This window comes from Mucilaginibacter sp. SG564, from assembly GCF_013149275.1.
Classification (GTDB): Bacteria; Bacteroidota; Bacteroidia; order Sphingobacteriales; family Sphingobacteriaceae; genus Mucilaginibacter.
Genome location: NZ_JABGNA010000006.1, coordinates 173,015 through 230,685, shown reverse-complemented (window position 1 = coordinate 230,685; position 57,671 = coordinate 173,015). Strand labels below are relative to the sequence as shown.

Annotated in this window: 49 protein-coding genes (2 of these 49 running past the window's edge); 19 read left to right on the top strand and 30 right to left on the bottom strand. The window is 43.7% G+C overall.

Going from position 1 to position 57,671, the window contains the following annotated elements:
- The 3 genes from FHW89_RS15520 to FHW89_RS15510 form a co-directional block, all read left to right on the top strand.
- A protein-coding gene (locus tag FHW89_RS15520; protein ID WP_172335972.1) for an efflux RND transporter permease subunit crosses the window boundary here: on the top strand, positions 1-1,028 show its end. 2,233 nt of this gene lie to the left of the window's left edge; only the last 1,028 of its 3,261 coding nucleotides appear in the window; its start codon lies off the left edge, out of view; it ends in the stop codon at positions 1,026-1,028.
- Positions 1,029-1,032: 4 nt separating this feature from the next.
- The gene (locus FHW89_RS15515; protein ID WP_172335971.1) at positions 1,033-2,118 is read left to right on the top strand and encodes an efflux RND transporter periplasmic adaptor subunit; all 1,086 of its coding nucleotides are present in this window, start codon (positions 1,033-1,035) and stop codon (positions 2,116-2,118) included.
- Between the two features lie 232 nt (positions 2,119-2,350).
- On the top strand, positions 2,351-2,764 hold the full coding sequence (locus FHW89_RS15510; RefSeq protein ID WP_172335970.1) for a VOC family protein: 414 nt from the start codon (positions 2,351-2,353) through the stop codon (positions 2,762-2,764).
- A gap of 177 nt (positions 2,765-2,941) precedes the next feature.
- Here FHW89_RS15510 and FHW89_RS15505 read toward each other — a convergent pair whose 3' ends face one another.
- The 5 genes from FHW89_RS15505 to FHW89_RS15485 all read right to left on the bottom strand — a co-directional run bounded on the left by FHW89_RS15505 (position 2,942) and on the right by FHW89_RS15485 (position 5,982).
- Positions 2,942-3,322, bottom strand: coding sequence for a DoxX family protein (locus tag FHW89_RS15505; protein ID WP_172335969.1), 381 nt, complete (start codon positions 3,320-3,322; stop codon positions 2,942-2,944).
- A gap of 26 nt (positions 3,323-3,348) precedes the next feature.
- The gene (locus FHW89_RS15500) at positions 3,349-4,371 is read right to left on the bottom strand and encodes an EamA family transporter (RefSeq protein ID WP_172335968.1); all 1,023 of its coding nucleotides are present in this window, start codon (positions 4,369-4,371) and stop codon (positions 3,349-3,351) included.
- Between the two features lies 1 nt (position 4,372).
- Positions 4,373-4,801: a cupin domain-containing protein gene (locus tag FHW89_RS15495; RefSeq protein ID WP_172335967.1), complete on the bottom strand. Its 429-nt coding sequence runs from the start codon at positions 4,799-4,801 to the stop codon at positions 4,373-4,375.
- 19 nt (positions 4,802-4,820) lie between these two features.
- Complete coding sequence (locus FHW89_RS15490; protein WP_172335966.1) at positions 4,821-5,321, bottom strand: DoxX family protein; 501 nt, start codon at positions 5,319-5,321, stop codon at positions 4,821-4,823.
- Positions 5,322-5,415: 94 nt separating this feature from the next.
- Positions 5,416-5,982, bottom strand: coding sequence for a Crp/Fnr family transcriptional regulator (locus FHW89_RS15485; RefSeq protein ID WP_172335965.1), 567 nt, complete (start codon positions 5,980-5,982; stop codon positions 5,416-5,418).
- A 97-nt stretch (positions 5,983-6,079) separates the two neighbouring features.
- Here FHW89_RS15485 and FHW89_RS15480 point away from each other — a divergent pair, with 97 nt between their 5' ends.
- Complete coding sequence (locus tag FHW89_RS15480; protein ID WP_172335964.1) at positions 6,080-7,570, top strand: PLP-dependent aminotransferase family protein; 1,491 nt, start codon at positions 6,080-6,082, stop codon at positions 7,568-7,570.
- Here FHW89_RS15480 and FHW89_RS15475 read toward each other — a convergent pair.
- The gene (locus tag FHW89_RS15475; protein ID WP_172335963.1) at positions 7,560-8,462 is read right to left on the bottom strand and encodes a metallophosphoesterase; all 903 of its coding nucleotides are present in this window, start codon (positions 8,460-8,462) and stop codon (positions 7,560-7,562) included. The two genes, FHW89_RS15480 and FHW89_RS15475, sit on opposite strands and share 11 nt — an antisense overlap.
- Positions 8,463-8,603: 141 nt before the next feature.
- Here FHW89_RS15475 and FHW89_RS15470 point away from each other — a divergent pair, with 141 nt between their 5' ends.
- Positions 8,604-8,900 carry a Dabb family protein gene (locus tag FHW89_RS15470; protein WP_172335962.1) on the top strand — a complete coding sequence of 99 codons (297 nt, stop codon included), beginning with the start codon at positions 8,604-8,606 and terminating at the stop codon, positions 8,898-8,900.
- Positions 8,901-9,082: 182 nt separating this feature from the next.
- On the opposite strand, the gene FHW89_RS15465 is transcribed toward FHW89_RS15470, so the two are convergent.
- The gene (locus FHW89_RS15465) at positions 9,083-9,640 is read right to left on the bottom strand and encodes a 5'(3')-deoxyribonucleotidase (RefSeq protein WP_172335961.1); all 558 of its coding nucleotides are present in this window, start codon (positions 9,638-9,640) and stop codon (positions 9,083-9,085) included.
- Between the two features lie 19 nt (positions 9,641-9,659).
- Complete coding sequence (locus FHW89_RS15460; protein ID WP_172335960.1) at positions 9,660-10,109, bottom strand: DUF1569 domain-containing protein; 450 nt, start codon at positions 10,107-10,109, stop codon at positions 9,660-9,662.
- A 97-nt stretch (positions 10,110-10,206) separates the two neighbouring features.
- Between FHW89_RS15460 and FHW89_RS15455 the strand changes: the two genes are divergently transcribed.
- Positions 10,207-10,956: a DeoR/GlpR family DNA-binding transcription regulator gene (locus tag FHW89_RS15455; protein WP_172335959.1), complete on the top strand. Its 750-nt coding sequence runs from the start codon at positions 10,207-10,209 to the stop codon at positions 10,954-10,956.
- A 214-nt stretch (positions 10,957-11,170) separates the two neighbouring features.
- On the opposite strand, the gene msrB is transcribed toward FHW89_RS15455, so the two are convergent.
- The 7 genes from msrB to FHW89_RS15420 form a co-directional block, all read right to left on the bottom strand.
- Positions 11,171-11,692, bottom strand: coding sequence for a peptide-methionine (R)-S-oxide reductase MsrB (msrB, locus tag FHW89_RS15450; protein ID WP_172335958.1), 522 nt, complete (start codon positions 11,690-11,692; stop codon positions 11,171-11,173).
- A 4-nt stretch (positions 11,693-11,696) separates the two neighbouring features.
- The gene (gene msrA, locus FHW89_RS15445; protein ID WP_253952245.1) at positions 11,697-12,332 is read right to left on the bottom strand and encodes a peptide-methionine (S)-S-oxide reductase MsrA; all 636 of its coding nucleotides are present in this window, start codon (positions 12,330-12,332) and stop codon (positions 11,697-11,699) included.
- Between the two features lie 540 nt (positions 12,333-12,872).
- Positions 12,873-13,637, bottom strand: a complete 765-nt coding sequence (locus FHW89_RS15440) for an SDR family NAD(P)-dependent oxidoreductase (protein WP_172335957.1) — start codon at positions 13,635-13,637, stop codon at positions 12,873-12,875.
- 37 nt (positions 13,638-13,674) lie between these two features.
- Positions 13,675-14,457, bottom strand: a complete 783-nt coding sequence (locus FHW89_RS15435; protein WP_172335956.1) for an SDR family oxidoreductase — start codon at positions 14,455-14,457, stop codon at positions 13,675-13,677.
- Between the two features lie 97 nt (positions 14,458-14,554).
- Positions 14,555-15,487: an AraC family transcriptional regulator gene (locus FHW89_RS15430; protein ID WP_172335955.1), complete on the bottom strand. Its 933-nt coding sequence runs from the start codon at positions 15,485-15,487 to the stop codon at positions 14,555-14,557.
- 104 nt (positions 15,488-15,591) lie between these two features.
- Positions 15,592-17,136 carry an arylsulfatase gene (locus tag FHW89_RS15425; RefSeq protein ID WP_172335954.1) on the bottom strand — a complete coding sequence of 515 codons (1,545 nt, stop codon included), beginning with the start codon at positions 17,134-17,136 and terminating at the stop codon, positions 15,592-15,594.
- 538 nt (positions 17,137-17,674) lie between these two features.
- Positions 17,675-21,658, bottom strand: coding sequence for a Pls/PosA family non-ribosomal peptide synthetase (locus FHW89_RS15420; RefSeq protein WP_253952244.1), 3,984 nt, complete (start codon positions 21,656-21,658; stop codon positions 17,675-17,677).
- 629 nt (positions 21,659-22,287) lie between these two features.
- On the opposite strand from FHW89_RS15420, the gene FHW89_RS15415 reads away from it, so the two are divergent.
- Both FHW89_RS15415 and FHW89_RS15410 read left to right on the top strand, forming a co-directional pair.
- Positions 22,288-22,950, top strand: a complete 663-nt coding sequence (locus FHW89_RS15415) for an MgtC/SapB family protein (RefSeq protein ID WP_172335953.1) — start codon at positions 22,288-22,290, stop codon at positions 22,948-22,950.
- A 53-nt stretch (positions 22,951-23,003) separates the two neighbouring features.
- Complete coding sequence (locus FHW89_RS15410; RefSeq protein ID WP_172335952.1) at positions 23,004-24,206, top strand: DUF2252 domain-containing protein; 1,203 nt, start codon at positions 23,004-23,006, stop codon at positions 24,204-24,206.
- 64 nt (positions 24,207-24,270) lie between these two features.
- Here the strand turns inward: FHW89_RS15410 and FHW89_RS15405 are convergent, their stop codons facing one another.
- Complete coding sequence (locus tag FHW89_RS15405) at positions 24,271-24,420, bottom strand: hypothetical protein (RefSeq protein ID WP_172335951.1); 150 nt, start codon at positions 24,418-24,420, stop codon at positions 24,271-24,273.
- Between the two features lie 292 nt (positions 24,421-24,712).
- Here FHW89_RS15405 and FHW89_RS15400 point away from each other — a divergent pair, with 292 nt between their 5' ends.
- The 11 genes from FHW89_RS15400 (at position 24,713) to FHW89_RS15350 (ending at position 42,835) form a co-directional block, all read left to right on the top strand.
- A complete protein-coding gene (locus tag FHW89_RS15400; protein WP_172335950.1) occupies positions 24,713-25,222 on the top strand; it encodes a hypothetical protein in 510 nt (169 codons plus the stop codon).
- Positions 25,223-25,288: 66 nt separating this feature from the next.
- Positions 25,289-25,861: an RNA polymerase sigma factor gene (locus FHW89_RS15395; protein ID WP_172335949.1), complete on the top strand. Its 573-nt coding sequence runs from the start codon at positions 25,289-25,291 to the stop codon at positions 25,859-25,861.
- A gap of 195 nt (positions 25,862-26,056) precedes the next feature.
- The gene (locus FHW89_RS15390) at positions 26,057-27,193 is read left to right on the top strand and encodes a FecR family protein (RefSeq protein ID WP_172335948.1); all 1,137 of its coding nucleotides are present in this window, start codon (positions 26,057-26,059) and stop codon (positions 27,191-27,193) included.
- 273 nt (positions 27,194-27,466) lie between these two features.
- A complete protein-coding gene (locus tag FHW89_RS15385; protein ID WP_172335947.1) occupies positions 27,467-30,931 on the top strand; it encodes a TonB-dependent receptor in 3,465 nt (1,154 codons plus the stop codon).
- 20 nt (positions 30,932-30,951) lie between these two features.
- Entirely contained in the window at positions 30,952-32,724 is a 1,773-nt protein-coding gene (locus FHW89_RS15380; RefSeq protein WP_172335946.1) for a RagB/SusD family nutrient uptake outer membrane protein, read from the top strand.
- 182 nt (positions 32,725-32,906) lie between these two features.
- Positions 32,907-34,619 carry a LamG-like jellyroll fold domain-containing protein gene (locus tag FHW89_RS15375; RefSeq protein WP_172335945.1) on the top strand — a complete coding sequence of 571 codons (1,713 nt, stop codon included), beginning with the start codon at positions 32,907-32,909 and terminating at the stop codon, positions 34,617-34,619.
- A gap of 131 nt (positions 34,620-34,750) precedes the next feature.
- Positions 34,751-36,334 carry a putative Ig domain-containing protein gene (locus tag FHW89_RS15370; RefSeq protein WP_172335944.1) on the top strand — a complete coding sequence of 528 codons (1,584 nt, stop codon included), beginning with the start codon at positions 34,751-34,753 and terminating at the stop codon, positions 36,332-36,334.
- A gap of 4 nt (positions 36,335-36,338) precedes the next feature.
- A complete protein-coding gene (locus FHW89_RS15365) occupies positions 36,339-37,319 on the top strand; it encodes an alpha-L-fucosidase (protein WP_172335943.1) in 981 nt (326 codons plus the stop codon).
- 15 nt (positions 37,320-37,334) lie between these two features.
- Complete coding sequence (locus tag FHW89_RS15360; protein WP_216650586.1) at positions 37,335-39,224, top strand: beta-N-acetylhexosaminidase; 1,890 nt, start codon at positions 37,335-37,337, stop codon at positions 39,222-39,224.
- Positions 39,225-39,260: 36 nt separating this feature from the next.
- The gene (locus tag FHW89_RS15355) at positions 39,261-40,661 is read left to right on the top strand and encodes an alpha-L-fucosidase (RefSeq protein ID WP_253952243.1); all 1,401 of its coding nucleotides are present in this window, start codon (positions 39,261-39,263) and stop codon (positions 40,659-40,661) included.
- Positions 40,662-41,008: 347 nt separating this feature from the next.
- Positions 41,009-42,835: a beta-N-acetylhexosaminidase gene (locus tag FHW89_RS15350; protein ID WP_172335942.1), complete on the top strand. Its 1,827-nt coding sequence runs from the start codon at positions 41,009-41,011 to the stop codon at positions 42,833-42,835.
- 96 nt (positions 42,836-42,931) lie between these two features.
- On the opposite strand, the gene FHW89_RS15345 is transcribed toward FHW89_RS15350, so the two are convergent.
- The 14 genes from FHW89_RS15345 to FHW89_RS15280 all read right to left on the bottom strand — a co-directional run.
- The gene (locus tag FHW89_RS15345) at positions 42,932-43,390 is read right to left on the bottom strand and encodes an SRPBCC domain-containing protein (protein WP_172335941.1); all 459 of its coding nucleotides are present in this window, start codon (positions 43,388-43,390) and stop codon (positions 42,932-42,934) included.
- A gap of 22 nt (positions 43,391-43,412) precedes the next feature.
- Complete coding sequence (locus tag FHW89_RS15340; protein ID WP_172335940.1) at positions 43,413-43,898, bottom strand: SRPBCC domain-containing protein; 486 nt, start codon at positions 43,896-43,898, stop codon at positions 43,413-43,415.
- A 13-nt stretch (positions 43,899-43,911) separates the two neighbouring features.
- A complete protein-coding gene (locus FHW89_RS15335) occupies positions 43,912-44,238 on the bottom strand; it encodes a helix-turn-helix transcriptional regulator (protein WP_172335939.1) in 327 nt (108 codons plus the stop codon).
- Positions 44,219-44,671, bottom strand: a complete 453-nt coding sequence (locus FHW89_RS15330) for an SRPBCC domain-containing protein (protein ID WP_172335938.1) — start codon at positions 44,669-44,671, stop codon at positions 44,219-44,221. The genes FHW89_RS15335 and FHW89_RS15330 overlap by 20 nt, the downstream gene beginning before the upstream one ends.
- A gap of 189 nt (positions 44,672-44,860) precedes the next feature.
- Positions 44,861-45,022, bottom strand: coding sequence for an LPXTG cell wall anchor domain-containing protein (locus FHW89_RS29160; protein WP_172335937.1), 162 nt, complete (start codon positions 45,020-45,022; stop codon positions 44,861-44,863).
- Between the two features lie 144 nt (positions 45,023-45,166).
- Positions 45,167-45,943 (bottom strand): hypothetical protein, encoded by a 777-nt coding sequence (locus FHW89_RS15320; protein ID WP_172335936.1) that lies wholly within the window; start codon positions 45,941-45,943, stop codon positions 45,167-45,169.
- Positions 45,944-45,976: 33 nt separating this feature from the next.
- Positions 45,977-47,350 (bottom strand): hypothetical protein, encoded by a 1,374-nt coding sequence (locus tag FHW89_RS15315; protein WP_172335935.1) that lies wholly within the window; start codon positions 47,348-47,350, stop codon positions 45,977-45,979.
- Positions 47,351-47,432: 82 nt separating this feature from the next.
- Positions 47,433-48,782, bottom strand: coding sequence for a hypothetical protein (locus FHW89_RS15310; RefSeq protein ID WP_172335934.1), 1,350 nt, complete (start codon positions 48,780-48,782; stop codon positions 47,433-47,435).
- A gap of 412 nt (positions 48,783-49,194) precedes the next feature.
- Complete coding sequence (locus FHW89_RS15305; RefSeq protein WP_172335933.1) at positions 49,195-52,431, bottom strand: TonB-dependent receptor; 3,237 nt, start codon at positions 52,429-52,431, stop codon at positions 49,195-49,197.
- Positions 52,432-52,571: 140 nt separating this feature from the next.
- Complete coding sequence (locus tag FHW89_RS28845) at positions 52,572-53,600, bottom strand: FecR family protein (protein WP_172335932.1); 1,029 nt, start codon at positions 53,598-53,600, stop codon at positions 52,572-52,574.
- A gap of 256 nt (positions 53,601-53,856) precedes the next feature.
- Positions 53,857-54,462, bottom strand: coding sequence for an RNA polymerase sigma factor (locus FHW89_RS15295; protein WP_172335931.1), 606 nt, complete (start codon positions 54,460-54,462; stop codon positions 53,857-53,859).
- Positions 54,463-54,538: 76 nt separating this feature from the next.
- Positions 54,539-55,942 (bottom strand): S41 family peptidase, encoded by a 1,404-nt coding sequence (locus FHW89_RS15290; RefSeq protein ID WP_172335930.1) that lies wholly within the window; start codon positions 55,940-55,942, stop codon positions 54,539-54,541.
- A gap of 476 nt (positions 55,943-56,418) precedes the next feature.
- Positions 56,419-56,838, bottom strand: coding sequence for an OsmC family protein (locus FHW89_RS15285; RefSeq protein WP_172335929.1), 420 nt, complete (start codon positions 56,836-56,838; stop codon positions 56,419-56,421).
- A gap of 45 nt (positions 56,839-56,883) precedes the next feature.
- Positions 56,884-57,671, bottom strand: partial view of an alpha/beta fold hydrolase gene (locus FHW89_RS15280; protein WP_172335928.1) — the 3' portion only. The gene runs 91 nt beyond the window's last position; only the last 788 of its 879 coding nucleotides appear in the window; the start codon falls outside the window, past its right edge; it ends in the stop codon at positions 56,884-56,886.

Below are 57,671 nucleotides of genomic sequence, written 5' to 3'. Positions count from 1 at the left end.
TTCCGGTGATCAAGATCACGCTCGACAGGTTGAAGGCGGCACAGTTGGGACTTAATATCAAGGATATTGCCCGCTCGGTTACCGCCAGTACCTCATCAAGTCGTTTTACCGATAAAAACCTTTGGTTAGATGAAAAAGGAGCCTATACCTACCAGGTGCAGGTGCAAATTCCGGAATATGTGATGAACACCATGGATCAGTTGAAAGAAATCCCACTGGTTAAAGGCCAAAGTAGCCCGGTATTGAGCGATATCGCCACCTTTACTACCAGCTACGTACCGGGCGAATATGACCGGGCCGGGCCACGCCGCTTTGTAACCATCAGCGCCAATATTTATAAAAAGGATTTGGGTACCGCTACCAACGATGTGCAAAAGGCCATCAACTCGCTGGGTGCAGCACCTAAGGGCTTGGTGGCATCACAAAACGGTATGGCCAATCTGCTTACCGAAACACTGAGCAGTTTGCAGAATGGTTTGGGCCTGGCCATCCTGGTGATATTCCTATTGCTGGCGGCCAATTACCAGTCGTTCAAGGTATCGTTAACGGTATTATCAACGGTACCCGCAGTAATCCTGGGTTCATTGCTAATGTTGCTGGCTACTGGCTCTACGCTTAACCTGCAATCATACATGGGTATGATCATGTCGACGGGGGTGTCCGTGGCCAACGCCATCCTCATCGTAACCAATGCCGAAAAGCTGCGCCTGGATTATCGTGATGCCACCAAAGCGGCCATCACCAGCGCATCTATCCGTTTACGCCCCATCCTCATGACCAGTTTAGCCATGATTGCCGGTATGATACCTATGGCCTCGGGCATGGGCGAGGCCGGTGAGCAGTCTGCCCCGTTAGGCAGGGCGGTAATCGGCGGGCTATTTGCCTCAACACTGGCAGCCCTGTTTATTTTACCGCAGGTATTTGCCTGGGTACAAAACAAAACCGCCTACGATTCGCCATCATTAATGCCTGGTGAATCTGCCGAACACGCAACCGAAATAACAGAAGAAGAAACCTTAACAGTATAAGATCATGAAATTTAAATCAATCATCATATTAGCAGCTGCCACCAGTGTGCTGGCAGCCTGCTCCAGTAACCAAACACCGGTCAATATAGCAGCGGTTTCCACCAGCAAAAAATCAGCCTATGAAACCGGTATCATAACCGAAAAAGCGCTATCCAGCCAGGCTCGCCTGCCGGGGCAATTAAAGCCTTTTAATGAGGTAAACATTTTCCCCAAGGTGAACGGCTTTGTAAAACAACTATATGTTGACCGTGGCGCCATAGTCAAAAAAGGGCAACTGTTGATGACCCTGGAAGCTCCCGAAATGGAATCTCAATTACAGGCGGCCAATTCCCGTTTTTTGCAGGCCCAGGAAAACGCCATCGCCAGTAAAGAAAAATACCAGCGCTTAAAAGAGGCCGCCAAAGAACCCGGCTCGGTATCCCCGCTCGATCTGGACAATGCCTCAGCCAAAATGAAAGCCGATGACGCTATGGCCCGGTCGGAGCAATCCAATGTAGCTTCGGTACGTACCATACAGGATTACCTGAATATCCGCGCGCCATTTGACGGCATGATCGTTCAGCGTAACGTATCGCCCGGAGCGTTGGTATCACCCGGCAAAGGAACCGATCAGCCGATGCTGATTTTGCAGGACATCAGCAAAATGCGTTTGGAAGTATTTATCCCAGAGGATTATGTGGACAAGGTAGATCTGCAACAGCCCGTTACCTTTGTATTTAACGCCATGCCAGGCAGTCAGCAAACTGCAAAAATAAGCCGCTCGGCTAACTCTCTGGGCAGCATGCGCTCCGAAGCTATTGAAATTGATGTGCAAAATAAAAACGGGCAGTTAAAGCCGGGTATGTATGCCGAAGTAAGAATCCCCATGCTTTCTGGCGCTAAATCACTGTTGGTGCCTAACAATGCTATTGTACGCTCAACAGAACGCGAGTATGTGGTTACTGTTAAAGAGGGAAAAGCCGTGTTGGTTGATATTAAAGAAGGCCTGGCCAGGAATGACTCCACCGAAGTATTTGGTAATCTGAAGGCCGGCGACCAGATCATTAATCACCCGGGTGATGAGTTGAAAGCCGGGGCGGCGATTAATTAGTGAATAGAATCAAGAGATAAGAGTCAGGAATCAAGAGAGAAAAATATATATTCCGCCCTAATAGGGATTGACGAAAAGAAACGTTTTGTCCTGATTCCTGACTCTTATCTCTTGATTCTCTTTTTTGTCGTTATTCACCCGCTCAATTGTCGTGTTAGGCCCCCACAAAATTGCGTTGCAACACTCATTTTTGTATAGTCAATCAATCTGTACTTATTAAAGGTAAACCGACATGGCAAATATCAATTCATACTTAACTTTTAACGGTAATTGCCTGGAGGCCATGACCTTCTATAAAGAATGCCTTGGAGGTGAACTCAGCTTCCAAACCGTTGGCGAACTACCCCTGCCACTTAATGAGCCCATGCCCCCCTGTATGGAAAATTGTGTGGTACATGCCACCCTCACCAAAGGCGATATGATACTTACTGCCTCGGATATGGTACCCGAATCTGGCTTGATCAGAGGCAATTCGGTTTCCTTACTATTAAATTGCAATACAGAGGAAGAGGCCCGGGATTATTACGCGCGGTTATCTACCAATGGCGAAGCAACTCATCCATTGGAAGATACTTTTTGGGGCAGCCTGTTTGGCGATCTTGTTGATCAATATGGCAACCAATGGCTGATTAGCTATGAGAATTAAGAGTCAAGATACAAGAATCAGGAGCCAGGAAATCAGAGACAATAAGGTGGTTTAAATCCAATTGAAGCTTCCTTCATTAAATGAATATTCCTATAAATTTAATCGAATAGCTTTTAAGTTACCTTGGATCCTGATTCTTGTATCTTGATTCTTGTATCTTGATTCTCTTAAAATAGATCAGGCTTGTTTAGCCTTTAATCTTTTATGGTGATAAATGTAGGACCCTATGATCAGCGCGAAACCAATTAACATAGGCAATACCTGTAATACCGGTGTGCCTATAGCCAGGGAAGAATACGTAGCTCCGGTAAGGTCAAAAACAAAACCCGCGTACACCCATTCCTTGATCCTGGGAAAACCGGGAATTAAAATAGCGATCACGCCCAGTAATTTAGCAGCACCTAAAAAGGGTGATAGGTAAGCAGGATACCCCAATTGCTTAAATATGGCCAGGGCTTCGGGCATCGACAACAGATCTGGCACCGCGCCTAATCCCATAAAGGCCAATAGCAAAATGGTAAAAATCCAGTAAGCAATGTTAATCTTTTTCGTATTCATGTGATTGTTTTTTAGGTTATTACGAATTAATCCAGACAGACTTTAGTACGCTGGGCAGGGCTTAAATGTTCTACTAATTTATCATTACGGCTGCCTAATTTAAACCACGAGCGTATAAAGGTGATTTTGCCATATTTAGCCATGTTCACCAGTAACACACTGATTAATATCACTATAAGGCCAAATATTTGCAGTACTGATATGTTTTCATGAGCAAACAGGATACCCAACAACACGGCTATAACCGGGTTTACATAGGAGTGCGTACTTACCTCGGTTGCCGGGCGCACTTTCAATAACCATACATATGCGCTGAATGCGGCTATCGAACCAAAAAATATCAGGTACACAATAGCCAACCATGACTGCAAAGGCACACTGGCCAGATGAAATGAACCCAGTTCATGGCCAAACAAACTGGCAGGTATAAAGGCCAGACCCGAGATGATCATTTGCCAGGAGGTGTTTACCCTTGCCGGAGCATCGCTACCCCGTTTTTTGGAAACCAACGAGCCTGCCGACCAGGCAATAGGGCCGGCCAGCAGCAGGATCAGGCCGGTTAACTGCTCATGGCTTATGGCACCAGATAATGATTTGCTGAAAGCCTCACCAAAAAGCAGGATCACCCCGGCAAAACCCAGTATCAATCCAGCAATGGTGGTACGGCTTTTAAAATTGGCTTTCCAGTTTATCCTGTCAAGAATTACAAACCAAATAGGGTTGGCCGATACCAGGATGGCCACCATAGCGCTTGGCAGGGTACGTTCGGCCCAGAACACAATACCGGTACCCACAAAAAGCATCAGCAAACCACTGATGGCCGAAGTGATGATATCTCTTTTAACCCAAAGCTTATCACCTTTCAACTGACACCATGTTAATAACAATATGCCAGCTGTAAAAAAGCGAACAGCTCCCATCAGCATAGGCGGAAAGCCGTGTACGGCCATCTGGATAAAAAAGTAGGTGGAGCCCCATACCACATAAACAATGACAAAGGCTATTACCACTAAAAAGGTTGATGGTTTATTTGAAGTCGCAGTTTTCATATTATTTAGTTTTTACAGGTACGGTAGTAGGTTTATTTTTTTCGGCGATGAAGAATACCAGTAGCTTGGCCGGTTTATTCTTGCTGCTATTACGGGTTACCGCATGCAGGCCGTTTGGCTTTTCATAAAATGAATCGCCGGGTTTATAATGATAGGTTTTGCCCTCAAAAGTTGATTCCAGCTCACCTTCCAGCAAATAGCCAAAAGTTGGAAAAGGGTGCCTGTGCGCGGCGGACACACTTGCCGGCGGAAAGGTTACCACCAGCATTTGCACCTCTTTATTGTTGATACCCCGCTGATTGAGCAAGGTTTTGAGCAGATAAGTTTCAGTTATGTTGCTCTGCTCTTTATGGTGTACCTGTTTCGGCGTACTTAACTTGCCAAAGCATGGGGGCAAAAGCGTTAATATAGCGATAAATAATGTATTCATTTTTATAAAATTTATGGACTCAAACAGTTTCTACACCGTTTTTATCCTGGTAAATACTCAGTTGCTTGTTGATTTTTTGATGTGATAGCAGGCTGTCGATGCTCCAGGCGTATGATGGTAAGCTGGCCAGCAAAATACTCGCCGCGCTCAGTGTAAATACCGAATAACCCAACGGCGATTCGATACCAAAGGATATGGCCATGGCTAAGGCAAAACAGAATCCTAAAATTCCGGAACCAATTGCCGCCTGGCGGGTGAACAAACCTATCAGGATCAGGAAACCAAAAACAGCTTCGCCTATGGTAGCGAGGGTAGCAAAAGCGGGAATTACCGATGCTGGCAAAAAGCTCATAACCTGGCGGGCATAATCCACAAAATGCGGCCAGTCGCCCCAGCCTACATGCGGCCTGCCATGAGCGCCTAATACACCCAAACGGTCGGCAACTTCCCATAAATAAGCCGAGCCTATGGCTACGCGTAAGTACAGGGAGGGGAGTTTAAAATTTTGAGTCAGCTGCATAATCTTTGTGTTTTATTAAATAACACTTAAAGGTACGCCGCCTGTGGACCACTTATGTGGTCCACTAATAATAACGAAGATGGTCCAGTTTGAGTTAGCGGATATTCTTTCTTATCCGGCTCAGGGACGTAGGAGTAACGCCGATGAATGAGGCGAGATATTTCTGAGGTATCTTTTGCAGAAAAGTAGGTTTGGTCAGCAGGTCGAGGTAACGCTGTTCGGCCGAATCCCGTTGGAGGGCAGTGAACCGCTCCAGCAGATTAAGGATCACATCTTCCCAAAAATTGCGCATCATTTCCTGCATTTCCGGGTATTGTCTATACAAGTTGGTCAGTTCGCTTTTGGGCAGGTACCATATTACTGTGTCCTCAATAGCCTGCAAAAAATACTTTGAGGGTTTTTCGCTGATAAAACTATAGATCTCAATAGCCGAGGAATATTCAAAAGCAAACCACACCGATATTTCTACCTCATCCTGCAAATAATACAGTCGTAAACAGCCCTGCTGCACAAAAACCAGGTCGGAGCATACCAAGCCTTCCTCCAATAAAAGATCATTCTTTTTCAGGCTGCGTTGCTTAAACTTCTGGGTAACAGCATCCAGCTTATCCTCGTCAAGATCCGCGTATTGTTTTATAAAAGCCCTAAGTTCTGCCGTCATTATGCCGATTAATGTACAAATTTTGTTTTTATTGTATCCAATAAAAAAGCATTGGCCTATATTTATCATTCATAAACCAATAGCCAACTGGTCCAGTATGCACTTAGCCGAATTTTTAATACCGATTGACAAAACTGCGCAAACACCGGTTTATCTCCAAATTGCCAATGGCATTATTGGCCAGATACGTCAGGGTAAATTAAAGCCAGGCTCGGCATTACCAGGCAGCCGGGCATTGGCGCAAAAACTAGCCATACACCGTCAAACCGTGGTAGCCGCCTATGACGAGCTGTATGCACAAAGCTGGGTTGAGGTTTATCCGCGCCGGGGTCTTTTTGTAGCTAAGAACCTCCCCGATATTAAACCACGACAGTTATCTGAGCATGCCGAACCAGGTGGTTATAATGCAAAAACCTATTTTGACGTAGACGACAACAGGATCCCCTTTCCCCAATTATTTAAGCCTGCTCATCATGCTAACCTGGTCATTAACGATGGTTTTCCGGATACCCGCTTAGCTCCAATTGACCTGATGGTACGCGAATACCGGCGCTTTGGCAATTATCATTTCACCCAACAATACCTTATGTACGGCCCGGAGTATGGTTCCGAAAACCTGCGTACAGAGCTTGCCCGTTTTTTGGGCGAAACACGCGGCTTGCAGGTTAATCCTGAGCATATCATGATTACCAAAGGTGTGCAAATGGCCCTATACCTCACCGCCCAGATATTACTCTCCAAAAACGATACGGTAATTGCTGCCGATCCCGGCTATCCTGAAGCAAACCACACTTTTGAACAGGCCGGGGCGCAAATGGCGCTGGTTCCGGTTGATGAGTGTGGGATTGACCTGGAAGCCGTGGAAGCTATCTGTAAAAAGAAAAAGGTAAAACTGGTATATGTTATTCCGCATCATCACCGCCCAACTACGGTTACCTTAAGTTCTGAACGGCGCATGCAGCTGCTGGAGCTTGCGCATAAATACCGTTTTGCAATTGTTGAGGACGATTATGATTATGATTTTCATTACTCAAGCGGCCCCATCTTACCATTGGCCAGCGCCGATTACTATGGTAGTATCATTTATATCGGCTCGTTTTGTAAAACCATAGCGCCGGGTATCCGCATCGGCTTTATGGTGGCACCGCCCAACTTAATTACACAGGCCGCCCGCTTACGCAGATTGATTGACAGGCAGGGCGAATTACTTTTAGAAGAAGCCATGTCCAACCTGCTAAAGAACGGCGATATAGGCCGGCATCTGAAAAAAGCCAACAAAACCTACCACGAACGGCGCGATGTATTTTGTAACCTGCTCAAAGAGCAGCTTCATGAACATATTAGTTTTAAAATACCCGATGGTGGTTTTGCAGTTTGGGTAAATTATCTCAATGGCATTAAAGCCCGTGAAGTGGCTGAAAAAGCCGCGGTTATGGGCTTGTCCGTAAGTAATGGCAATGGTTATTACCATGACGCCGCATTTCCCAGCTCTTCGGTGCGTTTAGGCTTTGCCTCTTTAACGCCCAAAGAGCTGGAAACCGCTACCGGGATATTAACATCGGCTGTTAAAAAATCGCTTAATAGTTGATATAATCTTCGGTAAAACTGCCATCGGCATACAGATCTATAAGCCCATAACCGGGAGCCGTTTCCCTGCGGTTGCCTTCCCACCAGGCACCGCTTACCGCACCATTGCAAAGGTAGGTAACATGGTTATACACCAGTTTTTCGCGTAGGTGGATGTGCCCGCTCAGGCAAAGCTTTACGTTGGGATGCTGGTAAAACAGTTTGATGATCTTGGCATTATCGGTATGCATATCGCCGCCATACATTGTCCACCGGTTCACGGTGTTATCCTCAATCAGGTTAGTGGCTGTCAGGATAGGGATATGCGTCATCACCAACACCGGAGTAGATGGATCGGTAGTTTTCAATTCCTGTTCGAGCCAGGCAAATTGCTCATCGCCCAGTTTGCCGATGTACCAGGTATTGTCAATATCCAGGTGAACACTATCCAGGATAATGAATTTCCAGCCGTTTTGCGTAAAACTATAATAAGGTTTAACAAGGCCCAGCTGATCCATGGAGTATTTTTTGCCGTAAATAGCTTGTCCTTTATCGTTCTCGTTCCACCAGATGTCATGATTGCCCAGGCAGTAACGTACCGGTACGCTGCAATCGGCCTTCATGATGGATTTGCTTAGTTGCCATTGATCGTTTATGGTGCTGAGATTTTCCTTGTTCATATCAAATACCACGTCGCCGCCATTCAATACCAGATCAACTTTGGGGCTTTGCTGTTGCACATGGTGCAGACATTTGGCAAACCTGGCCGGCGCATCGAATTTATTTTTAAGGTGGATATCGGTTAAATGGGCTACCCTCAAAACGGGCTCGTTTTTTGCTGATGTTTTACCAAACGTTAGAGAAGGGACCAACAGCAGTCCCCCGATATTTTTCAGGGCCGATCTTCTTTGCATAGTTCTATATTTCAGTAGCCACAAAGGTGCTTTATCCATTTGGATTTTAGCTTAAATCAGGGTTAAATAATCTGTTACAAAAATCTATAAAACCCGATGAGGTAAAAATACCTATTCATTACATTTGTCAAAATTTAAACAATGATAGTACACCACGTTTTATTCTGGCTCAAAGCCGACACTACCGCTGATCAAAAAATAGCTTTTCGTAAAAGCCTGGAAACATTAGCAGGCGTTGAAAGCATTAAAACATTACATATTGGTACACCTGCCCCCATTGAACGTGCAGTTGTGGATACCACCTATACTTTTAGCTTAACCGTATTTTTTGATGATCTGGCCGGGCACGATGTTTATCAAACCCACCCATTGCACCTGGCTTTTTTGGATGGTTTCCGCGTATACTTTGATAAAGTAGTGATATACGATGCCGAATAAACTATAAAATACCATACATACAAAACCCGCTTTATATTAACATAAAGCGGGTTTGCTGAGATTGAGTAAAGTTGATCGGTATTTATAGATAGAATAAGATAAGTATCTGGTATTAGCTCTATAACGGCGCTCTGCCGTTTTCATTATATTTACGGTAATTTCAAGGGGTTTTGGTTTATCTATTATTCTATTTCGGGTATCAGATCATTTTCTTTTTTTAATAAAGTTAATACCTCTGCCCATGACCGTACCCGCTGATGATGATCAATATTGGCATTATGTGCAGCATTAAACATAATGGTTGTCCCTTTAAATTTATCCAGGTTTTTAGGATGATCATCGATCATGTAATCGGTATTGATGAGGCTTTTATCACCGCAAAAAACAATATGGGTCCAGGGTATAAATGGAAAGTGCTCCTGCAGCCACTCATATTTTTCGGGCAGTGATAAGGGGAATTCCATGGCCGCCGATACGATAAAAATTTCGTAATCCTCCATCAGTTCCCTGATAGCCTCCACTGCGCCCGGAACCACCGGCAGGGTACGGAAAAAGCCAGGTGATAATATAAACTTGCGTATGGCGCCTTCCTCCGGGAAACCTTCTCCTTCGGGCTTACCTACCATGTGTTCATAAGGGATCTGCACACCATAGGTATTGTAGTACCAGGTTAAATATTGCGTATCGGTATCTGCCAAAACGCCGTCCATATCTACTGCAATTCTTTTTAATTTCTTCATGTTTTATTGTTGTTATTCTTTAAGCTCCAAACTGTCGTAAATGATGATCAAGATGTTTATGCATACCAACGCCCCAGGTAGCCGGTGTAAGCTCCCCGAAAAAAGGATGTGGGTGCTTGGTTGCCCCATTTTCGCCGGCAGCCTGGAATTTTTTGATATATGCTATTAGTCTTTGTTTTTCTGTCGCGAAATCCCTGTTGTCAGTAATTTTCAAATGCTTGTCTGATGGCACATTCTGCGCAAAAGGTTTTTCGTTAAAATATTCCTTTTGGGCCATCCGTCCGAAGATCCAGCCTAAAAAAGTTCTTGGTAAATTCTTTTCGCCATTAGCCATTTGCAGTGTTACTGAGCAATGAGCCAGCATTTGCGCAATCTCCATTTTGCCCCAAAGCGGCTTTGGGGTGGGCTTTAAATGTTCAACACGATCAAGGATTTCAGATGTGTCGGTTTGGTTAAATAGATTTTTCATATTGCAATATTATGCAATAAATATCAATTTATTGCAAATTAAATATGAATTTAATGCAATAATTTGCAATAAGCAATTTATCCTTATATTTGTTCTTATGCTGAAAGAAGAACGTCTTCAAAAAATAATTGAACAGATTGCCCAGGACAATAAAGTTGTTTTGGACGATCTGAGCCGCTTGCTCAATGTGTCGACAGACACGGTTAGAAGGGATATCAAAGAATTATCAGACAAGGGCCTCTTAAAAGCTGTTCGGGGTGGCGCCATTATGAGTTCACCAGTACATCCCCATTTTAAGGAACGTCAGCATATTGATACACATCATAAAAAAGTAATAGCGCAAAAAGCTTTAGAATTTATAAAACCCGGGCAGGTTATCATTCTTAATGGAGGTACCACCACCACCGCGGTTATTGCCGCGTTGCCAAAAGACATCAGCCTAACCGTTGTTACCAACAGCTTCCCGGTGGTATCTATTTTAGAGGATTACCCCCATGTTACCGTTTTTTTTATTGGCGGCGAGCTTAACAAACATGCGTTTTCAACTACCGGGCATGAAACCATTGAGGCCATACGTAATTTCAGGGCAGATGTGTGTCTGATGGGTATTTGCAGCATTGATCTTAAGCTGGGCCTAACCGGCTTTACTTACCAGGAAAGCCTGGTTGACAGGGCCATGATCGAAACATCAAAATATGTTATCGCCCTATCCACCTACGATAAAATAGGTGCGTCGGACCCGTATTATGTATGCGCGGCTAATGCCATCGACGTTATTGTTACCGAAAAAGATCCATCCACAACAGACCTGAGTGGATTTAAAGAAGCAGGGATATTGATTAAGTAAGAGAGAGTCAAGAGTCAAGAGTCAAGAGTCAAGAGTCAAGAGTCAAGAGTCAAGAGTCAAGAGTCAAGAGTCAAGAGCCCCCTCTAAATCTCCCCCAAAGGGGGAGACTTTAAAAAGATTATTTTAAAGCCCTCTCTCCCGATAGCTATCGGGATGGAGAGGGTTGGGTGAGGCTCTTGATTCTTGCCTCTTATATCTTTATTCTATTCCAATTCTATTTAGCTTTCAACCCATCAGGAGCGAAATCAAGCGAGATGGAGTTCATACAATACCTTTTATAGGTTGGCGCCGGGCCATCATCAAAAATATGCCCCAGGTGCGAGCCACACCGGGCACAAAGCACTTCGGTACGTTGCATCCCATGCGAATCATCTTCCCGGTAAATCACGCTGTTTTTACGTACAGCCTGGTAAAAGCTTGGCCAACCGCAATTGCTGGCAAATTTAGCGTCGGACCGGAACAGTTCATTTCCGCATACGGCACAATAGTAAGTACCTTTGGCATTTTTATCCCAGTACTGCCCGGTAAACGGGGCCTCTGTTGCTTGTTCTCTCGCAGTAGCATATAAATCTGGCGGTAATATCTTTTTCCACTCCGCGTCGCTTACGTTTAGTTTTTTGGTATCGGTATTGGAGTAATACGGGTTCTTTTCGTGCCCTTTATTGCTTTTCAGGTTCTGGGCATTAGCTGCTCCAAAGAAAAGCACCAATACACATGCTAAAATTATTGCCTTCATTAGTTTATGATTTCAATTTGTTTTTGAATACCTTTTTGAATTTTTCCAGCTCGGGCTGTATCACGTATTTGCAATAAGGCTGACTACCATTTTGGTTAAAATAGTTCTGGTGATAATCTTCGGCCTTGTAAAATACTTTATAAGGCACTACCTGGGTTACGATATTGCTTTTATAAGCTTTCTCGGTATTGAGCTTGCCGATGTAATAATCGGCTTTTTGCTTTTGAGCTGCATTGTGATAAAATATAGCCGAGCGGTATTGCGTACCCACATCATTACCCTGGCGGTTAAGTTGGGTAGGGTCATGGGCAACAAAAAAGGCTTCCAGCAACTCGTCAAAGGAGATCTGCGCCGGGTCATAGATAATATTGCAAGCTTCGGCATGCCCGGTTGTACCGGTACAAACCTGCTCGTAGCTCGGGTTGGCCACATGCCCGCCACTAAAGCCCGAGATTACTTTTTTTACACCCTTTAACTGTTGAAACTTGGCTTCGGTGCACCAGAAACAGCCAGTAGCGAAAGTGGCCGTATCCAATTTTGGGCCGTGTAAATTACCGGTAACCGGTTTATTACCCGTTGCGGCGAGGGCAACAGCGCAATTGGCCATGAATAGCATTAAAAGCACGATATTCTTTTTCATTGATATTTTATTTATACGTTTTATACTTTCTTAGGATTCTATTACAACTAACGTAATAAGTTTGCCCATGGTTAATGAAATGTATTCTATTTTGCTGAATGTGATGATTGGCTGACAATCTGCTTTAGTAATACTCTTTAAGTCTGATCATTGTTTTAACGCTTAGTCGGCTAAAGTGGGTAAACCTTACAGCAAGATTACGAGGTTTTATGAAATATATTGACACAGCAAAACCCGCTTTATAAATAAAGTGGGTTTTGCTGTTGAAAAAGTAATGGCCTTTGATTAAACACCGCATGATGCATGATCGACTCACCCGGTCTACGCTTCGCTGGACCACCCTCTCTTCGCCTGCGGCGAAAAGAGGGTCAAGGAAAAATAAAAACATTTGCAGTCGCTCGGCTCCAGCCAAGTGACTGCGAAAAAAAATGAAAACCCCCTCTATGCGCGAAGCGGAGAGAGGGGTGACGAGCGCAGCGATGTCGGGGTGAGTCGATACCACGCGTTCGATCCTTATCATCTGTCTAATTCATGGATGGATTAGATGTGCATACCACCCGATGCTTCGATGCGTTGGGCGTTTATCCAGCGGGCATCCTCGGTACATAAAAAGGCTACCACACCTCCAATATCTTCGGCCACACCTACTCTGCCTAACGCGGTAGCGCTGCTTACCATCTTATTTACATCTGCATTGTCCCGAACCACGCCTCCCGAAAAATCAGTGGCAATAGCGCCGGGAGCAACAACGTTTGCCCTGATACCGCGTGGCCCTAACTCAACTGCCAGGTACCGGGTAAATACTTCAACCGCGCCTTTCATGGAAGCATAAGCCGATGGCCCAGGCATGCTAAAACGGGCTAAACCTGATGATATATTGACGATACCACCGCCATCATTCAGCAGGTTGAGCGATCCCTGTGTTAAAAAGTAAACGCCTTTAAAATGGATGTTCAACAGTTCGTCAAACATTTCTTCAGTCACCTGGCCAAAAGGCGCGTGACCACCGATGCCGCCGTTATTGATCAAAAAGTCGAAATGATTGGTATTAAACGTATTTTTCAGCACACCGGTTAGGTCTTCAAAAAAAGCAGGGAAGCTTTTTACATCGCCTACATTGAGTTGCAGGGCTGTGGCCTTGCTTCCGGCTTGCTCAAGCTCGGCCACTACGGCCAGGGCATCTTCTTTGCGGCTGTTGTATGTTATAATAACGTCGAGGCCTTTTTGAGCCAATTTAAGCGCCATGTTTTTCCCCAACCCGCGGCTGCCGCCGGTTACCAGGGCAATTTTATGATTTGTTGACATTGTGTTTGTGTTGTATTATAATTTGTAAAAAGTGTTTTTAATTTTTAGATGCAATCCATTGAGCGCCTACCTTGCTGGTTTGGCTTAATAAAAAACCGGGAGCCAGGCGGCTCATTATCCTAATTACACGGGCCAAGCCGGGATATATCTCCAACTGGTCTTTCATCAGGCCTTTGATGGCCACGTCTATCAATTTTACGGGTTCCATCAGCATTTTATCGTCAAAACCGTCTACCGCAGGAAACTTGTCATTCAAAGGGGTTTTGGAAGCAGGCGCTATCAGCTCAAACACCTTAATACCTGTGTTTTTAAGTTGCACACGCAATGATTTGGTATACGATCGCAAACCCGATTTGGTAGCCCCGTAAATTGGCGACAATGGAAAAGGCATCAATGCTATGCCGGAGGTGACATTTAAAATAGCCGCAGCTTTTTGCTTTTTGAGATGCGGCAAAAACTGTTGCACCATGCGGATAGGTCCCATGAGATTAATCTCTACCTCACGTGTGATATCATGCAGATCGATAGAACTATCATGAAAACTGATCATCCGCATTTCGCCGGCATTATTGATCAGCATGTTCAGACCGGGAAATTGGGTAGTTACCCGTTCAAATAAAAGGGCTATTTGTTCCGGGTCACTTACATCACTTTGAAAAGTGTGTATACCGGGTAGTTTGGCCCGGGCCTCATCCAGACGATCCTGGTTACGACCGGTAATGATCACGGTATTGCCTAGGGCCAGCAGGCGCGAGGCAAATTCGTAACCAAAGCCGCTGGTGCCGCCGGTAATGAGTATAGTATTATGCTGGAGTTTCATTTGTTTTATCTTAAAATTTGATAAAACAAAGTTCCGTTAAATACCGCCCTGACCGTTTGTGAATATCAATCCGTTTTTTGCAAAATTCAAATATTACTTATGCCCGAAACTTCAATGGCGCAATATTAGTTTGTTTTTTAAAAAAGGTAGAAAAATGCGCCACTTCCTCAAAACCCAGACTATAGGCAATCTCCGAAATATTCCAGGCGGTTTGTTTAAGCAGGATCTTGGCTTCCTGTATAATTCGGTTGCTGATATGCTCGGTAGTGGTTTTACCGGTATTTTCTTTAAGCACTTTGTTGAGGTGATTGATATGGACAGATAGCCTGTCGGCATAATCTTTGGCGGTACGCAAACCTATTTTCTGGTGCGGCGAATCGATAGGAAACTGGCGTTCCAAAAGCTCAATAAACAGGGACGATACCCTGGCAGATGCGTTATGCCCGGCATACAGCGTGGTGAGTGGTTGCAGCTTTTGCCCGTAATGAATCAACTCCAGTACATAGTTTCGCAACAGGTCGTACTTGTAGGCATAATCAGAGCCTATCTCCCCACTCATCTTTTTGAAAATGTGACGAATATCGGCGGCCTCCTCATCACTCAACTGAAACACGGGGTAGCCACCCGGTTTAAATATAGGCAGGTCATCCAATACTACACCGCTCTTGCTGGGCAACAGAAAATCGGCTGTAAAAATGCAAAAGAATCCTAATTGCTGATCGGTCTGGGGCACCCAGTTATAGGGTATTTTTGGGGTAGCGAAAAGCAGGGCATTCTTTTCTATCTCAATAGTCTTGTCGGCATATTCGGCCATGCTATGCCCGCTTATCAGGCTTATTTTATAGTAGGCCCGGCGGTTGTAAGGCATCAACCCGGGTGCCTTTTTGATCCGTGTAAATAGTTCAGCTACATCAAAAACATTGAAGTGACCAATCTCTTTGTTGATGCCTTCGGGCAATAGCGAGTTCACACTTTCGCCACTTACAGAGGCCGCGTGTTCGTAAAAATCATCCAGCGTAGTAACATCCATAGCACACAGAATTTATAAAATTCAAATATACTATTGTTAAGTCATAAGTCTTGAGTTCTAAGTCTTAAGTCGCTTTTTTTGACTTAAGGCTTAGGACTCTGGACTCAATGTCTAATCGCCGATGTATTTTTACTTATTTCATTTTTTAAAAGCTGGTCAAGCTCTTTTACCTTATCCGGATACGCATCCGCCAGGTTCTTTTTTTCGCCGATATCATCTTTAAGATTATACAGTTGCGGCGCTGGTGAATTACCCGATTCTATGCCTACATCTTTCATAAGCGCCACACCGGGATGCGGTTTTATATATTTCCAGTCGCCTCTGATGATGGCTGTGGGATCTGCGCTGCCTTGCTCTATTAGTGTTGATCTTCCTTGTTTACTCTTCCCTAAAAGCGCTTCCAGATGATCTTCACTATCGGGCGCATCCCCGTTAGGGACTTTCTGATTCAGCAGGTGTGCTACCGATGCTAAAATATCCATCTGGCTAAACAAGGCATCCGAAACCCCGGGCTTTACCTGCGCAGGCCAGTTCACTATAAAAGGTACACGGGTACCTGCTTCCAGGGCGCTGTATTTGCCGCCCCGCATTGGCCCCCAGGGCGTATGCCCACTCAGTTGGGTAACGGCACCATCCTGGTACCCATCATCAAGCACGGGACCGTTATCGCTCGTGAAGATGATGAGCGTATTTTTGGTCATGCCATTCAACTCCAGGGTTTTCATCAGTTGGCCAATAGTCCAGTCGAGCTGAAGGATATCATCTCCCCGATAACCCAGGCCGCTGGTGCCTTTAAAGCGGGTGGCCGGCATGCGTGGCACATGGGGCTCGGTTAAAGCATAATACAAAAAGAAAGGTTTTTGGCGATGATCGGTTACAAACTGCTCCACTTTGAATAAAAAGGTAGCTGATACCTCCTCATCCACCCAGCGGGCCCGGTACCCACCACTCATATAGCCAATGCGACCGATACCGTTCACAATGGTATTATCATGTCCCTGCCCAGGTGATGATTTGAGTTTTAACAGCTCCGGATGTTCTTTACCAGTAGGATCATTGCCTATTTTCTTGCTGTAATCAACCGCTATGGGGTCATTGCCATCACTCGCCACTACCCGGTGATTTTCCAGAAAAACGGTGGGCACCCTATCGGCCGTTGCCGGAAAAATGAACGAGTAATCAAAGCCAACTTCATTGGGACCGGGTTTTATTTCGCCGTTCCAGTTTTTGTTGACACTGTCGCCCAGCCCCAAGTGCCATTTGCCTACAATAGCCGTAGCGTAGCCCGCCCGTTTAAATACCTGGGGCAGGGTAGTTTTATCGGTTGGAATAATGAGCGCCGCATTACCCGGCAATATGCCCGTACCGGTTTTGCGCCAGGGGTATTTGCCGGTCATCAGTGCGAACCGCGATGGTGTACAGGTGGCTGAAGTAGCATGGGCATTGGTAAAGCGGATACCACTTTTGGCCAGCTTATCCAGGTTGGGCGTATGCAGTTTGGTAGCGCCATAGCAGCTCAGGTCGCCGTAACCCAGATCATCGGCGTAGATGTATATTACATTGGGCCTTTGCTGTGCATGGCTTGCGGAAAACCCGCCGATTAGCAGAAAAAGGACGTTTATAGTTTTCAGTAAGATTTTGTTCTTCATACCAGCGTAATTCAATAAGGTATATAAATGACTGTCGATACAGTGCTTTTAGTCCAACAAGATACTTATAAAAGCCGGGCCGCCTAAAGCTTAAAATAGCACAAACGTTTGCACGGGGTTCGGGCGGGCTATCTGGCCCGATCTGGAGAGTAAAAACTTTTTAAACATCAAATTTTAACACTTTTTTGGTCAAAAACGGGGGTAAAACGTTCGTGTTTTGACGGTTTTAACTAAATTTTAACGCCATTTTAACACTTTTTAACAAATTTTTGGTGGGTTTTTAAAGGCTTAAAAAGTTTTAAATAATTGATCATCAAATAACTAAATGCTAAAATTAGTTTTTTTGGCCCCTTTTATCTCTTAAACAAACGGCCCGGATCTCCTTTTTCAGGAGAACCGGGCCGTTGTATGTATACAAATATACGGATTTAAGTTCTTAGTTTTAAGTGTTGAGTCGCCCTTTTGCAGAGACGCAAATATGCATCTCTATACAGAAAATGCTTTCCGAAATTTCCACTCATGACTTCGGACTCCAGACTTACCCCAGCGCCTTAATCGGGCTGCCTGTCCATTCGGTTTCGGACGCCAGGCTTTCGCCTTTCATTACCAGGGACAGGGGTTCCAGTTTTACATCGTTGCCTATTTCGCTATCATACAAAATAATGCTGCGGGCGCCTATACTGCAGCGGGCGCCTATTTTTACGGTTCCTACTTTCATCACCCGGTCTTCAAATAAATGGGTTTGCGGACCGCAGTCTTCATTCAGCGCCGCGTCATCGCCTATGGAAACCATATCGTACTCGGTAATATCGGTGGTGTTGAGCCATACCCGTTTACCTATTTTCACACCAAACAGACGCAGCGCCCAGGGTAAAAAGGGCGTGCCTTTTAAAAATTCCAGCATAAAGGGAACAGCCAGGGCTTCGTAAGTAGTGGTGATGGCTTCGCTTCGCCAAACGCGGTGCGTCCACATGGGGTTTTGTTCTTTTTTAAACCTGCCTATCACTACCCATTTTAAAGCCAGGGAGATGAGGAAGGCCGGGAGCCCCATATAGAAAAGGTAATAGAACGGCACCTTGGGTATTTGTTCAAAGATCTGCAAAACAGTACGTTCCTTGATGAGATCATGGCAATAAGCGATGAAGAGCACGCTGCAGCAAATGATCACGGTTTCGGGCAGCAGGATACGGATAGTCTCGATCATCCCGCGGGCCAGCTTGCGCGACCATGAAGGGGTGGTGGTCAATGATGCCGGATACGTACCGCTGTCCTGGCGGCGGGGCAAACCTAAAGCCGGCGAGCCAAACCAATCGCCCAGCGGATTTTCCTGCTGTTGCTCAATAGTTGGCGGTACCGATAATACACCTATCAACATATTGTCGCCCAGTTCATATCCCTGGGGAATCAATGCGCTGTTGCCTACAAAACTGCTGTTGCCAATGGTGGTCTTTTTTAAGATGAGCCGCTGTGCACGGATATCCTCTTCGCCCAGGGTAACGGCATCGGCAATGAATGATCCGTTACCTATCTCGAGCATGGTATGGGTAACGTTGCTGGCGGTGGAGATCTCGGTATTTTTACCAATTTTCGATCCCAGCATCCTGAAGAAAAAGGAAACAAAAACGGTAGCGTAGATGGGGTGAAGCACGATAAGCGCGACAGATATCAATTGATCAGAAAGCCATTTACGTACATACGTACTGCTGAAAACAGGGTAGGTGCCGGGTTTGATCTTCCACAACAACAGGCGCGATAACAGCACGGTTTCCAACGCGTACAATACAATATATAGCAGCGTAAGCGCCGGTACGTGGATAAAATAACTAAAGTCATAATCGCCGGTTTGCAAATCCAGGTAATTCAACAACCTGATCACGGGGAGCAAAGGCACTAATACAACGGCCGGAAAAATAATAAGCAGCAGCGTATACAGAAAGCCGTAAGTTTTGATCTTCAAAAAAGGAGACTTAAGCGGTTGCGGCAACTCTTCGGGCTGCATTTGATGCACCTTTTCTGCCGGACTACCCTTCCATACCTCGTAAGCCTTGATGGTTTGGCCGCTTTGCAAATGGCTCAGGTCCTGCAGTTCGCCCCAGTCTTCTACAACAGTGCCGCCCGACAGCACCGCGCCGCTGCCAATGTAAGCATGAGCTCCGATACTGATCTTACTGAATTTGATCAACCCGTTTTCCACCGATACGTTATCCAGCACCACGCCCGAGCTCAGGCTCACATCGCTGCCAATTTCCAGCAGGTCGTTGGCGCCAATAGTAATCGCGCTTATTTGCGCGTCTTTAGCCACGCGGGTACCCAGCATACGTAAATATAAAGGATAAAGCGGCGTACCATTCATGAACTGTGCGGGGGCCAATTGTGTTAAGCGGTTTACGAGCCAGTAACGGAAATAATAAGAACCCCATAAAGGATGTTCACCTTCTTTAACCTTGCCCAGCAATATCCATTTGGCGGCAATGCCCAGTAAAGATAAAAATGGAGGGATCAGACAATATAACAACAGTGCAATTGCGAGGCCAATGCCCGAATTGTCCTGACCTGATTCTGTTTTACTCACCACATAATAGTAGCCCAGGTAAGGCACAAATATCTGCACGGCAAACAGGCCGTATATAAACAACAGGGAGATGGCCTGCGCCAAACCACACAAGAAATAGCGCAAAGGAGGAATTTTATGAAAGATCTCTTTGTCGACCGTTTTCTTTTCCCGGGCTTTCTTTTCTGCAAGCTCCCAGGTAGTGATGAGGTTTTTTACCGGACGATTGGTATAAATATCTTTTAATGACGCATGCTGTACACCAGCCTCTTTGCGCAGCCATGATGAAAATGTGGCCGCTAATAAAGAATGCCCGCCCAGATCTGTAAAGAAATCCGATTCGGGGGTGATATCCCTGCCGGGGAACAGGTGGTTGAGCCCGGCCATTACTTTTACCGCCAGCGGATCATCAGGGCTGATATGAATTTCCTCCTGTTGCGGTACATTTTGTAAAGCCTCAGGTACAGGGAGCGATTTGCGATCGATCTTGCCGCTCGGCAGCCGGGGGAATTTGTCTATCTGTATAACTACTAACGGTACCATGTAGGGAGGTAATACCTCTGAAAGGCGGCTACGGCTATGCTGCTGATCAAATGTATGACCCGGTTTTAACGTCACATAACCTACCAGTTGATCCTGCCCTGTGGAGTCTTTTTTCAAAGCCACAGCGGCTGTGGCTACCTCTTCGAGCTGGTTCAATCTCGATTCAATTTCGCCCAGCTCTATCCGGTAACCACGAAGTTTCACCTGATCGTCCAGTCGGCCATGAAAGTCGATCCGGCCATCAGGCTGCATCACCACGGCATCGCCGCTCAGGTAAATACGGTCGCCTGCCAGTTCCATCAAAGTTGCAGGTTTATCCAGGAATTTTTCGCGGGTCAATTCAGGCCGGTTCACATAACCCTCGCTCACGCCCGGGCCCGAAATAATGAGTTCGCCTTGCTGTCCGGTAGGCAGCAGGTTAAATTTATCGTCAACTACGGCCAGGTCGTAGTTGGGCAGCGGTCCGCCAATGGTAATAGCATCGCCGGGTTTCAGCGGCACCATAGTGGTGGTTACCGTTGTTTCGGTAGGGCCGTAGCTATTGTAAAATATGTTTTTGCCAGGTTTGCTCCAGCGGTTTAACACGGCTGGGGTACAGGCTTCGCCGCCGGCGTTAATGAGGCGCAGCGTGGGGATATCATCATCCATAACCGCCAACAGGCTGGGTACGGCGTGCAGTATAGTAATTTGTTGCTGCTTTAATATATCGCTTAACTCATCGATAGATTTTGCCGTGGTGGCATCGGCTATCCATAAAGATGCACCGACAAAAAGACTTATCCAGGTTTCTTCGCACCACATATCAAATGATACCGAAAAGCCCTGGTATACTTTATCCTGTTGCGTGATGCCGAGCACACTTTGCTCCGACCGGATAAGATGGCAGATATGTTTATGCTGAATGGGGATCCCTTTCGGTTTACCCGTACTACCCGAGGTGTATAACACATAGGCGCGATCATCCGCATCGGGTCCTACCGGTAAAACATAATCCTCATATTGCTCCCGATATTCCGGAACGGCAAAAACCGGGCAGTCCAGGGCAGGATGGGCATCGCTGAAACAGGCGGCAGCGCCAATTTCCTGTAGTACGATCTGCAATCGCTCTTCGGGCATTTCCCTATCCAGCGGAACGTAGGCGGCACCCGATTTTACAATACCGAGGATAACGGCTTGCAGATCGAGCCCTCGGGATTGCCATACCCCTATGGAATGGCCCTTGCCAATACCTTTTGAAGCAATAAATCCCGCGATGTAATTACTCCAGGAATCGAGCTGGGCATAATTCAGTTGCCTGTCGCCAAAAATGAGGGCTGTATTATGGGCATATTGCGATGCCGACGCTCTGAAAATGTCGGCAAGGGTTTCGTGTTTAATAAAGTCAGGTCGTTCTGTACCTTTTAGTAAGCTCTTGGCTATCATCATCATGGTTAGGCCTCTGGTAGTTTTTGTCTGCAAATTGGTAATGCAAACCGTTGCCAACCAAATGTATTAAAAATGTCGGGTTGAAGAATTTAATAACAGATGATTTAACAGCAATATATTATTAATATTTCATCCCGGTTTCAACAGACGGATATATGACTTTGTTTAGGTATAAACGTTTAAAGCGGTTATTTTTTTTGTGTGCTGTCGCGGTGTCGACTCACCCCGCCTGCGCTGGGCTGGGCGACCCTCTCTCCGCCTTCGGCGCAAAGAGGGCGGATGAATATATTTGTCATGCTTATACTCCCGCGAGATTAGCGCAGCGTATCTCGTGGACTACAGGCCGGACGAAGGCTACTCCGCAGGAGTAAAAGCTTTGTAGCAAACAAACGCTAAGAATCTGACATGCCGTAGGTATGCAACCAGAGTGCAGTACCTCCGGCACTGGTCTTTAAACTACTTTTATTCTACAAAGCTTTAACCCCGATCGGGTTCACTGTATCTTCCAGCGTATAAACGGGTTGGATACCGTACAATTCAAATCGCTGTACGGTGTCGGCCATCATTCACCACATTATTTTATTTATATTTACGAAACCTGCTATTTCGAAAAATATTAAAGTTTAATCTAAATGCTTCTCAGTTCAGTTCTCAATACCACCCATGCTATTAATGGCGACGAGGTATTAAAAGTAATTTTATCGGTTGTATGCGGCAGTATCCTGGGATTTGAGCGGGAGATCAGGGGTAAATCAGCAGGGTTCCGTACGCTGGCGCTGATCTGTTTTGGCTCAACGGTATTCACCATTTGCTCGTACCTTTTAGGTGTCGACGCCAACCGCGATCGTATAGCCGCCAACATTATTACCGGTGTGGGCTTTTTAGGCGCCGGTGTTATATTCCGCAATAATGTGACCGTTTCGGGCATCACCACCGCCGCTTCCATCTGGATTGCCGCTGCCATAGGTATGCTCATCGGCATTGGCGAATATATGCTGACGGGCCTTTCGCTGGTGCTCTCCTTATTTATACTTTACGCCCTTGATTTTATCCAGTTCCAGATAGATTTCCGCTTTCAGCACCGCGATTATAAGATCACTTTCAAGGACAAATATCCTTCGGGAGCCATTCAACAGCAAATAGAAACTTTAAAGCTGCAGGTTACCAATTCCAAACTATTACGCTCCGGCGAACAGGTGATCCTGGAAGTACTGGTATCCGGCAAGGGCAAACAACTGGAATTGTTTAATGACTGGCTACTCGATCAAGATATTGTCCAATCCTTTGAGTGGTAAAAGCCTTTTCACCTGCCCTGCATTATATTCCTACATTTTAAATTCAGTACATCATGGATACTATTATTGAAAGAATTAAAAAATTTAATGCACCGCTGCTGCCCGATAAGGTTCAACTCAAATATAGGGCGATGACCGAGAGCCCTTTTCGCTTTTTTAGGGGCACCTGCCATTTGTTTTATGAAGACCTGGCCCGGGTTAAAGATTTCCCGGTTTCGCCGCCGGTATGGATCTGCGGCGACCTTCACCTGGAAAACTTTGGCAGTTTTAAAGGCAACAACCGCCTGGTTTATTTTGACCTGAATGATTTTGACGAATCGATGCTGGCTCCTTTAAACTGGGAATTGGCCCGGGTACTCACCAGCATTTACGTAGCTTTTGATACGCTGAACCTCACCAAAGCCGAGGCCGACACCATGGTTAAGCTTTTTTTGAAGAAGTATAGCGAAGTGCTGCAATCGGGCAAGGCCTATTATATCGACCCCAGAACAGCAGGCGGCATTGTGAGTGATTTTTTAATCAAAGTTAAAAAGCGGAAAGAAAAAGATTTTATCAAAAAAATTGCCGCCCCGGTACATAAACAATTGCGCATCAGCATCAATGATCAAACCCATTTTGCGATCCAAAAACCCCTGAAGACCGACCTGATGCAACACCTGGACAGCTTGCTGGAAAAAAGCACGGCCTGGCCCAATAATTATGAGGTTAAAGATGCCGCCTTCAGAGTAGCAGGTACCGGGAGCATTGGGTTAAAACGTTATATGTTCTTATTGCAGAACACCAAAAATAAAGCCGACTTTTTATTAATGGATCTTAAAAAAGGTGCACGATCGTCCCTCGCGCCTTATAACCCAATCCCGCAACCACAATGGACTTCGGACGCCGAGCGGATCATCACTACCAAATACCGCATGCAAAATATATCGCCGGCATTACTAAGCACCACGGTATTTAAAGGCGACACTTATGTATTACAGGAAATGCAGCCCTTTGCCGATAAGATCAACCTGGACGTTTTAGCCGGTAACCTGAAGGATATGCAATGTGTACTGCTGGATATGGCTACATTAACCGCCTCGGCACAATTGCGAAGCTGCGGCATACAGGGCTCGGCCATTAATGATGAGCTCACCGCCTTCGCCCACGAAACCGCCTGGCAAAAAACACTCATCAGTTATGCAAAAAGCTATGCCGGCCAGGTTAAAAAAGATTACAAACAGTATATGGCCGGTTACAAGTCTATCAAAACCAAATAATTAAACTTCAATAGCTATAATTTAACATTTATCTGCTCAACAAAACCAGCACTTTAAACACATCCTATCTTAAACCCTTTATTTTTAATTGTTTACGCAAACGCTTGCGTAAACAATTATTGATATAGCCAACTGCTATCTCCGCAATTATTTCGTTATAAAAAAACTCCCCGTAAAATAGCCTGTTTTGCTGCGCTTTACCAGCCTGTTTCATTTATATTTTCCTTAAAGGCAATAACTCCAAACAAACGTTTGCGTGGTGATAGAACAGGCAAATTATATCTTTTTAAAATACATTCACTCCACGAAAGTAAACCAGACTGATAACCCTGTTTTTTATAACGCACTGCAAAATAGATTGATAGATACAGAACGAATGCTTTTGCGCCAGGTAGCCACTGGTGATCAAACGTCGTTCACTATACTTTTTGAGCATTATTCAAAAACAGTGTATCCCTTTGCTTTAGTAAGCAAAATTTTGGGGTGAACTCTAAAAATACTTTAATATGAAAAAGTTTATTTTTCTTTCAATTTGTTTACTGTCAACTTCATTTGTCGGTAAAAGCAGCGATTTTCATTTAGTTAATTATTACTGGGATCCGGTTCGGGATCTTCATTATCATCTCAATAAAAAAATATGGGATGGAACACATAGTATAGCTACTTCTATACAGATTGTCAATATGATGGATGTACCGGTAATCGTAACAGGTCCTGCTTACATCAATCCACCACTTACACCACCAATGGGTGCTGGTGGATCTTTGGTTTTATCTCCTCATACTACTGATTACTTCCAGACAAGTATTGAAGCAAACAATAACGGGGTAGCAGGAGGTATTCAAATTAATTTTCAGTCTTCAGGGGATATGACAGTTAATAATGGAATATCAAATCCAGGTCCTATTGGTGGATCAACTATTAATGGCTACCTGAGTTTTGTTATTCCTCCTCAATACTTCACCACAAACCCTTATCAAACATTTGTTTTATACGTTACTCGCGAACCCCTATAAATTTATTGAGTAAAATCTAAATCCAAAATTAATAACCCTGTTTTTTATAACGCATTGCAAAATAGATTGATAGATACAGAACGAATGCTTTTGCGCCAGGTAGCCACTGGTGATCAAACGTCGTTTACTATACTTTTTAAGCATTATTCAAAAACAGTGTATCCCTTTGCTTTAAAGCTTACCCGGTCTGATGAGCTGGCCGAAGAAATTTTGCAGGAGATCTTTCTGAAGATCTGGATCAATCGCCAAAACCTGCCCGAGATTGAAAATTTTGGCGCTTATATTAACCGCATGACCCGCAATTACGCCTATAATGTATTAAGGCGCATCGCTCATGAAAACCTTATCTCCTTTGAACTGAGCAAACAAATGACGGAGGAGGTAAACAGCACCGAAGACACGGTTATATACCGAGATCTGGAACATTCGCTTAACCGGGCTATCAGCTGCCTTACACCACAACAAAAACTGGTTTATACGCTGTGCCAGCAGGAAGGATTAAAATACAGTGAAGTAGCCGGGCGGTTAAATATCTCGTCATCAACAGTGCATACCCACATGAAACTGGCCCTCAAATTCATCCGGACCTATTTTGTCCAGATCAATACCCTCATCCTGTTCTATTTGCTTTTCAAATAGCCTCGTCAATATTTTATTTCATTGATCTTCAGATACTTAAAATAAAAGTCAATAAAATCACTATTTCAACTCACCCTACCGGCCCTGCCGTGTGTCAGTGTATATAAAGGGCTAAATACGCGATCTGCCTTCCCGTAAATGCGCCCTTTACATAACATGAATAACCAACAACTCGCTCAATTATTTAACCGGTATATGAACAAAGAAGCGTCTGGGGCAGAAACCCATGAGCTTTTTGATTATATCAATGATCCGCTCAATGCACAACAGGTAAAAGAAATAATTGGAGATGCCCTTATCCAGGAGACAGAACACCGTGCCTTACCCGATCATCGCCAACAATTGATCCTTGATCGCATTTTTGATCAACAATCGTTACCGGCAAAAAAGTTTAATGGCCGGGTATTACACTGGGTAAAGCTGGCAGCGGCTATACTCCTGTTTATTTTACCCGGGATATATTTCATTAAAAACAACAATCCAAAACCAACAGGCTTAACTGCTTTAAATAAACCCAAGCCAATTGATGTACAACCGGGTGGTAATAAGGCTATACTAACCCTTGGCGATGGTTCGCGCATTGTTTTAGATTCGGCCCGGAACGGCTTGCTGGCTCACCAGGGTAATACCAAAATTGTGAAATCGGCCAACGGGCATATCGGTTATAACACTACAGCTAATGATACCGATGCTCCTATATTTAATACCATGACAACGCCCCGGGGCGGTAAGTATGATCTGCAACTTGCCGATGGTACCAAAGTATGGCTCAACGCTTCGTCATCCATTACCTATCCCATCACTTTCACGGGCGCCGAACGCAGGGTAAGCATTACTGGTGAAGCCTATTTTGAGGTGGCTAAAAATAAAGCGATGCCCTTTAAAATTAATGTGAACGGCCAGGAAGAAGTACAGGTTTTAGGCACCCACTTTAACATTATGGCTTATAACGACGAAGCCGTCATTAAAACTACGTTGCTTGAAGGATCGGTAAGGATTGTGAGAAATAAAATGACCAGCATGTTAAAACCCGGGCAGCAGGCACAGCTTACCACCGATGGCAAATTATCCATTACGGATGACGCGGATATCAACGCCGTTATGGCCTGGAAAAACGGGCAAACCTTTTTTGTAAACGAAGACATCAAAACCATTATGCGGCAGGTGTCACGCTGGTATGACATCGATGTGGAGTATCAGGGCGATATGCCCACCCGCTTATTCACCGGCGGTATCTCCCGCGAATCAAACCTGTCTGTTTTATTAAAAATACTGGAATTAAATAAGATACATTTTAAGATGGTTGGTAAAAAGCTCATCGTAACCCCCTAAACCTTATTAAACTCAATTGATTGATCACCCCTAAACAATAGCAACTATGGCATAAAAGATACTTAACCCACCATGGGGTAACCAAAAAAAATCCGGCAGTGCTACCAACACCGCCGGGCAATATTTGGTTAACCCCTTCCCGATTGTATCGGGATAAAAAATCCAGTTTCAGATAATCTATTCAGTTAACCTAACTCCTAAAGTATGAATTTTTATACTCTTTTTAAGCCTTTGTTTTTTAAGCAGAGGCCGCTCACTAAAATTTTCATGGTTATGAAATTTGTAGTTTTTTTGATGACATTGGCCTGCTTACAGGCATCGGCTACAGGATATGCGCAGCAAGTAACGCTTTCAGAAAAAAACATCTCTATAAAAAAGGTTTTTACTGCCATACAGAAGCAAACCAAATACATTATTTGGTACGAAGACGAAGTACTGCGCGGAACGCACAATATTGATATTTCACTGGATCATGCCACTTTGCAACAGGCACTTACCGAGTGCTTTAAGGGCCAGCCAATAGCTTATACTATTGTTGATAAAACCATAGTGGTTCAAAAAAGCACCGCACAGGCACCGGTAATACAAGCGGTAAACGTAACGGTTAAGGGCCAGGTAAGCGATGAAAATGGTCTGCCATTGCCCGGTGTAACGGTTAAGTTAAAAGGCTCATCTATATCTATGGCTACCGATAGCAAAGGTAATTACGCGCTCTCGGTACCCGATGCACATGGTACACTCACTTTTAGCTTTATTGGTTACCAGACAAGCGAAGTGGAAATTAACGGTCGCGCCGAGATCAATGTTCAGCTAACCCTGCGCAAGAGCGATCTTAGTGAGGTTGTTGTTGTAGCTTTTGGCACCCAGAAAAAAGTAGACCTTACCGGCGCAGTTGACCAGGTAAGCGGCAAAGATCTGCAAAACAGGCCCGTACCTAATGTAGGCAGTGCCCTACAAGGTGTAATGGCGGGTTTAAATGTAACCACCAATTATGGTGGCGGAGCTCCGGGTTCGGCCAAAACAATCAACGTGCGCGGTTTTACCGGGTTCCATATTGATGGCAATGGCAATTACCAAACCGATACGGGAGGCCCTTTAATATTAGTTGACGGAGTTGAAACCGATATTAACAGCATCAATGTTAACGATATTGAAAATGTGAGTTTGCTGAAAGACGCGGCATCAGCAGCTGTGTATGGATCCAGAGCACCTAACGGTGTATTATTGATCACTACCAAACAAGGTAAAAAGAACCAGCCTGCCCGTTTTAGCTATTCCAACAATTTCTCTTATGCAAAGCCGCTAAATGTGCCGCAAATGTCCAATTCATTGATTTTTGCCAACACCATGAATGAGGCTTTTGCCAATGCCGGACAACCCCCGCTTTTTACCGATGATGCTATCAGCCGGATAACCACCTACGTACAAAACCCCGGTTCAATACCGAATACCATACCGGTCGCCGGCTCCAACCAATGGGCCAGCTATGATCCGGTGTTTGGAAATGCCAATAACGACTGGTTTAAAATTTACCTGAAAAAAACATCGGCAAGCCAGCAGCATAATTTTAGTGTAGATGGTGGCAGCGACAAAATAACCTATTTTGTAGGCTTTGGGGCCACAAACCAAAACGGATTGTTTAACTATTTTAATGATAGTTACAAACGCAATAACCTAAGGGCCAACCTTACTGCCGATATCAATAAGTATATCACCTTTAGTGTAAAGACAGCCTTTTCGCAGGAGAATAACTTATCGCCATACAACGGTGGTAGTAATACCGGGGGGAATTTTTTTCACCAGATAGCACGCCTTTGGCCAAACCTGGCTTTGGTTGATCCCAATGGCGGATATGACCCCACTTCTTATGTACCCCAGATACAACAAGGCGGCAGCAATAAAAGTCGCACCAATAACAGCCGGATAGGTGGCGATATTATCATCAAGCCTTTACCTGGCTGGAATATTACCGGTCAGTATACTTATAACTATCAAAGCTATAATCAAACAAGTACCGTTTTACCTTACTATTATTCAACACCAGGTAATCCGCAAACATTAAGTAATACCATATCGTCGGTAGCTCAAAATTACGGGCTAACCAGCTATTATAATTACAACTATTTTACCAGTTACGAAAAGCAAATAGGCGGTCACTATTTTAAAGTATTGGTTGGTCAGCAAACCGAACAAAAAACCTACTCTAACTTATACGGCTATAACCAATACCTGTACAGTACCAGTCTGCCATCCCTGGCACTTACCAGTGGTACAACTCCTATTGTAACAGATGGCGCTAACGGTATTAATGGTGTTCCGCCATACAGCTGGGCCACTCACAGCAGCATCGGAAGGTTCAATTATAATTACAAGGAAAAATATCTTTTAGAGGGTAATGCCAGTTATATGGGTACTTCCTTATTTCCACAGAATACACGCTACCATTGGTTTACCTCGGTATCCGCAGGGTGGAATGTTTCTAAAGAAAGTTTCTTTGAGCCCTTACGCAATCATATCAGTAACCTTAAATTCCGGGCATCTTATGGTGGTTTAGGTGATATTACATCGCTTTTAACGCAGAATACTTTTTATCCATACCTGAGTAATTTACGGGTTAGCCAGGCCAATAATAGTCAATGGATATTTACACCATCAAACGGCGGCCGCCTGCCTTCCGTGTCTAACCCCGGCAACCTACCCAGCCCAACCATTACCTGGGCAAAACCATCTATGCTGGACATTGGTATAGATGTGGATTTCCTGACCGATTTTAGCCTCACCGCCGATTGGTATAACAGGAAGGTAAAAGATCAGTTTGCGCCGTCTACCACTCCTCCTGCTACATTGGGCATCGCAGCCCCAACAGTAAATGCCGCGGCATCAACTACAAAAGGATGGGATGCAACACTGTCATGGAAACACCAATTTAACCAGGTTAGGGTGATGGTTAGGGCAAACATGGGCCATTACTCTGGCAAAATAACCAAGTACGATGGCAATTCGGCCAACCTCATCAACCAGCCTTATGTTGGGGAGCCAATGGGCGCTATATGGGGATTTAAAACGGTTGGTAAATTTCAAACACAGGCCCAGGTTAACAACTCACCAGATCAAACCGCCATTAACGGAAGCGGTTATAAACCCGGCGATATCCAATATGCCGATCTGAACGGGGATGGAAAGATCACCTACGGCAAAAACACCGTTGGCGACCCTGGCGACCGGGCCATTATCGGCAATACCACCCCTAAATACTTATATGGCTTTAATGCCAATGTAGGCTGGAAAGGTATTGACGTTGCTATATTTATACAAGGCCAGGGCCATACGGATTATGCACCCGGCAATAACTATTTCTGGGGCGTAACCTCACAATATCAAAGCACCGTAACACCTAAAATGGCCGACCGCTGGACACCAACCAATACCGGTGGCTATTTCCCAAGGCTGGATATCAACAACGGCCCGGGTAAAAACCAGATCACTCAATCGGGCTACCTGTTAAACGCGGCCTATATGCGCTTAAAAAATGTGCAGTTAGGCTATACCATTCCCGACAGATTTACTCAAAAATTCCACATTTATGGCGTACGCTTATATGGAAGCGTGGATAACGTGGCCACCATTACCGGGGTATTTAAACACCAGTATGTAGATCCGGAACTGTTGCAAAGCGACGAGAAGATATACCCACTACAGCGCACCTATTCCTTTGGTTTACAAATGAATATTAAATAACAACACAAATATTTAAAAACATGAAACCGAAACAACTCCTATACATATACACTACCATACTGGGCCTGCTGGCTATATCATCCTGTAAAAAGGACGGCCTGCTAAATCAGGCTCCACCTACCAGTCTTACCGAATCATCCTACTGGCACACCCCAAGCGATTTGCAGAGCTACATGAACAATTTATATGCAAAGGATAATATCTTTCCGCATTACCGTGGTTACGGAAGTTTGGGCATATACAGTGTGGATGACAACAGCGATAACATGACCCCGCAATCGCTGGATAGCCGGCTGAGCGGGCAGTTAACCATCAACAATTCGAGCTATGCCGATTGGGCTAATATCCGTGATGTTAATTATTTCCTGGCTAATTACTCCAAGGTTAGCGGCGCGGCAGGTGATATCGCCCCATTTGTTGGCGAGGCTTATTTTTTCAGGGCGATGTTATATTTTCAGGCCGTTCAGAATGTGGGCGGTGTGCCATTTATTACCAAAGCTTTAAACGTAGATGAGATAGACGCTTTAAAAGCGCCAAGATTGCCGCGCAACGTAGTGGTTGATTCTATTTTGAATGACCTTAATCGGGCCATCACCAATCTGCCAACAAAAAGTAAAGCGCAATCCCAACGTTTATACAAGGAATATGCCCAGGGTTTTAAAGCCAGGGTATGCTTATTCGAGGGCACCTGGGAAAAATATCATGCCGGCGATGCCTTTGGTGTTAGCGGCCAAAACGGGGTCAATTATTTACAAATGGCTGCCGATGCGGCCAACGCGGTGATCTCTTCGGGTGTTTATCAGTTAGATAATGTGGGTGTATCCAATGGCTACTTCAATTTGTTTAACCAAACTGATTATACCAGCAGTAAGGAGATCATGTTTTGGGGAGCCTACAACCAGCAAGCCGGTATTACTACTTACTGGCAAAACTATTACCAGTTTGGATCGGGCGGTACCAATTCCGATGGCTTGTCAAAAAGCCTGATTGATGATTACCTGTGTACCGATGGCAAACCGATTAGCCTGAGTCCGCTGTATAAAGGTAACGATTCGCTTGCCCACCAATTAAAAAACCGTGATCCGAGGTTAAGGCAAAGCGTGTTTTTATATGGCGATACGGTAATATCCAACATACCGGGAGGTTCGCCAATTAAATTATTCACTTATCCCGGGCTTGTTTCCGGCACCCCCTGCACAACCGGTTTTCAGATCAGAAAGGGACTCAATACCGATTATTTCCAGGATAGCCATAATGGCCCCGGCGGTACCGATGGGGTGATCTACATGCGCTATGCAGAGATACTGCTGATTTATGCCGAAGCTCGTGCAGAACTGGGCACACTAACACAGGGCGATGTTGATATCACCATCAACAAACTCCGCGACCGCGTAAAAATGCCGCATTTAAATATCGCATCCATAACCACAGACCCTAACTGGCTTTTCCCTTCACTTTCACCGGTTATTAACGAGGTACGCCGCGAGCGCCGGATAGAATTAGCCTGCGAAGGTTATAGGCTGAATGATGTATTAAGATGGGCAGCCGCGTCAACCGTTATTGTAGGTAAATCGCCCCTGGGCGCTAAAGCCAATCAGTTTTTAACCGTTATACCAGCCATTAAAATAGGCAGCAACCTGTTTGTTAATGCCGACGGGTACATTGCCCCATACGGTAATGTAAGCAGCATGGCCAGCGGGTACCAATTCAATATAAACCGCGACTACCTTTTACCAATTCCGGTACAGGAAACAGTAGTAAACCCAGCCATCAAACAAAACCCGGGCTGGTAGGTAAAGATCCTGCTATCGCCGGAGTGAGTACCGGTGTATAGTTGATTAGTTGATTAGTTGGTTATAAGAACCCTTCTTCGGGAGGGTTCTTTTTAACATTGATAACTCACAAAATGCTATTTGCCACACCGTCTATCGCTAACAAATTTTGCCCTCATATATAAACCTTAAAAAAACCTATTATGAAAAAAAACATCTTTGTAGTTAAGGCATGCCTGCTCTTGCTGTGCTCCTGCGTTATGGCATTTGTTACCTCCTGTAAAAAGGATATCAGCAATGGCACAAAACAACCGGCAGTTAATTCGGCGGCAAGCCATTTAAACACCACCGCTACTAATACAGAACTGATCGCCTATAAAAACAGCGCTCACCAGCTTATGGTAGGCTATTACCGCACCTGGGGCGATAAAATAGTATCCGGAGATGTAAACGGCCCTGCCATGACCGATATGCCGGATAGCGTAGATATCATTTGCAACTTTACCGATTATACGCCCGGCACATCGCCCTACTGGCCCGCTTTAAAAAACACGTATATACCGGCATTACATGCCAAAGGCACCAAGGTGGTGAATACCACGAGCCTACCCAATACCACTTCCGATACTTCGTATACCAATCACTATGCAAATAACAGTACAGGCTATGCAGCCTGGGCACTGGCTACTTACAACAGCTATAATGCTATGGGTTATGACGGGATAGACCTGGATGTGGAGAGCAATCCCTCCGGCGCTATCCTTACCGCCGATGTAGGTTTGATGAATGCCCTGAGCCAATATTTCGGACCAAAATCAACAACGGGTAAATTACTCATTTTTGATACCAACCAAACTGGCAGCAACAACCTTTTCACACAAGTATACACCAAGATCAATTATGTGTTTCTGCAGGCTTACTGGCGGCAAACCAGCACGCTCAGCTCTACCTTTAACACCTTTGCGTCCTATATCAACCCCAACCAGTTTGTGGTAATGGTGGATTTTGAAGATGGCTCTGGCGATGGACAAAACCCCAGCTATAATTACAACCCGGTACAGATATATCAGTACGCCAGCTGGCAGCCTACCCAAGGCACCAAAGGGGGCGTAGGCTCCTATGGTATCGACAATGAGTACTACCAGATAGCCAATGGCGTTCATAACATTTACACCCGCCACGCCATTCAGATGATGAACCCGCCGCAAACAACATCTACTACCAACGCGGTTTCTCTGTCGTCTGGCAAGATCTCGGGCGGAGACGTTACCCAGCTCAAAAGCGCTGCGGCCTTTACTCTGGAATCATGGGTATACTTTAACGCGGTGGGTTCCTGGAACAACATTTTAGCCAAAAGCAATACCAGCACCGATCGCATCGCCATACAAACCGGCGGCGGCGACAAGTCGCTTTATGTAATTTTAGGTAACGGCAGCAACAGCTATGGCTATACCGCAGCTAACGCGGTTGCGGCCGGGCAATGGTACCACGTGGCGGTGGTGTTTGATGGCACGCAGAGCACTAACGCATCAAAGCTTAAGTTATATATCAACGGCACCTTACAAACGCTTACCTTTTCGGGCACCATACCCTCATCAACCAGCAGCACCAATGCGGCGGCTTTCCTGGCCGGGTCTGAGACTACGGCTTCTACCAATACTTACCTGAGCGGAAAGATAGATGAAATACGGGTTTGGAACGCCGCGCTCAGCCAATCAACCATATCGGCCTGGATGAATAAAGCTTTGGGAACCTGTCATCCTAATACCTCCAACCTAAAACTATACTGGCAACTGGACAACGCAGCCAGTAACACAGCTGCCGTTGCTTCGCTGGGCACCACTTATGCGGGGACTATTACCAATGGTGTTTACACGGCAAGCGCTCAGGCCAGCACTGCCAGTGGATGTCCGTGATCATAATTTAAACCCTATATCTATCACAAAGCTTCCGGCTGTTTGCCGGAAGCTTATTATGAATTTAATTTTAAACAAAAAACCATATCAGCCTGGAAACAAAAGAACTATATTGTAAAAACTCAAAACTTATGAATGCTGGCCATATCTGTCAAAAAGCAGTAAACAACCTTTTTATAACTATAACCCATGTATTGTTATGTGGGTATTGCTATGCGCAGCAGGATCCAGCCCCACAGATTAACGGACCGCGATTATTTGGGGCACGCCCTGATAAAATTTTTATTTACCCGGTCCCGGTTTCCGGTGCTCAGCCCATCCAGATGGAGGCAAAGGGTTTACCGGCAACGGTGCAATTTGACACGCAAACAGGAATAATCACTGGTAAAATTCATACTCCCGGAAACTACCCCATTAAACTCACAGTTAAAAACAAGTTCGGAAAAACTACCCGCGTATTTTCATTGGTTATAGGCGACCGCCTGGCATTAACCCCGCCCATGGGATGGAGCAGCTGGTACAGTTACGGCCGCAACGTAACTCAAAAGCAAATTGAATTGACAGCCAAACTTATGAAAGAAAAAGGCCTGCAGCAATTAGGCTGGACCTTGCTGGAAGTGGATGATCCCTGGGCAAATCAACCGGCCAAAAACAATCCTGTTTGGGCCGAACTTAAAACTCGGCCAGACAATAAAGTTTACCGCTATTATGAAGGCCCGGATAATTTAACAACCCGGCAAGGCGCCCCAAGAGATGGCAGCGGCAACCTTGTGCCCAGTTCTTTCTTCCCCAATCTGAAAGGGATGACCGAAACATTGCACCGCCAGGGTTTTAAAGCGGGTATATATTCATCCCCAGGCCCCTTAACCTGCGGAGGGGCAGCCGGGAGCTATAATCATGAATTGCAGGATGCTAAATTTTGGTCGGACATGGGCTTTGATTACCTGAAATACGATTGGTGCAGCTACGGTGTCTTTGCCAAAGACACTTCCCGTGCCGAGTATATAAAACCTTATAAACTTATGGCCGGCGCTTTACAGCAACAGCAACGCGATATTATTTTTTCCCTGTGCCAATATGGTATGGGTAATGTTTGGGAGTGGGGTAATGAGGCCGGAGGACAGTTGTGGCGAACAGAACAAGATATCCGCGATAATTGGAGCTCTATCCATAACGCGATGAAAAAACTGGCTGACAAGGCGGCTTACGTAAAACCCGGCAATTGGAACGATCCTGATATTTTACAAATCGGCACTATTGGCGGCAATGATGAGGACGGCAAAAAAAGGGCAAACCACCTTAGTGCAGAAGAGCAGAAAACACACTTCAGCATGTGGTGCATGTTGAGCGCCCCACTGCTTATAGGCGCCAACATGGAAGATATTGATGAAGCCACACTCCGGCTGCTCCAAAGCCAGGAAATGATCGCTGTTGATCAGGACGCCTTGGGGAAGGCAGCCAAGAGATTAAAAGTAATGGATAACCAGCTAGAAATTTGGCAAAAACCTATGGAGGATGGATCGTTCATCATCGCATTGCTTAATGCTTCAGATACCACGATCACCTCCAACGTGAATATATTAAACTTTGAATTACCTCACTTGCCTGCTACCATAACCGATCTGTGGGCAAAGCAAACTGCCCACTTTCCGGAAGGGGATATACCTGTCAATATACCATCACATGGTATAGTGATATTAAAATGCAATAACTAAGTAAATGAAGAATATACTACTCATAATAGCCTTAAGCTTTTGCTCTGCAGCTTACGCACAAAATAAAAGCGCTAAAATATCCAATCTGCATTTTGGCATGTTTATTTGCTGGTCGTTAAGTACTTTTTCAGACGAGGAGTGGACGCGTGGAATCACCGATGTGTCCTTTTTTAATCCTACTGATGCTAATACCGATCAATGGTGTAAAGTGGCCAAAGACGCGGGAATGGATTATATTTTATTCCTGACCAAACATCATGACGGCTTTTGTTTGTGGAATACCAAAACTACAAACTGGAAAGTAACCAATAGCCCCTGGAAGAAGGATGTATTGGCTTCCCTAAAAAAATCGTGTGAAAAATATGACCTAAAACTGGCCCTTTACTTTTCAGAAGCCGACTGGACCTGGATCCCTAAAGATTTGAAACCCGAAGATTTTGTGAACAAGGAAAACTATTGGCGAATGGGGCGAAACAGTGAATTGAAAAAGGCGCAATTAAAAGAACTTTGCACGCTATATGGCCCAATAGCTTACTTCTGGTTTGATCATGCGCAATCTGATGGTGGATTAAATCACGAAGCTACCGCTGAATGGATCAAACAATTTCAACCCGATTGTATGGTAGGCTTTAATAATGGCGAAACAGCAGGTGACATCAGACTTGGGGAAATGGGAAAACCTGGCCCGCTTAACAGTGCAGAAGGCGGCGGCCCATACAATAAGGTGATTCATAGAGGCTTCAAGAAGGCTGAATTTACTTATCCCATATTAGGAAAAGAAAGATGGTTTTATACCAGCCCGGCTAATGATACTGTTTGCCGCACTCCTGAAGAAATAATTGAGGATTATAAAGGTGCGATAAAATATGATAATTTTTTCGCCCTGGATGTTGGACCGGGAAGGGATGGCAAATTACGAGACATTGATGTGAAAACACTTACAAAAGTGGGAGAGATGATCAGAAAAATCAAAAAAGGCCAATAAATTATTATCATCAATATGAAAAAGTACTTTGCCATTAACCGCATCATGTATTTATTTCCTTTAACACTGACATTTATGTGTTATACCGGAGCAGCACAAATAAAACCTGCCCTTATTCCCGAACCGGTATCCTTGGTTCAGGGCAAAGGCACATTTGTAATTGATAACCATACTTCCTTGATTATCTCATCAGGCAGTCCCGAGCTTGCCGCTCTGGGCAACCGGTCTAATGAATGGATCAATACGCTGGCGGGCGTCACATTGCCTGTAAAAAACAAAACAACAGCATCCGAGCACTCTATTAGTTTATTGTTGAATCCGGCATTAAACAATCTAGGTAATGACGAAGGCTACGAGCTATCCATTACCGAGCATGAAGTAAAACTGCAGGCACGTAAAACGGCCGGTATATTTTATGGCTTACAAACATTGCGGCAATTGCTTTCTCTTTCAGGCGAAGCCAATAAGCAACAGCATAGTTTACCCGTTGTAGAAATTGTTGATTATCCCCGGTTAAAATGGCGCGGACTGATGCTCGACGTAAGCCGGCATTTCTTTTCAAAAGACTTTGTTAAAAAATACATTGATGATATGGCCCGCTATAAATTCAATGTTTTTCACTGGCATTTAACAGACGACCAGGGATGGCGCATCGAAATAAAATCGCTGCCCCACTTAACGGAAGTGGGCGCCTGGCGCGTACCCAGAACAGGGCAGTGGTGGTCTTATGCTCCGCCTCAAAAAAATGAAAAGGCTACCTATGGTGGGTATTACACGCAGCAGGATATAAAAGAAATTATCGCCTACGCGACCGAAAGACATATAACCATTGTGCCCGAAATTGATGTTCCGGGCCATTCGCTGGCCGCTATAGCATCTTATCCTTATTTGTCGGCAACAGGATACATTTATCAGGTAAATCCCGGAAGTAAATTTTATAATATCGACGATAATACTTTAAATCCGGCAGACGAACGCGTGTATACTTTTTTAGATAAAGTTTTTACAGAAGTAGCCGCTTTGTTTCCGGGAGATTATATCCACATTGGTGGCGATGAATGTACAAAGTACTTCTGGCAGCAGTCGGCCGTGGTGCAGGATTTTATGAAGCAGCAGGGAATAAAAACGGAGCATGAACTGCAAAGCTATTTTATAAAAAGGGTGGAAAAGATCCTGAAGAAAAAGAAGAAAAAATTAATTGGCTGGAATGAAATTCTGGAAGGCGGACTGGCTCCCGAGGCAACAGTGATGAGCTGGCAAGGTATGCAGGGAGGGATGGAGGCTGCTAAACAAGGGCACCAGGTTATTTTTACACCCAGCAGCAATACTTACTTAGATCTTTACCAGGGCGATCCGCAACTGGAGCCCGACACATACGATATGTTGCGCTTGCAAACAGCCTATCAATGGAACCCTGTTCCAGCCGGGATAGACAGTACATTGGTTTTGGGCGCGCAGGGTAATTTATGGTCGGAAGCTGTACCTACCGGGCTGCATGCCGAATATATGACCTGGCCACGGTCGCTGGCATTATCCGAGGTATTTTGGTCGCTACCGGCCAAACAAAGCTGGACTAATTTTCAAAAAAAATTAGAGCCCCAATTTAAAACCCTGGATGCCGCGCAAATCAATTATTCCAAAGCAGCCTTTGATGTACTGGCAACTGCAAAACTCGATGAGCAAAAACAATTATTGGTTTCTCTTAGCACAGACATCGACAACCTGAATATTTACTACACACTTGATAATACCAACCCTGATACATCGAGCATCCGTTATACCGGCACTCCGGTAGCTATTCCCAAAGGGATCTACCAAATCAGAGCACAAACATTTAAAGGAAATGCAGCCGCAGGAAAATTATTGATCGTTCCGCGTGAGGAATTAGAGAAAAGGGCAAAGTAATGAATCAGCGGGTTTTCAAAAATGCAATTAAATAAAATGAAACATATATTATCCATAATGGCCATAGGCTTTTGCTCTACGGTTTACGCGCAAAATTACACAACCATTAGTCCAACGGATTCCCAACAGGAAATTGTAAATAAAGCCGCGCACATTACGCCTTCGCCACGGCAATTACGCTGGCAGCAGTTGGAGTTCACCGCGTTCTTACATTTCGGCATGAACACTTTTACCAACCGGGAATGGGGCGATGGTAAAGAAGATACCAAACTATTTAACCCAACTCAGTTAGATGCCGCCCAATGGGTACGTACCTGCAAACAGGCCGGAATAAAACAGGTGATCATTACAGCCAAACACCATGATGGCTTTTGCCTTTGGCCGAGTAAATACACAGAACATTCTGTAAAAAACAGCCCCTGGAAAAACGGGCAGGGAGATGTAGTAAAAGAGGTAGCCGACGCTTGCCATCAGCAAGGTGTTGGTTTTGGTATTTACCTTTCCCCATGGGACAGAAACAATCCCGATTATGGCGATACCGAAAAGTACAATGCTTATTTCATGAACCAACTGACCGAATTACTGAGCAATTATGGCCGGGTTGATGAGGTTTGGTTCGACGGGGCTAACGGCGAAGGTCCAAACGGTAAAAAGCCAGTATACCATTTCGATGCCTGGTACAGTTTGATCCGCAAGTTACAGCCCAATGCCGTAATAGCCATTATGGGGCCGGATGTGCGCTGGGTAGGTACCGAAAGCGGTTACGGCCGTTTATCTGAATGGAGTGTTATACCCGTCGATCAGCAAAACAATACGGGTACCGAGAAAGATTCGCAAAAAGACATTGCCTTTAAACCCAAAGGGGATATGACCGGAAGTGATCTTGGAAATCGCGAAAAAATAAGCAAAGCAAAAGCGCTGGTATGGTATCCTGCCGAAACAGATGTATCCATCAGACCGGGATGGTTTTATCATGAAGCGGAAGATAATCAAGTAAAATCGCCGGAAAAGCTGCTGGATATCTATTATAGTTCTGTAGGTCGCAATTCTGTTTTGCTACTTAATATCCCACCGGATACAAAAGGCTTAATCAATGAGCATGATCAAAAAAATCTGATGGCATGGAAAAACATCATAGATCAAACTTTTAAAACCAACTTATTGAAAGGGGCGAAGATCAGCTCAGTAAATGGCATCAATACCAAAGCCTTATTAAACAGCAATCTCCAAAACTACTGGACCACAAAAAGCAAAGACAGCACGGCGGTTATCGAATTCAACCTGCCCAAACCGCAAACATTTGATGTATTGAGTTTGCAGGAAAATATCACCATTGGTCAGCGTATTGAAAAATTCAACCTGGAATATTTTAACGGAACAAACTGGGAGCAAATAGCCGAAGGCACTACGGTTGGCCAAAAGGTTGATTCGTTTTAAACCGGTTACCGCTCAAAAGGTGAGGCTAAACATTACATCGTCCAGACTAAACCCAACGTTGACAGCCGTGGGATTATATAAACAATTTACCGGGTATTAAAATCGCAAACTTTAATACACAAACATCAAATAACCCATCTGGCCGATAATAGATTAGTATTTGTAATCAAGTAATCTGCGATAATCGGACGGATGGGTATTCAGGTTTACTAAAAGGCAATAATTCCAAACAACCGTTTGCGTGATGATAGAATAGACAAATTCTATCTTTTTAAAATATATTCACTCCACTAATATCAAATACCCATCCGACATAAAAAAACGGATAATCCTGTTTTAATTTTATTATGAAAAAAAATCTCTTTTTATTTTTCCTGATCCTAATCGGACGGACGGCGTTTGCTCAACAAGCCACCAAAGTAACTATCGTACCCAAACCTGCTTTTGTAGAAAAGGGTGTTGGCCTGTTTGTTATTGACCAGTATACCAGTGTCGTAGCCAAAGAACCCGATGCTCAAAAAGTGGCGGCAATTTTCAATTATTTTTTAAAAAAGCAATACGGCTTTACCTTAAGGACCAATAATGTAGCACTTGCAAATACTATTGTTTTAAATACTTCATCGCCTGCAAAATCATCAAATGAGAGTTACCAGCTTAAAGTGACCAATAAGGGCGTTAATATCCAGGGAAGCCGCGCCGGTGTGTTTTATGGAGCTCAGTCCTTATTACAGCTTATTCAGCAAAAAGGTAAGCAATTATTTGTGCCCGTGGTGAACATTAATGATGAGCCCAATTTTGCCTATCGCGGATTGATGCTGGATGTTGGCCGGCACTTTTTTGACACCAACGAGATCAAAAAGATCCTGGATGTGATGGCTTCGTTAAAGCTCAACACGCTGCACTGGCATTTAACAGACGACCAGGGCTGGCGCTTGGAAATAAAAAAATATCCAAAACTAACTGCCATCAGTGCCTGGCGCGATTCGACCATTATTGGTCAATATTATGATTTCAAGCCATTTGTTTACGATGGTAAAAAAAGCGGTGGCTTTTATACCCAGGAGCAGGCTCGCGAGGTGGTAAAATATGCCGCCGAAAGAAATATTGAAGTGATACCCGAAATTGAAATGCCCGGTCACAGTACCGCCGTATTGGCCGCCTATCCCGAATTAGGTAATGGAACAGGCCCATACAAAGTACCCGGCTATTGGGGTGTACATCATACTATTTACAATCCAGGTGAACCGACGTTTCAGTTTTTACAGGATGTTTTAACCGAGGTGATGACCATTTTCCCGAGCAAGTACATCCACATTGGCGGTGATGAAGTTCCGAAGGATGAATGGAAAAGTTCAGCCCTGGCGCAAAAGATCATCCATGAAAATAATCTGAAAGACGAACACGAGCTGCAAAGCTGGTTTATAAACCGCATAGAAAAGTTTTTAAACAAAAACGGCAAAAACCTGATTGGCTGGGATGAAATTTTGGAAGGCGGGCTAACACCCAACGCAACCGTAATGAGTTGGAGAGGCGAAGCAGGTGGCATACAGGCAGCCAAAGAAGGGCATAATGTGATCATGTCGCCCAATAGTAACATGTATGTAGATCATGCCCAGGCCAAAGACGGTAAAACAGAGCCCCTGAATATCGGAGGCTTTTTACCCTTAGATGTGGTTTATAATTATAATCCACGGCCAACAGCATTAAGCACCGATCAGCAGAAACATATTTTAGGCGTGCAGGCCAATATGTGGACAGAGTATGTAGCCACCAACAATAAATTAGAATACATGTTGTTTCCGCGTGTTATCGCACTGGCAGAAGTTGGCTGGACCAAAACTGATAACAAAAATTATGAAGATTTTACCAGCCAGAGGTTACCGGTAATATTAGAATCTATAGAACGATCAGGCGTCAATTATCGCATCCCGGAAGCCAATGTGGTGATCACCGATGACGCGGCAACCAAAAGAAAAAGAATAACTATTACCTCTTTTGTTGCGGACAGCAAAATATACTATACCATAGACGGGCACAAGGCCGATAACACTGCCGATCTGTATACAGGCCCGATATTGTCGCCCCTGACCAATGGCAGGCCTTTAACTTTAAGGTACATCATAGTTACCCGCGAAAATAAAACGAGTAATGAATTTAGTGTTGATATTAAATAGTACCGCCACTCACAGATTAATTACACAAACCAAAAGCCTCCAGCGAAAACTGGGGGCTTTATAGCACCTTTAGCTGGCCGAAGTCCCGGTTGCTTATCAAAAACTCACTTCTTCCTTCTCGGTTGGCTGCCCTTTCCCTGTAGCAATCAAACTATTTAAACTATGATTGATATAACCGCACCAAGCGCTGGAGCAAGCACCATAACATTCATATTGGGGGGTTAAACCCACGTGTGTAAAACGCACCTCCGTTTTGCTGCCATATTCGGTAATTTCAAAAACAATCTGGGTACCAGTCCACTCGTTTTTGTCTTTCACAAAATTGAGTTTGCTATCGGTAACAAACCAAACAACTTTTTTGCCGGGGATCACCTCTATTAATTTTTGCTTTGAATAATGTACCTCCCCGAAGTGTACTTCAAATTCATCATTTAACTTTTCTGAACCACCTTGCATGCTTTCTGTCCACCATCCTCGCACATTATTGATAGCATCAAAAACTACCTCCGGGGATTGATCAACCGTAAAAACGATGGTGTAACTCTGATCTCTCATTTTTTTGCCCTTTCTCTTTATTTTATAACTCCGCCCTCATTTCCTGAGCTTTTTTAACAGACTCTTCTATCGGGTTGGGCTGGCCTTCGCCTTTGGTAATAAGGTCATACAAACTTTTGGTAATGTATGTACCCCAAGCGTTAAAACAAATATCGTAACACTCATATGCTGGTACAAGTCCAACATGTGTAAACTGAACCTCTGTTTTATCGTCTTTACTGGTAATTTCAAATACAACGTCTGTATCCACCCATTCAGTCTGGTCTTTAATAAAATTAAAATGATTCTGTAGCACATGCCAAACTACTTTTTTGCCGGGTATCAGTTCGGTGATCTGGAATGTACAAGTATGTACATCCTGGTAGTGGTAATAAAATACGGCGCCCAATTTATCGGTATCACCTTTAGTTTCTTTTGACCACCATCCGCGAACATTATTAATAGCATCAAAAGCTTGTGTTGGAGTTTGATCTACCAGGATGGTAGCTGTGAAATTTTGATTTTCCATGATTTCTATTGATTTATTTTTTATTGGTTCTTTCATTAAGGAGGGCCTCTAAGTTTTTCAATTTGCTGCCCCAGAACTCGTCGAAATACGCTAACCATTGGTGCAATTCGTTAAAGCCCTCCTGTTTCAGTATACAGTGTCTTTCCCGGCCTATGTCCTGTATCGAAATAAAGCCTGCATTGTACAACACTTTAATATGCTTGGATACGGCAGGTCGGCTCATATCAAAATTGTCGGCCAGAGCATTAATGGTTAAGCTATCTTTCGAGAGCAGGTATAACATTTGTCTCCGGCTTGGGTCGGCAATTACCTGGAATGCATCAAGCCTGTGTTGTTCCATTTGCTGTATTGTTGATTATTTTCAAAAGTTTTTGGATAAGCTCCAACCAGCCTTTTTCCATCGAGTTGAACATAGACAGGAAGTTATTTGCTCCCTCGAAACCACGATGTATCAGCAAAAGGTCGGTGCCGTTATCTTTTTCGGTTAATGTCCAGTTCACTACCGAGCGGGTCATCGATCCATCGCCCGGTCCGAAATCCCAGGAATAGGAAAGCTTTTTGAACGGAACGATCTCCAAAACTTTGCAGTAAAAAATGCCGTCGAAATCCATATCGGGCATGGGGCTGGCATGAAAATTAAATTCATGCCCTATGGTGGGCTCAAAATCGTTTTTCATGAGCCATTGAGCAATTAACTCGGGTTTGGTGAGGTACTCCCAAACCACCTCTGGCGGATTAGGATAAAAAAATTGATGTTGAATGATCTTTGCCATAATGCGTAACTTTTAAGTTACTCAAATGTATATGTAACTTCTGGGTTACGCAAATTTATTTTCACTTTTTTTAAAACCTTATTTTTTTTTGACAAAAGGAGCTAATGCCTCTCATCTTCAAGGAATAGTGCAGCAGGTAAAGTGAGAGGATAAGTGGGAGTGCCGAAGCCGGTCAGGAAGTGTATGCCCTTATTGTATACAAACACTCCCTAACCATGCGATCAGCGAAAATATAATTAGACCGCCAAGTGCCGCGAGACTTCCGGTGACGAGGAGGTTAGGATTATTGTTTGATGCACAGTGTTCCGAAAACCCTGTAGTAGGATACTGTTGTTTAAATTTATTTTTCACGAAACGTGTAATTAGGACATGCTTCCTTATAATTCCGATTTGTTGACATTTTTAACAGCACAATTTAAAGTAGCAAGTGTTAACCTGCTACTCTTTTATATTATTGACCTGGTTACAACCAGGTATTTTTGTGTTGAAAGGTTTTTATTTGAAAAACGTTGAAAGATCATTTATATCGTAACCTTGTCCTACCTTAGTCCCATCTAACAGAAAAGGTGAAATTGAAAGTAATTGACTGGTTCCCTTTTTAAAATTAACGGAAGGTATGAATACTTGATAAGGATTAGATTGGGCCTCCTCTGTAACATTTTCCAGACTGGTATAAGGTAAATCTTCCGTGCCGGCTTTATAAACCAAGAAGTAATAAGCGTGATCTGGTTTTAAAGGCGTCAATTCTATAAAATCACCAAAAGCCCCGGTAATATTTGTAATCGTTGTTAAAGGTACAATATCATAGGTAATTTCGTCAACGTCCAATAATGCGAGATCTACCGGGCCACCGTAAAAATCTTTGAAGGTTGTACTGAACCGGAACCGGAAACCCATGTTATCAGGATTACTTACGGGTGTAACCGTCACATTATCAGAGAGTGTTGTGCCATCATAAAAAAACTTTTTTAGCTGATTAAAAGGCTTAGCGGCAATTTCAAACTCTTTGACCACTTTACCATCCGTTTTTTTACGCAACTGTATCTTGTCGCCAGGGTTAAAAAGCCCCCCCGAAAACGCGTCTTTTTTAGCTGGCAGCTCACCCAATACTTTATTATTGAATATCACCTCCAGGGTATCCGTCGACAGCACCAAGCCTTTTATATTAAAGCTTACAGGGCTCGCAGTCTTTTCCGGGTTTAATAATTGTTCTTTTTTACAAGCCGACAATAAAAGCGGAAAAAGAAAAATGATGTGCCTTAATTTAATCATATAATTATAATATAAGTTTTACAAAACAACGTTTTAGAACGTAAATTTAGCCCATGAGGCAATAGCCCAGGCCGGTGCAGTAGCAGGCAAAGCTGCAGTTCCCCAGGCTGTTATAGCACCTTTTGTTACACCTAAACCGGTAGCGAAATTAACCACGCCCGAATTATAGAATGGCTGGCTCATGCCCCATTTATCAGCAGCAGCTGAGGTTGAAGTAATCAAACCTGAAGATACAAATGCGCCGGTACCCAACACTGAAGTTGCCGCAGTAAAGCCATGAACAGAAACTTTTGTTAATGTTGACAATGAAGCATCTGCATCAACATCAGATACAATACCCGAAGGGTAACCGGTAAATAATGAGTTATTGATGGTAAATTCGGCACCACGGCGGTTACGGAAAGCCCACTTAAATCCAGGAGAAGTAATGGATGGTGTTAACGTCGCTGTCTGAGTACCCACTACATCGAAATTTGATAATGTAGGGTGAGTTTTTGGCGCTAAACTAAAAGTCGCATCTTCAGCAGGATAATTATTGTCAGATTCAATACCATTTGAATCAGATACGAAGCTCGAACCTGCATAACTGTGAGTTGAATAAGCGTCTGCTGCCGCGATGGCATATTGGATAGTACCGGTATAGCCATTGATAAAATCAAACTGATCGTCGGCATTTGCAAATGAGATCAGGTATTTAGGGCTTACTGTACCACCGAAGAACTCAAATCCGTCATCCAGTCCGTATGATGCCTGTATATGATCTATCACAGTACCATTGCCTACGCCACCGAATGTTAAAGCATTTACTGCAACATTTGTCGTTAACACAAACCCCGCAAATTCAATACGTACAAACTGCATTGCACCACTATTATCAGCGTCATCGGTACCCCCGTAATAAAATTTAGGATCATTGGTCAAACCTTCAATTAATTTACCACCAACGTTAACTCTTGCTTTACCTAAAAGGATAACACCTCCAAAATCACCAGGCCGCCCGGTGGTGCTGTTATTACCATCTAACAAGTAACGGCTGGTGAAAACAATAGGACTTGTTGCAGTACCTACAGCATTAATTTTACCACCCTGGGCAATTACCAATACACCATTTTGAGCATTTGGATTATTTACAGTAGCTTTAATGAAAGTACCCGCGTTAATGGTTAGCGTAGCACCACTTCTAATTGTAACAATGCCGCTCAGTTCCCAAACATGACCGGCATCCCAGGTAGTGTTGGTGGTAATATCGCCACTTACGGTAGTTACCGGTAATGATGTAACTGAGGAGGGGTAGTCGGTAGCTGATATGCTGCGATTATCAAACGAAGCGTCATTCTTAGCTTCCTTTTTACAGGCCATTACCAAACAAAGCCCTGCGGCCAGAAATATGTGTTTAAGTTTTACCATATGATAAGAATTACACATGTTTATGAATAAACCGGAGCATCAAATGATGCCCCGGTTTATAGTTAATAGTTAACCTAAATTCTTAGAAAGTAAATTTAGTCCATGAAGAAATAGCCCATGCAGATGCAGAAGCTGAAGTTACAGCGCCTCTTGTTACACCTAAACCGGTAGCGAAATTAACCGCACCTGAATTATAGAACGGTTGGCTCATACCCCAGGTAGGAGCAGCAGCTGCAGTTGAGGTAGTTAAACCTGAAGATACAAATGCGCCAGTACCCAATACTGAAGTTGCAGCAGTAAAGCCATGAACAGAAACGTTAGTTAATGATACCAATGAAGCGTTTGCATCAACATCAGCTACAATGCCTGAAGGGTAACCGGTGACCAGTGAGTTGCTTAATGAAGCCTCAGCACCGCGACGGTTGCGGAAAGCCCATTTAAGACCAGGAGCAGTAATAGCCGGTGATAAAGTTGCAGCAGAAGTACCTATGATACTGAAATTTGATAGTGTTGGATGAGTTTTAGGTAATTTGCTGAAAGTTGCATCTTCTGCAGGTGCATTATTGTCAGACTCAATACCATTTGAATCGCTGGCAGTGCCGCTGGCGCTGTGAGTTGAATAAGCATCAACTACACCAATAGCGAATTGGATGTTACCGGTAAAGCCATTATCAAAATCAAACTGATCATCGTCATTTGCAAATGAGATCAGGTATTTAGGGCTTACTTTACCACCAAAAAACTCAAATCCGTCATCAAGGCCATAAGATGCCTGTACGTGATCGATAGTAGTACCGCTACCTACACCACCTAAAGTTAAAGAGTTTACTTCAACATTTGGAGCTAATACATAACCAGCAAATTCGATACGAACAAACTGTAATGTACCGCTGTTATCAGCATCATTGGTACCACCATAGTGAAATTTAGGATCATCAGCCAAACCTTCAATTAATTTATCACCTACGTTAATTACAGCGTTACCTAAAAGGATAACACCGCCAAAATCGCCAGGTTTTCCAACAGTAGCGTTATTACCATCTAACAGGTAACGGCTGGTGAAAACGATAGGGCTTGTTGCAGTACCTACAGCATTAATTTTACCACCTTTGGCAATTACCAATACACCATTTTGAACACCTGCAGTATTTACAGTTGATTTGATGAAGGTACCCGCATTGATAGTTAGGGTAGCGCCGCTTCTTACGGTAACAACACCGCTGATCTCCCAAACATGAGCAGCATCCCAGGTAGTATTAGTGGTAATATCTCCACTAACAGTAGTTACCGGTAATGATGTAACCGAAGATGGGTAATCGGTAGCAGCAGTGCTGCGGTTATCAAACGAAGGGCTATCATTGGCTCCTTTTTTGCAAGATGTTACTAAAAGTCCGGCAGCCAAGCATAGGGCCACTAAAGATAATTTTTTCATTTTTTTACTTTTTTGTTTTTCAGAGAGGTAGTTAATTTTTAACCCCCATTTATTCGGTTTATTTGGAACTTTCTGTAATTCAGAATAATAGTATCTCAATTTTTTCAAGATCAAAAGAGAAGCTATTTTCAGACTTACTTTTTTTATTATCTTTACGGCTGAACATAATTCACCTGTATCGATCTTCTGGTCTAAACCCTCGGCTTAGTAACAGGCATCCTTTCGGGGATTTTTATATTACTCTCAGGTTTGTCCTGGTTGTGCCGTTAGCGCGCATGCTATTCGGTTTTTTAAACGAAGGGTTGTTGAACACCCTTCGTTTTATTTTTATGGCACAGCAGGATCTTATTTTTCCTCCATTTTTTTAATTGTTTAACCATTATATATCTACATACATGATGTATTCTCGTTATTAAAAATTATAAGTAAGCGATGTACTGTAGGTACGCCCGAACCGCTGTTGAAACATCACCTGGTCGCCTTTGTCGTAATTATTAGTAAATCCGGGTTTCAGGACATTCTCAGAATTTACTTCATAACTGGCTGTGTTACGGTAAATGGTGGATATATTATTAGTAAGGTTAGCCATGTTGAATTTCACTTCCATCTTATTTTTTAGGAAGCGGTAACTAATTTGAATATCCAGCTGATCCCTTGGTTTTTCATATTCAATGAAGGAGGGGATATCACTAACGATGTAAGTTTTACGTCCCGATTTATTATAAGCTGCGTTAAAACCCAAATGATTACTGATGTACTGTAAACCCACATTATACAGGTAAGGCGACTGCCCATACAGGGATCTTTTTTGTTGAGTGGGAACTTGTATGTATGGCTTGCCGCCTCCAGGGTCTACGGTATAGGTACTTTGTACTGTTGACTTTTGCAGGGTAAGGTTACCATAGGCTGTTATATTTTTCAGGATTCCTTCATCAGCTATAAAGCCGAAGTTTTTACGCAATTCAAATTCGAGGCCATAAACTTTCGCCCAATCAGCATTTTGGAGGTAATAATTAGGGTTACCATTCACCCTTATAGCGTTCAATTCTACAGGTTTATCAAAACGTTTATAAAAGCCCCCTATAGATATAATTTCGCCCAGGCCCGGGAACCATTCCGTTTTAAGATCATAGCTATTGATACGGGTGCTATATAACCCTTTATTGCCATATAAAGCATCCAATGTGGGACTATACCTCAAAAATGGGTTATTATCCATTAACTCGGGTCTTACCACACTGCTGGAAACAGCTCCCCTGATATTCAGGGACTGTATCGGGCTGTAGGTTAAATTAGCCGAAGGGAGCCATTGCCAGCGCTTATCGGGTTTTATCGAAAATATATTCTCTGCACCTCCTTTAATAATTGCTCCCTGTTTAATTTCGGTATATTTGTAATACTCGGTCCTTAAACCCCAAACCAATCTGAGTTTATCAAATATCCGGTTATCCAGCATCACATAGCCCGCATGTATTTGGCTTTTCCCTTTGTAACTATCTATAAAAGAAGGATCTATTGCGTATATATATTTATCATAGGCAATATTTGCAGGGTTGATCATTTGCCCTATAGATTTATACCCTAAGCTATCAGAAACCTTATCGGTAGTTGCCAATGCAGCGATCTGCCAGTCAAATTCCGCATTTTTGTGATTGCCGAAGTAACCAGCTTTTACACTACTTCGGATACCTGCAAATGTAAATGGCAGTGTACCCGAAAGATTCCATGAATAGTGGGTTTCTTTATTAGAAGCGTGCTGACGCGAGGTTACTTGAATTCTTGGTTCTGTAATTTTGCTGCCAAAATAAAAATACTGGTAGTTATCACCTATTAAAACAGGTGCAATCGAGGCAATACCCGCGTCTTTCTCCTCCCTGTTTACCGAAGTTCTGGCAGCATCCCATTCAATTTTTACCTTTCCTAACTGGTGCTGTCCGTTTAATTTGTTTTGCAACAAGGTGGTATAAGTTGGATCATCCGCCTCCATAATCCGGTTAGGTGTGTGGAGAGGAATGTAACTACCCCCATTATCAAGGTCGTATCCGGTTATTCTTGTTAATGTGTTATCATATACATGCGTATAGGTATTGCGAAAGCCGAACCGGTTTTTACCCAATTGCAAACCCACATTTAACAATGCCCCTAAAGTAGTGTTAAATGCGTAGGACGCGCCTGTATTTAAATCGGGGCGATCAATGTACCAGCCAGACGATCCTCCCCTGGATTGATCATCTATAACATTAATATTTTGTGTGTTACGATAAGTTATGGCAGCGGTAAAACCCAGCTTATTGTTTTTGGTAGTGTCCAGCGTTAATAAACGACCAATGGAAAACTGGTAGTTTTGTGAGGGGGCCGTTTTATATTTATACATGGTAAAGTTGTCGTTCGTAAACCTTTTACTTTGATCAACTGCCTTTTTTTGATAATCGGCATCAGAAAGCGCTCTGTTAGGATCGGTAGTTCTGTTGGTGTGAACCAGCCCGGTAGGAAAATCTCTTCTGCCGTCGTCAAAACCGAAATAATCATATTTTCCGCGCTTGTGGCTCAGGAAATCTTTACCGGTGCTTTGGTCATTGTATGCCGCACCGGCAGTAAAACTTATAAAATTTTCATTTGGGATATCCTTGGTATTAATCTGGATAAGTCCGCCACCAAAACTGGCATTCATATCGGGTGTAATGGTTTTACTTACCACTACATTATCTACCAACCCTGCGGGGATCATATCAAAGGAAAAGTTACGGCTCTGGGCTTCGGTACTTGGCAGTACAGTTCCGTCCATCATGGCGGTATTATAGCGTTCGCCAATGCCCCTAACCAGTACAAACTTATTATCAATGGTACTTACCCCGCTGATCCGTTTTAAGCTTTCGCCAATATTTTTATCCGGTGTGCGGGCAAGCTGCTCTGCACTGATACCGTTACTAATTTCCGAAGCGTTTTTTTGCCGTACAAGCAATCCATCAACCGATGCCTTGCGGTAGCTGGCCGTAACAACCACTTCTTTTAAGGCCGAGCTCGCTGGTTTTAATGCAATGTTTAAAGGTGTATTTTTATCCTCTGTTACCACAACTCCGTTAATCCGCGTAGTTTGGTAAGAGATATAAGTAATCTCCAGCGTATAAGTACCCGGGGCTACACTTAATATGTATCCGCCATCTACGCTTGTTTGTGTCCCATTACCGGTTTCAATTATTCTTACAGATGCACCAGGAAGAGTTTCTCCCTTTTCGTCCAATACCTTCCCGCTTATATTACCGGGTTTGACGGGTGCGGGTAACTTATATAAAAGCACAGTATGCTCATCGGCAAATTTGAACCCAACGTGAGTTCCGGCCAGCATTTGCTTTAATACCTGGGTTAGGGTCTCGTCTTTTACATCAATATTAATACGGCTGCCTTCATTGAAAATAGACTTATTATAATTGATCACGCAACCTGCTTTATTTTCCAATACAGTAAGCCCCTCTGGAATACTTACTGCCACTAATTTCAGGTTGATGGTGCCGGGAGCTTTTAATTGTTTTAAAGCTGAGCCAAATAAGTTGCCGGAAACATGGCTAAATAAAAAGAATATAAACAGGATTGCCCTGCAGTTAAATCTTGAAAAATGTTTAATTACTTTTTTGTAAAAGCTTATATTCATAAGTTTACTACGATTTTTAATTTTCACGAGTTAAAAACTATTTCTTTGAAACCGTTCTGTTGACGCAGGGCGGTTTCTTTATTTTAATTACTATTTCTTTATATAAGCTTTCGCATACGGATCTTAGCCGTGCTATATTTTCATTCACAAGCCTCCCCCCATAAGACTATTTTTGTTTTGTCGCCGCTAACTTTATACTTGATATGCCCGCTGCTCATAATTTTCAGCTGTTGCATTACCTCGTTAATATTTATGTCTGAAAAAGTGGCATTAAACCGGCATGTTTTTAGTTTAGCACTTTTCACTTCAAAATGAACATTGTAGTAGCGTTCAAGCTTAACCAGCATCGATCCTAAATTTTCATCGTGAAATACAAACCGGTTATTTGTCCAGCTATCCGCTTCGCTGATATGTCCAACATTAATTCTGAATTTTCCATTATCCTTGTCATAGGCTATTTTCATACCCGCTGTTAAAAGAGAAAGCATCTTACGGGCGCCCGGGCTTTTTTCGGTTACACCTACCTTACCAGTCCTTACAGATACGGTAAAAATTTTATCTTCCGGGTAGGCGTAAATATTAAATGAAGTACCCAGAACCTGTGTTTCCATCTTTCCAGACCGGATAATAAAAGGGCTTGCAGCATCATGCTTTACTTCAAAAAAGGCTTCACCCTCGAGAGAAACGCTTCTGATTTTTCCTTTTTCAAAATGCTCTGGCCAGGAGATTTTGCTGCGGCTGCCCAGGTAAACAACCGAGCTATCGGGCAGCAGCATTTTTACTTTTTCGCCACTTGCTGTTATTTTAGTAATAACAGCAAGTGATTTTACCATATCCAGCTGTTTTTTCTGGCTGGCTTTATATACAAAAACTGCGGAGCAGATCATCACCAATGAAGCCGCATACTTCAGCAATTGATATCGCTGTATCGTTTTTTGTTTTTTGTGGTCAATTTTGGCCCATAACTGCTCCAGTCCTTCATTCGCCTCAGCAGAGTTATCCCGCATCACAGGTTCTTGTTCCCACGTTTCGCTCATGAGATCAGACAGTTCCTGTTCAGCATTTTTGTTGTTATTTAAGTAGTGAAACAAAATGGCATTCTGGCGGGTGTTCGTTTTGCCCTCCAGGTACATTTTAAATAATCTTCTGATTTCCTCTTGATGCTTCACCTTTATGATTCCAATATTTTTTAATGACTTATATATGTATATAAGATCGGGAAGCGATCAACAGCTATTCGTCATATCGTTGTTTTTTTTAAATACGCGACAATGGACTCATAATCAGAACGATAATTTTATTTTTTATTACCAAAAACTCAACAACAGCAACCGACGGGATACTTCTTATTGCATAAAAAAATAATTGCCCTCCCGGGCAAGTGATACACTAAATAATAAGCTTAAGAAATAGCGGGAAGGGAAACTAGCCTATCTCCGGAAGATACATCAGCATCAATAACACAAAAGGAAGTACGGTATCAGGAGATAGATAACGGATCCGGGTACGGATATGCGTTAAGGATTTCTTTATGTGGTTGTTTACCGTATTTTTTGAAAGCCCCATTTGCCTGGAAATGTCTTCATGTGAGCAACCATCTTCCCGGCTCAATAAAAAAGCCACTTTAGCTTGCGGAGAAAGTGTTTCAATAGCAGTCATGGCTATCTGGCGGCACTCTGTAAAATCCATATAACTTTCTGTGGAATTAAAGGCGGGCTCTTCTGTGTTTGCCGTTCGGTAAACAGACATTCTGGCCTGCTTTTTTAACGCGTCTAAAAAATTGCTGCGAACCATGCTAAACAGGTACGCCTCAAAATTTTTTTCGGGATTAATTTTCATCCTGTTTTCCCATAAACGAACAAATACGTCCTGGGTTAGTTCATTAGCCTCTTCGGCACATCGTACAAAACGATAGGCAAAGCTATATACTTTTCTTCTGTATAATTTATAAATTTCACCGAAAGCATCGGTATCCCCGGCTTGGATAAGGAACAAAAGTTCCTTGGTTGATAAGTTGTCCAAATGTTTCATACGGCAGGAGGTTAAGCATTGCAAGTTAAGCGGGTAGTTTGAAGTTAATGTTAACTGTAAGAGAAGCTTTGCCGGTTTACCTGTGAGTAATCACGGTACTTGCAGATGTGATTGATAAACGGGAGTCGGCCAGAATTACCCCGGCGGCTAAACCTGTATTACCCGGTTTTTTTTGTTGAAGAACGCCCAATGTATTATTACCGGAAATTCGATTGAGAGCGGCCTTAACCAAAGGGTCTTCCCAGGTACCAAATGGCTGCAAAGGGAGATCATTCAATTCCGTGACTCTGATGTCAGGATCTATACCAGAGTCATAGCCTCCGTTTCCCGTAGCATTAAACAATTTGTAAACAATTGGGTGCATTTCCCATTCTACCAGTTTGGGAACCCTGGCATCAGAAATTTTAAAGGAAGCCTCGTCTTTACCCCTCGTTTTTTCGCCTACCAGCACAACCTGTATATATGGTCTTAAATTATTGATCATCACCTCCGAAGCCGAGGCGGTTGCACCTGTTCCTAAAATAAATACCCGTTTTAGATTTAGGTTGGCCTGTAAAAGTGTATTAAAATTTAAAGTATGATCAAAGGTGGCCGCGCTGCCTAAAGACTCGGTTCGCGTTCCACCGTTTTTATTCCCTTTATAAGTAATAAAGGGGGTGTTATAGTTGATCCCGGATGCAATCATAGTGCAAAGCCCAGCCGCTTCGGCAACCTGCCCGCCTGAATTATAGCGAAGGTCAAGAATAAGCTCCGTTACACCGGCACTTTTAAGTCCTATGAAAGTATTATAAAGTGAGGCCGCTAATCCAGTACTAAAATCATATACATAAAGATAGGCGATTTTGGAGCCACCATTATCAACCATATTACTTACGGCAGGCTGTTCAAAAGTAAAGCCAGCGGTTAACTCCGCAGAGCCTGTATCTTTTAACTCATTTCCGCTTATTCCGGCCAGCGTGAGGGTAGCCCGGGTACCTGAAAGCAGTTCCTGTTGTAAAGCGATGGCATTTTCCTGGGTTATCGCTTTGCCGTTAATTTTACTGATATAATCACCTCGTTTCAGGCCGGATCTGGAAGCGGGGGAGTCGTTTAAAACCAGTTTCACCACGCCAAAAACTAAACCTGTGTTTTTTTCTTTGATGGTGGTATAATCAAACCCGTATTGACTTTTGTTGCTGGGGCTAACTGTGGATGGGTCATTGGGTAACAAAATGTATGAAAACCGGTCACTGGAATTTCGTATGGCCGAAAAAAAATCAAGCGGAGGTCTATTAAGAGCCGGTTTGGAGGGCAGGCCATCGCTCCAGTAATAATAACGTTTCAGGCTATCAAGCATCCAGCTGTTTATATTTTCATTGCTTCCGGTGGGGTAGTTGGGCTTATTATTATCTTTTTTACAGGAGCTTTGTAAAATAAGTACAGATACCAGACAAATCAGGACATAACGACTTTGTTTATAAAAGTTAAGGAATGGCTGCATAATACTCTTAAAGTATATTTGTCTATCCGCAAATATACTTTGCCACTGTTAATAGAGAATTAACTTTCAAGTAGCTCCAGTGTTAAGTTATATATAAAAAGTTTGTGTTGCCATATGACTTGTGATCACCGAAAACAATAATGATGTTAAACGGCTAGTCACAGTTAAACCCATTATTTATATGAAGCCAAGAGTTGAACTTGCAAGTGACAATCACAGAATACCGTGATTTCTATAAGCAAAAAAGGATAATTTTAAAGATATCTTAAACCAGTATAGCTTAAACTGATACACTATATTATCAAAATCCATTTTTAAATTAAACCCGATGAAGATTACGCCGCGACCATCTTATATTTTTCAACTGGCTTCAAAAATGCAACTCAAAGCTTAACATATAAATGCTTACTTATAAAAAAACTCAGCAGATATGTCCGCTGAGTTTCATGTAGTATGCTGTCAGATGTTTCAGACTATTAAGCGTAAACAACGCCTAACGTAATGGGCACATTCAATGCTTTTGAGACAATACAATGTGTTTTTGCTCCTTCAGCAATTTCAGTAAATGTTGCTTCATCTACACCTTCAATTACACTTGCCTGTAAATCCAAATGAATACCAGTAATGCTTAACGCCTGCATATCAAGATCAACTGTTGCTGTAGTAAAAATGTCGCCTGCTGTGATGTTGTGATGTGCTAATGTTGCGCTAAGGGCCATCGAAAAACAGCCTGCATGTGCCGCGGCTATCAATTCTTCCGGATTAGTGCCGATGCGATCGGCAAAGCGGGTTTTGAATGAATATTGAGTTTGATTAAGCACGGTGCTTTGTGTGCTGATTTCTCCTTTGCCTTCTTGTAAGGTACCGTTCCATTGTGCTTTTGCTATACGTTTCATGATTTTTTTATGAGTTAAAAATTATTGTTTGATGTTTATTGGTTGTTATTTACCTGGCAATTCGGCAGCTAAAAAAGCATTGGCTTCTTTCACAAAATCCTGGCTGTATTGAAAAAGGGCACCATGACCTGAATCACTCCATAGAATGAGTTTTGAATTAATCAGGTATTGTGATAATGTGAACGAGTTGACAGACGGCACAATTAAATCGTTGGTGCCGTTCACAATCAAAACAGGCTGTTTAATATTGCGCAGTTGTTGGTATTCCGGATCTTTTTCATAGCCGAAGGTAATGATAGCTGTTGCCTGCGCATTTACCGTTGCTCCGGCTGTAGGGGTATCGCGGTTCTCTTTCCTTAATTGTAAACGTTCCAGGAACTGCTCGCCGGCCTCCACACCGTTATTTGTTTTGGTGAAAAATACATTTCGCAGAACCTTTACAGGGCCGTCTGACATACCCGCGGTTACAACGTTCACAATTTCGGTTATCCCTTCACTACCTTTCGGACCGGTGCCTGCCAAAATCACTTTGCTTACCAATTCGGGATAACTTTCTGCAAGGTTTTGGGCGATGAACCCCCCCAGTGAAAAACCAAGTAAATAAACTTTTTTCAGGCCCAATGCATTGATGAAATCATAGGCATCATTTGCCATTTCCGCTACCGTAGCAGGAGTTTCACCTTCGCTGCTGCCAACGCCCTTGTTATCAAATAAAATAACAGGGTGTGTTTTAGCTAATTCGTTGGTAACTGTCGGATCCCAGTTGTCTAAAGTACCAGTAAAGTGCTGTAAAAATACAACCGGCACACCTTGTGACTGTCCAAATGAACGGT

Excerpts from the sequence above, each read along its gene's own strand:
- FHW89_RS15430 (WP_172335955.1), bottom strand. The coding sequence starts at position 15,487 with ATGGATGTTACTACGCTGGATGATTTTTACGAACACGCGGCCTCTGTA.
- msrA (WP_253952245.1), bottom strand. The coding sequence starts at position 12,332 with ATGAAAAAGAATATCGTGCTTTTAATGCTATTCATGGCCAATTGCGCT.
- FHW89_RS15475 (WP_172335963.1), bottom strand. The coding sequence starts at position 8,462 with ATGCAAAGAAGATCGGCCCTGAAAAATATCGGGGGACTGCTGTTGGTC.
- FHW89_RS15435 (WP_172335956.1), bottom strand. The coding sequence starts at position 14,457 with ATGAAACTCCAGCATAATACTATACTCATTACCGGCGGCACCAGCGGC.
- msrB (WP_172335958.1), bottom strand. The coding sequence starts at position 11,692 with ATGAAGGCAATAATTTTAGCATGTGTATTGGTGCTTTTCTTTGGAGCA.
- FHW89_RS15290 (WP_172335930.1), bottom strand. The coding sequence starts at position 55,942 with ATGCAGCCATTCCTTAACTTTTATAAACAAAGTCGTTATGTCCTGATT.
- FHW89_RS15375 (WP_172335945.1), top strand. The coding sequence starts at position 32,907 with ATGAAAAAAAACATCTTTGTAGTTAAGGCATGCCTGCTCTTGCTGTGC.
- FHW89_RS15335 (WP_172335939.1), bottom strand. The coding sequence starts at position 44,238 with ATGGAACAACACAGGCTTGATGCATTCCAGGTAATTGCCGACCCAAGC.
- FHW89_RS15485 (WP_172335965.1), bottom strand. The coding sequence starts at position 5,982 with ATGACGGCAGAACTTAGGGCTTTTATAAAACAATACGCGGATCTTGAC.
- FHW89_RS15360 (WP_216650586.1), top strand. The coding sequence starts at position 37,335 with ATGAAAAAGTACTTTGCCATTAACCGCATCATGTATTTATTTCCTTTA.
- FHW89_RS15400 (WP_172335950.1), top strand. The coding sequence starts at position 24,713 with ATGAAAAAGTTTATTTTTCTTTCAATTTGTTTACTGTCAACTTCATTT.
- FHW89_RS15415 (WP_172335953.1), top strand. The coding sequence starts at position 22,288 with ATGCTTCTCAGTTCAGTTCTCAATACCACCCATGCTATTAATGGCGAC.
- FHW89_RS15420 (WP_253952244.1), bottom strand. The coding sequence starts at position 21,658 with ATGATGATGATAGCCAAGAGCTTACTAAAAGGTACAGAACGACCTGAC.
- FHW89_RS15310 (WP_172335934.1), bottom strand. The coding sequence starts at position 48,782 with ATGAAAAAATTATCTTTAGTGGCCCTATGCTTGGCTGCCGGACTTTTA.
- FHW89_RS15455 (WP_172335959.1), top strand. The coding sequence starts at position 10,207 with ATGCTGAAAGAAGAACGTCTTCAAAAAATAATTGAACAGATTGCCCAG.
- FHW89_RS15510 (WP_172335970.1), top strand. The coding sequence starts at position 2,351 with ATGGCAAATATCAATTCATACTTAACTTTTAACGGTAATTGCCTGGAG.
- FHW89_RS15490 (WP_172335966.1), bottom strand. The coding sequence starts at position 5,321 with ATGCAGCTGACTCAAAATTTTAAACTCCCCTCCCTGTACTTACGCGTA.
- FHW89_RS15440 (WP_172335957.1), bottom strand. The coding sequence starts at position 13,637 with ATGTCAACAAATCATAAAATTGCCCTGGTAACCGGCGGCAGCCGCGGG.
- FHW89_RS15285 (WP_172335929.1), bottom strand. The coding sequence starts at position 56,838 with ATGAAACGTATAGCAAAAGCACAATGGAACGGTACCTTACAAGAAGGC.
- FHW89_RS15340 (WP_172335940.1), bottom strand. The coding sequence starts at position 43,898 with ATGGAAAATCAAAATTTCACAGCTACCATCCTGGTAGATCAAACTCCA.
- FHW89_RS15390 (WP_172335948.1), top strand. The coding sequence starts at position 26,057 with ATGAACAAAGAAGCGTCTGGGGCAGAAACCCATGAGCTTTTTGATTAT.
- FHW89_RS15470 (WP_172335962.1), top strand. The coding sequence starts at position 8,604 with ATGATAGTACACCACGTTTTATTCTGGCTCAAAGCCGACACTACCGCT.
- FHW89_RS15480 (WP_172335964.1), top strand. The coding sequence starts at position 6,080 with ATGCACTTAGCCGAATTTTTAATACCGATTGACAAAACTGCGCAAACA.
- FHW89_RS15370 (WP_172335944.1), top strand. The coding sequence starts at position 34,751 with ATGAATGCTGGCCATATCTGTCAAAAAGCAGTAAACAACCTTTTTATA.
- FHW89_RS15330 (WP_172335938.1), bottom strand. The coding sequence starts at position 44,671 with ATGGCAAAGATCATTCAACATCAATTTTTTTATCCTAATCCGCCAGAG.
- FHW89_RS15405 (WP_172335951.1), bottom strand. The coding sequence starts at position 24,420 with ATGAAACAGGCTGGTAAAGCGCAGCAAAACAGGCTATTTTACGGGGAG.
- FHW89_RS15495 (WP_172335967.1), bottom strand. The coding sequence starts at position 4,801 with ATGAATACATTATTTATCGCTATATTAACGCTTTTGCCCCCATGCTTT.
- FHW89_RS15515 (WP_172335971.1), top strand. The coding sequence starts at position 1,033 with ATGAAATTTAAATCAATCATCATATTAGCAGCTGCCACCAGTGTGCTG.
- FHW89_RS15380 (WP_172335946.1), top strand. The coding sequence starts at position 30,952 with ATGAAACCGAAACAACTCCTATACATATACACTACCATACTGGGCCTG.
- FHW89_RS15460 (WP_172335960.1), bottom strand. The coding sequence starts at position 10,109 with ATGAAAAATCTATTTAACCAAACCGACACATCTGAAATCCTTGATCGT.
- FHW89_RS15385 (WP_172335947.1), top strand. The coding sequence starts at position 27,467 with ATGAAATTTGTAGTTTTTTTGATGACATTGGCCTGCTTACAGGCATCG.
- FHW89_RS15345 (WP_172335941.1), bottom strand. The coding sequence starts at position 43,390 with ATGAGAGATCAGAGTTACACCATCGTTTTTACGGTTGATCAATCCCCG.
- FHW89_RS15320 (WP_172335936.1), bottom strand. The coding sequence starts at position 45,943 with ATGATTAAATTAAGGCACATCATTTTTCTTTTTCCGCTTTTATTGTCG.
- FHW89_RS15425 (WP_172335954.1), bottom strand. The coding sequence starts at position 17,136 with ATGAAGAACAAAATCTTACTGAAAACTATAAACGTCCTTTTTCTGCTA.
- FHW89_RS15465 (WP_172335961.1), bottom strand. The coding sequence starts at position 9,640 with ATGAAGAAATTAAAAAGAATTGCAGTAGATATGGACGGCGTTTTGGCA.
- FHW89_RS15350 (WP_172335942.1), top strand. The coding sequence starts at position 41,009 with ATGAAAAAAAATCTCTTTTTATTTTTCCTGATCCTAATCGGACGGACG.
- FHW89_RS15410 (WP_172335952.1), top strand. The coding sequence starts at position 23,004 with ATGGATACTATTATTGAAAGAATTAAAAAATTTAATGCACCGCTGCTG.
- FHW89_RS15505 (WP_172335969.1), bottom strand. The coding sequence starts at position 3,322 with ATGAATACGAAAAAGATTAACATTGCTTACTGGATTTTTACCATTTTG.
- FHW89_RS15305 (WP_172335933.1), bottom strand. The coding sequence starts at position 52,431 with ATGAATATAAGCTTTTACAAAAAAGTAATTAAACATTTTTCAAGATTT.
- FHW89_RS15500 (WP_172335968.1), bottom strand. The coding sequence starts at position 4,371 with ATGAAAACTGCGACTTCAAATAAACCATCAACCTTTTTAGTGGTAATA.
- FHW89_RS15365 (WP_172335943.1), top strand. The coding sequence starts at position 36,339 with ATGAAGAATATACTACTCATAATAGCCTTAAGCTTTTGCTCTGCAGCT.
- FHW89_RS15355 (WP_253952243.1), top strand. The coding sequence starts at position 39,261 with ATGAAACATATATTATCCATAATGGCCATAGGCTTTTGCTCTACGGTT.
- FHW89_RS15295 (WP_172335931.1), bottom strand. The coding sequence starts at position 54,462 with ATGAAACATTTGGACAACTTATCAACCAAGGAACTTTTGTTCCTTATC.
- FHW89_RS15315 (WP_172335935.1), bottom strand. The coding sequence starts at position 47,350 with ATGGTAAAACTTAAACACATATTTCTGGCCGCAGGGCTTTGTTTGGTA.